The following is a 57,671-nucleotide window of genomic DNA, read 5'->3' as shown; positions in this document are numbered from 1 at the left end:
TATGCTGACTCGCGAGTAACGCGACATCAGAAGAGTCGATGCCAAATTGGGTCAGAATATTACTGAGGGTGTCACCATCGGAGACAATATATTCATGCGGAGTTTGAGCCGTGACCTCTGAGCTCGTCTCTTCATCAGGAATACCTTCGTCCGGTAGCTGTTCACTGCTATCTGCAATAATCTCATCGCTATCTACAGAAGGATTAATGGCAATGCTGCCGACTGTTGTTTCTTCTTGTTCATGATGATAAGCAATAGGTTGCCACATAGTGACAACCAATGTTGCTACAGTCAGCGAACCCAACATAATTTTATGCGGTCGCGGTAACTCCTTATACACCAGAACGATAGTTTTAACTATCTGTTGCACTCATTGAGTTCCTTATTACTTTAATTCAGGCAACCCATGTACTGTTCCGACAACTGAGTTATAAATTTCATATAGCTGTCTTTATCCAATACGATGCGGCTTCCTAACGGGTCCAAGGTGCCCATACGCACTCCCGTATCCTTCGCCACAGCATTAATAACGGTCGGCCTGAATTGTGGCTCAGCAAAAATACAAATTGCTTTCTGCTCAACCAATTGTGTTCGTATATGATGTAGTTTTTGTGCGCCAGGTTGTATTTCAGGATTAATCGTAAAATGTCCTAATGGTGTCAGGCCATAATGCTGCTCGAAATAGCCATAAGCATCGTGAAAAACGAAATACCCCTTACCACGCACCAGCTTAAGAATATTAGCAATATTTTTGTCAGTTTGCGCAAGCTGAGCATTGAATTTACGTAGGTTTACGTCCAGCGCTGCTTTTTTCTGCGGAAAACGCATTTGTAATTGGTCATGAATCCCCTGTGCAACCTGTTTTGCTATTTCTGGCGATAACCAGATGTGCATATTATATTCACCATGAGAATGATGTTCATGACCTTCTTCATGTTTATGTTGATCTGGTTCATGTAAATCTTCATCATTCTTCAGCAATAATGGCTTAATCGTTGGCAATTGCGCTAAAGCTAGCTGTCTATTTTGTGGCACTTTGGCTAACGGTTTAGACAAAAAGATTTCCATCTCAGGTCCAACCCACACAACTAAATCTGCCTGGTTAATTCTCTTAAGATCAGACGGTTTCAATGCATAATCATGCGGTGATGCCCCATCAGGCAACAGTACCTGCGTATCAGTTACACCATCAGTTATTGCCGCAGCAATAAAACCTAACGGACGAATTGATGTCACAACATCAGCATTAGCCGATTGTATCGTCCCTGACATGAAAACAGCAGTAATCGCGGCCTTACAGAGAAACTTGTGCGCTAGTTTATATGATTTGTGTAACATAATGTAAATATCTCGTGGACAGAAACAAGAATTGTTATATTATAACATCTCAATGTTCACGCAAGATATATTTAGCATGTCAACACTCATCACTTTAAAAAATGTTGCTGTTACCTTCGACAATCGTCAGGTACTAAACAATATCTCTCTTAATTTACAACGAGGGAATATTCTGACTTTGCTAGGTCCCAATGGTGCCGGTAAATCAACTTTAGTTCGTGTTGTTTTGGGGCTTGTCGAACCATCATCCGGCACAATTGAACACACCGCCGGATTGAGAACCGGCTATGTTCCACAGAAGTTGAATCTTGATCCCACTCTGCCATTAACAGTCAAACGCTTTATGATGCTAAAACCCGGCGTAAAATCTGCCGATATATTGCCAGCACTAGAGCGAGTGAACGCTGCTCATCTATTGCAGCAACCCATGCAAAAATTATCCGGCGGGGAAAACCAACGGGTTTTATTAGCCAGAGCGCTATTAAATCATCCGCAATTATTAGTCCTTGATGAACCAACACAAGGGGTCGATGTTAATGGTCAGTTGGCACTTTATGATCTAATCAATCAAATTAGAACCGAATTGCATTGTGCTGTATTGATGGTATCCCATGATTTACATCTGGTTATGGCGAAAACAGACGAAGTTTTATGCCTTAATCAACATATTTGCTGTTCCGGCACACCTGAAGTTGTTTCAACTCATCCTGAATTTATCGCTATGTTTGGTCATCATGGCGCTGAACAATTGGCAGTATATCGCCACCAACATAATCACCACCATGATTTGAAAGGGAAAATTATCTTGGAAAATAACAGGGAATGCCACTCATGATTGAATTACTATTCCCCGGTTGGTTGGCCGGCGTATTATTGTCTATTGCTGCCGGACCATTAGGTTCATTTGTTGTCTGGCGCAGAATGTCCTATTTTGGCGATACTCTGGCTCATGCTTCATTACTGGGCGTTGCCTTCGGATTATTGCTAAATATTAGCCCTTTTTACGCGATTATCGCTGTCACTTTGATACTGGCAATAATGCTGGTTTGGTTGGAGAAACGCCCTCAACTGGCAATCGATACTTTGTTGGGGATTATGGCTCACAGCGCACTATCATTAGGGCTGGTCGTTGTCAGTTTGATGTCTAATGTGCGAGTTGATTTGATGGCTTATCTGTTTGGTGATTTGTTGTCAGTCACCTATGAAGACATTTGGTTGATTGCCATCGGCGTCACCCTTGTCGCCACACTTCTGTTCTGGCAATGGAACGCTCTGCTCTCTGTCACCGTCAGTCAGGAAATGGCTTTTGTGGATGGTATTAAAATACAGCGGTTAAGAGTACTGTTAATGCTGGTAACAGCGTTGACAATCGGCCTGGCAATGAAATTTGTCGGTGCGCTGATTATCACCTCCCTGCTCATTATCCCGGCAGCCACTGCTCGCCGTTTTGCCCGTACACCGGAGCAAATGGCCGGTATTGCCATTGCGGTTGGTATGCTTGCTGTCACCGGCGGATTAGCGTTCTCCGCCGTTTACGACACACCAGCAGGGCCATCTGTCGTGCTATGCGCTGCGGTGATGTTTATTATCAGTCTGATCAGTAAAGCAAAAAATTGATCCACTGAGTGGGTATAACCCAGTCATGGAGAGCGGGATAGGTTTCCCTTGCAGGAGTACCCATCCCGATTTTTCAGGCAATTAAACAGCTCATTCCTGATCTCTGACCACACCAAAATGGCGATAAGCATGTTCGGTGGCAATTCGTCCACGGGAAGTACGTTGAATAAAACCCTGTTGGATCAGAAAGGGTTCCAACACATCCTCAATCGTTTCCCGCTCTTCACCAATGGCAGCGGCAAGGTTATCTACCCCTACCGGCCCGCCCATAAATTTATCAATGATGGCAACCAGTAACTTACGATCCAGATAATCAAAACCGGCAGCATCTACACTCAACATATCCAGCGCTCTGGCGGCAATATCGCCATCAATCGCACCATTCCCTTTCACTTGAGCAAAATCACGCACCCGGCGCAGTAAACGGTTTGTAATCCGCGGCGTCCCACGAGAACGCATGGCAATCTGCCGGGCGCCATCGTCAGTGATCTCGACCCCCATAAAACGAGCACTGCGAGAAACGATACTTTGCAAATCGTCCACATTATAGAATTCAAGGCGCTGCACGATACCGAACCGATCACGCAGTGGCGAAGTCAAAGAACCTGCGCGAGTGGTAGCCCCAATCAGGGTAAAAGGAGGCAAATCAATTTTGATCGAACGGGCTGCCGGTCCCTCGCCAATCATAATATCCAGTTGATAATCTTCCATTGCCGGATAGAGAATTTCTTCCACCACCGGCGACAAACGGTGAATTTCATCGATAAACAACACATCATGCGGTTCAAGATTGGTCAACATTGCCGCCAGATCGCCCGCCTTTTCTAAAACTGGGCCAGAAGTTGTACGGAGATTAACCCCCATCTCATTGGCAACAATATTCGCCAGCGTTGTTTTCCCCAACCCCGGCGGACCAAAAATCAGCAGGTGGTCAAGGGCATCACCACGCAACCTGGCAGCCTGAATAAAAATCTCCATCTGCTCACAGACTTGCGGCTGCCCAACATATTCAGACAACAATTTAGGTCTGATTGCGCGATCAATGGCTTCATCGTCTTGTAAAACTTCCGCGGAAACCAGACGGTCAGCTTCAATCATGGCTTACTCCTGCAACTTAAAGAGCGGCGCGAAGTGCTTCGCGGATAAGTGTTTCACAATCAGCGCCCGATTTAGCGACTTTACTTATCATGCGGCTGGCCTCTTGTGGCTTGTAACCCAGAGAGACTAATGCCGCCGCGGCTTCTGCTTCGCTATCCGCATCAGAATTTGTCTGTTCGGCCGTTGCCGGCAAATTAATATCACTGCTCTGATTGAAGAGATCGCCATTAAGCCCTTTAAAGCGATCTTTCATTTCAACCACCAGCCGTTCAGCAGTTTTCTTGCCCACACCCGGCAGTTTAACCAAAGAAGCAATCGCCTCTTGTTCAATGGCAGAAACAAATTGCTGCGCAGACATGCCCGAAAGAATAGCCAACGCCAATTTAGGCCCTACGCCATTCACTTTAATTAATTCACGGAATAGCGCCCGCTCCTGCTTATCATTAAAACCATAAAGTAATTGCGCATCTTCACGCACAACAAAGTGAGTAAACAGGACAGCTTCCTGCCCGGCATCAGGCAATTCATAAAAACAGGTCATTGGCATATGGACTTCATAACCAACGCCATTCGTTTCCAGTAAAACCAAGGGTGGTTGTTTTTCCAGCACAATTCCTCTGAGACGCCCTATCACTCGTTTACCCCCTAAAAAAATAAAACTGATTGTTCTACTTATGGTTATAACATAAAAAAAGCTGGATGCATATCCAGCCGTTATCTTAAACGTCCACGAGCCAAGATTAATCTGGGATCGCCAACCCGCAAAAGATTCTGATTAAAGTGACAATGGGTTATCGCAATGGCCAATGCATCTGCCGCATCGGATTGCGGGTTAGCAGATAATTTCAGCACAGAACGTACCATGTGCTGAACCTGACTTTTTTCAGCCGCCCCAGTTCCGACAACCGTTTGTTTCACCTGTCGAGCCGCATATTCAAAAACCGGTACAGATTGATTAACGGCGGCAAGAATCGCAACGCCCCGCGCTTGTCCTAATTTCAGCGCTGAATCGGCGTTTTTTGCCATAAAAACCTGCTCGATGGCAAAAGCATCCGGTTGAAATTGCGTAATAATTTCAAGGATACCCGCATAAATACGCTGTAACCGGCTAGGCAGATCATCAACTTTTATTCGGATACAACCACTGCCAAGGTAGCTCAAATGACGCCCCTGCTGACGGATCACGCCATAGCCAGTGACGCGGGAACCTGGGTCGATACCTAAGATAATCGCCATATTCTGTTTATTCGCCTTTGATTATCACCTTTAATAAAGGAGATAAAACGTTAGAGAAAGTGTCCTGTACCACAGCACACTTTCTCTACGCTATACAACCCAATCGAAATTACAGCAAAGCAGCAACTTCATCAGAGATTTCACCGTTATGGTAAACCTCTTGTACGTCGTCTGAATCTTCCAACATATCAATCAAGCGCAATAACTTAGGTGCGGTTTCCGCATCCAATTCCGCTTTAGTGGAAGGGATCATCGAAACTTCTGCTGATTCAGCCACAAAACCCGCTGCATCCAACGCATCTTTCACGTCACCAAACGTTTCTGGCGTAGTGTAAACATCAATCGCGCCATCATCATAGGTTTCTACATCATCAGCGCCGGCTTCCAACGCCGCTTCCATCACCGCATCTTCATCCAGTCCCGGCGCGTAAGAAATCACCCCTTTCTTGGTGAACAAATAAGCAACCGAGCCATCAGTGCCCAGATTACCACCAGTTTTAGTGAAAGCATGACGAACGTCAGAAACGGTACGGTTGCGGTTATCACTCAAGCACTCAACCATCACCGCTGTTCCCCCCGGGCCATAACCTTCATAAATGATGGTTTCCATGTTATCCGCGTCATCGTTGCCAACACCACGGGCGATAGCACGGTTCAAAGTATCGCGGGTCATATTGTTGGACAGTGCTTTATCAATCGCGGCACGCAGACGTGGGTTAGATGCCGGATCTCCACCACCCAGACGGGCTGCCGTTACCAACTCCCGGATAATTTTGGTGAAAATCTTACCGCGTTTCGCATCCTGCGCAGCTTTGCGGTGCTTGGTGTTGGCCCATTTACTATGACCTGCCATAAGGTTCTCCGATAAAACGTCTAATAAACTTATTCAATCACAAACTCTTCAATCGCCTGTCGATTGCTCCACGACTTAGTGAGCTTTACTGCTTTATCCGCATCCAGCCACTGGTAAGCCTGATGTTCAGTCAACAAGCATTCTCGCTCTTCCGGCAATGCCAGACAGAACCAGTACTCTTTATTACGGGTGACTCCTGGAGCATAGCGATGGCGTAAGTGGGTAAAAATCTCAAAATAGAGAGAACGTCGGCAATCTATCAATTCAAGATTTTCACCTATGATATCAATACCGATTTCTTCTCGCACTTCGCGCAACGCTGTCTCCCACGGCGTTTCGTCTCCATCAAGGCTGCCAGTCACAGACTGCCAAAAGCCAGGATCGTCCCGCCGCTGTAACATCAGCACCCGTCGGCTGGAAAAAGAATAAATAACCACCAGCACAGACTCAGGGCGCTTATAAACCATTACTCACTCTCTTTTCTGGCAACAACAGAGATTGATAACTCTTCGAGTGCCGCCGAATTAGCATAACTTGGCGCTTCCGTCATTAAACAAGCAGCGGCGGTGGTTTTAGGGAATGCGATAACATCACGAATATTATCCGTTCCTGTCAGCAACATCACCAAACGGTCAAGACCAAATGCCAAACCTGCATGGGGAGGCGTACCAAATTTCAACGCATCCAGCAAGAAGCCAAACTTCTCCTGCTGTTCCTGCTCATTAATACCCAGAATACGGAACACCGCCTGTTGCATTTCATTACGGTGAATACGCACCGAGCCGCCACCGACTTCGTAGCCGTTAATCACCATATCGTAAGCATTGGCAATGGCCGAAACCGGATCTCGCTCTAACTCCTCCGCTGACATATTACACGGTGAAGTAAACGGATGATGCATAGCGGTCAGACCACCCTCCCCATCATCTTCGAACATTGGGAAGTCGATAACCCACAATGGCCGCCAGCTATCCAATTTTGTCAGGTTCAGATCGCGCCCTAATTTCAGACGCAACGCTCCCAAGGCATCAGTGACCACTTTCACACTACCGGCGCCGAAGAACAAAATATCGCCATCTTGTGCATCAGTACGAGAAAGCAAGCCTTCAACCACCTCTGCATTCAGGAATTTGGCTATCGGACTTTGAACCCCTTCCAGACCGGCGGCACGTGCATTGACTTTTATCCACGCCAGCCCTTTTGCGCCATAAATCCCAACGAATTTGCCATATTCATCAATCTGCTTACGGCTCAGTTCAGCACCACCTGGTACCCGAATCACAGCTACGCGGCCTTTACTGTCATTCGCCGGTTCAGCAAAAACACTGAATTCTACCTCTTTAACCAGATCAGCAACATCAACCAACTCTAATGGGTTACGCAGATCAGGTTTATCAGAACCGAAACGACGCATCACTTCCGCAAACGTCATCACCGGGAAATGCCCCAAATCAGCACCTTCAATCTCAAGCCACAATTCGCGGATCATCATTTCCATCATTTCCCTTACCTGCTCAGCAGTCATAAAGGAAGTTTCCACGTCGATCTGGGTGAATTCTGGCTGGCGATCCGCACGCAAATCTTCATCACGGAAGCATTTAACAATTTGATAATAACGGTCAAAACCGGACATCATCAGCAATTGTTTAAACAACTGCGGGGATTGAGGCAAGGCATAAAATTTGCCTTTATGAACACGACTTGGCACCAAATAATCACGGGCGCCTTCGGGTGTTGCTTTAGTCAACATTGGCGTTTCAATATCCAGGAAACCCTGATTATCCATGAAACGACGAACAAAACTGGTAATTTTAGCGCGTGTTTTCAGGCGATTTGCCATTTCAGGCCGACGCAGATCAATATAGCGATATTTCAGACGTTGCTCTTCGCTGTTCGTCTGATTGCTATCCAAAGGCAGAGGTTCGGAACGGTTGATGATATTTAAACTTTCCGCAAAAACCTCTATTTCACCGGTAGCCATATCTTTGTTGATTTGACTGTCAGGACGAGCGCGTACAGTACCGGTGATTTGAATGCAGAATTCATTACGCAGTTCAGCAGCCTGAGAAAATGCGGCTTGCTGATCCGGGTCAAAAAATACCTGAACGATCCCTTCACGATCACGCATATCAATAAAAATCAAGCCGCCCAGATCACGGCGGCGGTTTACCCAACCACAAAGAGTCACCTTCTGGCCTTCATGGGTCAGATTCAACTGCCCACAATAATCAGTACGCATACAATATCCTTTTACTCGGCTGTTGTGCTGTTGCTGCGGAAAAAAGGCCGCCATTATAATAGAAATTCTACTCAGAGATAAGGGCAGGCAATATCCCGATGCAATACCATTGCTTGATGTCTGATAATCAGGCAATTTATTTTCAATTCCCATCTATTTATAGCGACAGTTTTATTTTTGGGGTTTATCATAACTTAATTGGCCAATTTCGGTTAGGCAATGGAGTTAAAAATGGTTAGCTCGCTTTATGTTGTGTTGGGCGCACTATTATTGATTAAGCTGTCTTTTGATGTGGTTAAGTTAAGAACACAATATCGTGTCTCATATGGAGATGGTGGTTTTTACGAACTACAAACAGCGATCCGCATCCACGGTAATGCTGTGGAATATATCCCCATCTCTATGTTATTGCTGGTCATGATGGAGATGAACGGCTCAAATGTCTGGATGATACATGTCTGTGGTTTGATTCTGCTCACCGGCAGAGTCTTGCATTATTATGGCCTGCACCACCGTGAATTCTATTGGCGGCGTTCAGGCATGGTAGCAACTTATCTTTCCATCGTATTAATGGTGATGACGAATATTTACTACTTGCCTTGGGAACAAATATTTTCTCTCTACTAACGAAACGAATAGTACTGGCACTAAAATAACAGGCAGCAAACTCGGCTGCCTGTTATTCTAACCATAGTGGTTCCCTATGAAGGAAGACTTTCCGACGTTGACATGCAACGCGAGCAAGTGTTGGTTTTTTTACCTCTCATTGGCGAGGGTATAAACCGCATCTGCGGCCCGTTTACCAATAGCAATTACCAGCAAGATAATCTTATTGTCATTCACTTCATAAACTAAGCAGTAGCCAGAAGAGCGCAATTTAATTTTGTATCGGTTCGCTCGCCCTCTTAATCTTGCTGACGGTACATGAGGGTTTTCTAAGCGTTCAGCCAATTTTTTCTTTAGCTGCTCCTTAATTGGATGACGTGACTTCTTCCACTCTTTTAAGGCCCGTTTTTCAAATTCCAGGCTATAGATCATCTAGGTTCACACTAACAAATTCAGCATTTTCTAAACGTTCATCTGCAATTTTGTTCAGTGCGGCATCCTCTGCTAGCTCCTGATAGTAGGCGAATAATTCGGGAGGCACACAATAAAACGCAGGTTCATTCCGATTCAGGATTGCGACCGCTTCACCTTCCCCCTGCAAATATGTCCCCATTGGGTCACGTTTCAAATCGGTAATACTTGCCGCTAAGTTTGTTAAGATTTGATATGCCATACACCACCTCACTCTTTTACGTAAACAAGCAATAGGTCATTTAAAGGTGCTTTTCAATGCATCTTTACTTTTTTATATAAAACCCAAAGCTCCCCTAATGCTGACTGACTCATGAAATCAAGGATTGATCGCGCCATAATATGATTTTTATACCACACTTAAATTCCTCAAATATTTCCATTATTCACTACTTTTAAGCACAGAGAAAATTGGTTCAAGGTCAAGCTGTACATCTGTTAGAATGCCACCCTCTATTTTTTCTGATAATTAATGCTGTTATGTCAAATCAAGATCCTTACCATCAAAGGGATAGCCTGTTTGCCGCTCCCATCGCCAATCTGGGAGACTGGAGTTTCGATGAACGGGTAGCTGAAGTTTTCCCTGATATGATCCAACGCTCCGTGCCAGGTTATTCAAATATTGTTTCCATGATTGGTATGCTGGCCGGTCGTTTTGTGACATCAAACAGTCAAATTTACGACCTGGGTTGTTCCCTAGGCGCATCAACCCTGGCAATGCGCCGCAATATTGCCGCTGAAAACTGCAAAATTATCGCCGTTGATAATTCCCCGGCAATGGTGAAACGCTGTCGTCGCCATATCGACGCTTTCCGAGCACAAACACCGGTTGAAGTCATTGAAGCCGATATTCTTGATATTGATATTCAAAATGCTTCGATGGTCGTGTTGAATTTCACTTTACAATTCCTCAACCCGCAAGATCGACAAGGTTTACTTAACCGGATTTATCAGGGATTACGTCCCGGTGGTGTTTTAGTTTTATCAGAGAAATTCAGCCTTGAAGATCAACAAATCGGTGAGTTGCTGTTTGATATGCACCACGATTTCAAGCGTGCTAACGGATATAGCGAGCTGGAAATCAGCCAGAAACGCAGCATGCTTGAAAATGTAATGCTGACCGACTCTGTAGAAACCCACAAATCCCGTCTCCATCAATCCGGTTTTAACCATGTTGAAGTCTGGTTTCAGTGTTTCAACTTTGGATCACTGCTGGCGATAAAAGGGGCCGATAAATGATCGATTTCGGTAATTTTTATCAAATTATTGCCAAGAATAACCTCCAGCATTGGCTTAATTGCCTTCCTGCTCAACTGCAAGAATGGCAAAAAGCGGCCCTGCACGGCAGTTTTAAATCATGGGTAAAAACCCTGGAAAACCTACCCGCAATTTCACCGACCCAATTAGATTTGAAAAATGGCGTAATCGCAGAACGTGATCCTCCCCTATCCGAAGGTGAAGAAATTTGCCTCACCAATATATTGCGAGTACTCATGCCGTGGCGCAAAGGTCCATTCTCTCTTTACGGTGTAAATATCGACACTGAATGGCGTTCAGATTGGAAATGGGATCGGGTACTGCCTCATATTTCCCCACTAGCTGGCAGGACAATTCTTGATGTTGGTTGCGGCAGCGGCTATCACCTATGGCGGATGGTGGGTGAAGGGGCTGAACTTGCCGTTGGTATCGATCCAACTCAGCTCTTCCTCTGCCAGTTTGAAGCTGTCAGAAAATTACTTGGCAATGATCAACGCGCCCATCTCTTACCTCTGGGCATTGAACAATTACCGGCACTAGCTGCTTTCGATACCGTCTTTTCAATGGGCGTTCTCTATCACCGCCGCTCTCCTCTTGACCATCTCTGGCAATTGAAAAACCAATTGGTGGCCGATGGTGAACTGGTATTAGAAAGCCTGGTTGTTGAAGGAGATGAACATACCTGTTTAATCCCTGGTGAACGTTATGCTCAAATGCGCAACGTCTATTTCATTCCTTCGGCAAAAATGTTGAAAATCTGGTTGGAGAAGTGCGGTTTTGTCGATGTGAAAATTGCCGATCAAGCGGTAACAACCACAGAAGAGCAACGTCGTACAGCCTGGATGAGAACTGAATCGTTATCTGATTTTCTTGATCCTACTGATAGCAGTAAAACCATTGAGGGTTATCCCGCCCCTCTGCGGGCGATACTGATCGCCCGTAAGCCCTGATTTTGCGAACTGGCCCAAAATTGGGCCAGTTCATAATAGGCTATTCAAATAAAGTCAAACTCAGCATCCCTTTCATCACCTCCACCACACCACCATCAACACAATAATGTGAAAACTCATCCACCTCATTGTCGGCGCTCATCGTCACCCCCGCTTTGCGGTAAGTCATGGTAGAAGGCATAATCCGGCTTGCCGAACTGTGAACTTCCGTTAACCCGATATCAATAAATTTATGAATATTACTCATACGAACACCCGCACCTGCCATAATAATTGGCCCCCGACTGGCTTGATGCAGTTCTTTCAACAAAGGTAATCCCAATTCGGCATTCTGTTGCTGACCGGAAGTCAATATTCGCTTAACACCAAGCTGAGTGAGTTGATCCAGTGCCACATAAGGATTAAAACACATATCAAATGCACGGTGAAAAGTGACGGCCATATCGCCAGACAGCGCCATCAATTGTTGCATGCGGGGCAAATCGATATGCCCTTCTTCATCTAACACACCAAAAACGACGCCCATAAATCCCATATCACGGATCTGAGCAACATCATTTTTCATCACCTCAAAATCTGAGTGACTGTAGCAAAAATCACCACCTCTTGGACGTACAATGGGATGTACAGGGATAGTTAATTGCTCAATAGCCTGCTTCAACGTACCAAGACTCGGTGTTAATCCCCCTTCCGCCGGACTGGCGCATAACTCTATCCGGTCAGCACCAGCCTGTTGTGCGATTAATGCGCAACCTACGCTAAAACAACAAATTTCTAACTTTGTCATCAGAAGTTCCTTGGACACCTAGTCATTAACGAGCAATCAATGAATCTAAGCGATTCAGTAATTCAATTCACTAACTATGACATCTAATTATTGCCGATGATTTGTAGGAAATCACAAGGTCAGAACTTTTATCTGGATCACAAGGATGAAAAAGTTAATTTTGCCGACTAGTGCTCATTTTTAACAATTTCACGCAATGTAAATGGGTGAAACTTGACGGTGATCTCACCATCAATGATAGCCAAGGTCGGGTTAAACAACCGCTTTTTTTCCCTTCGGGTTAACTCTGTTTAACTATCCCCAACTTGGGTGTATATTATACTCAAGTTGGGGACAGATGGATAAGTGATGGAAGCTGTTTTTATTGAACTACCACCTTTTGAACGCTACCGCCATAACTACCTGAGTGATGAGGAGTTTCGATCCTTCCAAAATATACTGCTGAAAAATCCAACAGCAGGGGACGTCATCCAACATACCGGCGGATTACGTAAAGTGCGTTTTACAGATTCCCGAAGAAAAAAGGGAAAACGGAGCGGTATTCGGGTGATTTACTATTGGTGGACATCTAAATCGCAATTCATGCTTTTCACTATCTACGATAAAGATGAGATGTCAGACTTAACTAAAGAACAATGCGAATCCTTGCGTAAGATGTTAGAAATGAGAAAAAAAGGAGCATAAATGAACCGTGATCTATTTGCAGAACTCAATGAAGGAATGAAAGCTTGGGAAGAGGCTAATGAAAGCAAACTCACATTGAAAACGCATAAGAGGAGGTTAAAAAACGATATCTCCATCAATCCAGATGAGTTGAAATCCATACGGAGTAAACTGAATATTTCTCAAGCTGTTTTTGCCCAGTACCTGCACACCGGTGAAACGACATACCAGAACTGGGAACAAGGGCGGGCTAAACCGAATAAACAAGCTGTATTACTGATTAAAATGGTGGCACGCCACCCGCAGGCACTAGAGTTTCTTGCCGGCCTCACATAGCGATATCACTTTAACTTATGTAGCCAGGCATTCACTTTTAACAACTTCACGCAATGTAAATGGGTGAAATTTGACGGTGATCTCACCATCAGTGACAGCTAAAGTAGGATTAGGCAACCGCTCTTGTTCCCCTTTGGGTTGACTCTGTTTGACAGAAAAACCTGTCGGCAAAGGTTGCGGTAATAATGCTTTCGCTGCTGTTGATAAAATCTCAGGCGCCACCGGCAGCACCAGCTCCACATGTTCCCATCCCTGATGCAAGTAAGTTTTCTTACCAGGATAAGGCAGCTCAACACAATCGATTTGCCAATTAAGCATCGTGATGGGGTGTTCTAAATCAAACAAGCAGATTGGCCGTCCATTAATGATACTTTCTGACATCAAACTACCACATTGCAAAAAACCTTTACGCCAACGCTCGGCTACAGAGATATCGTGGCAACGTAAGGAGATATGATCTGCTTGATATTGCTCAACATTCAAATTAAGCCGCTGTTTGAACTGTGCCAATTTTTGCTCAAATATTGCCAGATCAGCCACTAAATCCTGTAATGCAACAATAGAAGAAAAATGTGTCATATTATCCCAGTTAAGATGCTATAAATTGGCGCCAAACAGCCCAAGAGTTTTAAAGGCTTGCCGCCGTTTCAAGCCTCAAATAATACCCTCGATTTGTAACAAAATGAAATTTGATGGCGCCGACACAACCACTCTTTCAATAATCTCTATAAATTCGCAAGATGTTATTATCCATCATACACTATCCAGCGGTCGTATATTGTTCATCGAGCGTCTGTAAATAATCTGCACTGGTCAGGTGACTAATATCATCTCCACTTTCTAAACGCGATTTCAGCCAATCAATAATCCGTTCCTGTAATTTCCCTTCTGGCTCATTTAGTTTTTCAGCTAATTCACCGTGGTTTTCCCACATATTACTACTGATCACAAATGCTTTCCCTTTCAAGGCGTAGTCGGAATGATGCCAGGCATGCGATAAATGATCGCCCAGAATAAAGGGCGATTCACTGCCGCCTTGACCACAATTTTCAGGCCGATAATAAATCTGTGGTTCGGGTATATCGATCATCAATTCACTCACCGGTGTCAAAAATGCCGACCAATCGCTGACGATCATTGCGGGTAATAACTGACCGAGGATACGCGGGTCCATACTGCGCAAAATCACTTGCCTCTCCCGTAATATCACCTGCTGGCGTGAACGCCAATGATTAAGCTGTTGCGTCCATAAATCCTCACTGCGATAAGCCCATCCCCAACTGTTATCGCTCAGAGTTTGGCTATCAAGCAGATGACCGATTACTGACAGGCAACCTGACTTGGGCTGAACCAACCAGGGACCTTGCGCCAATATGTGGTCCATCGGTGTACCGCTATACAAAGGAAAAGCCTGCTCTACCCAGTCGTTGCGATAAAAGAGCGCCACCGGGTTAGGTTCCGCCAGTGAATTCAGCATAAAGAAAACAGGCGGCTTATTAGGCGTAGTCAGCCATTGTTGCCAGTTTATGGAAATGTTCATTCATCCTCCTGGTTATTAATAGTTAGATTAACTTCTCTCTGAGCTTGCAAAGCACAAATCCGTTTAACTGGAGATTTCACATCAGGCAGAGGTTCTACACTCTCTGGCAGTTGTAAAGATAAACCACGCCCGGTACCGGCTGAACCTTGCCCGACCAGCAAATTGGGGGAAGTCAGAATACCGCCGGGAGTTAACCGGATAAAATGGCCGCCGACTTTTAAGGTAATCTCCGACGCCGCTTCCAACACCATCTTACCGCCGCTTTTCAGGTGCGTTTCCTGACCGCTTTCCGCCACCAACGCCTCCCCGGTCTGTAAATGCTGACTGCCTGAGATACGGTGTGAAACATCGCCATCGGTGCTGTACTTCCCCGAGCCTTTGACATGCTGATGATCATCCACTGAAATTTCGCTATAGCGGTTATTATCGACGCGCTGTTTATGGTCATGTTTAATATGCCAGTAAGCGTCGTGCTGAATATGGGCGGTCAGATCTTTCTGCCCGCGCAGGTAAATCTCCTCCCGGTCTTTCTCATCTTCAAAGCGCAGTTCATTAAAACCTTCCCCTTTGTGGGTTTGGGTTTTAAATGTCGTGCGGGTCTTTTCCGCAGGTAAATTTAACGGCGGCCGGTTTGAACCGTTGTAGGTGCAACCGGTGACAATCGGGCGATCAATATCGCCGTTCAGATAAGAAACAATCACCTCCTGACCGATACGGGGAACCGCCATAAAACCGTAACCGCTGCCATTCCAGCCTTGCGCGAATCGTACCCAACAGGTGGCGTTTTCATCGGCTTTATCATAACGATCCCAGTGAAAATGGATGCGGATACACCCCTCTTCATTGACATAAATCTCTTCGCCTTCCGGGCCGACCACGGTGGCCACTTCATCACCGTCCGCCAGCGGTTTGTAACGGTATAGCGCTCGCCAGTCTCTATAACCGGAAATAAAACTGAATTCGTTGTGCAGATAACTGCCTGATTCGCCGCTCTCTTCTTGCAGTGCCTGCGGACACTTGCCGTGATGATGGATAGTGACGATTTGCCAGCGGGTGTTCATGGCGTCAACCGGGTGTTCGTTAAGCTCAAAGATTTTACCCGGCATCAGTTTAAAACAGTTGCTTTGCCCGCTACCGGCCTGACGTTGATTCTCGACGGCCTGATGACGACGCTGGACAAACGGTTTCGCCTCTGCGTCTTTCTGAAAACGGCCGTAGCTTTCAAAAAGTTCAAACAGGGTTTTCTGCCCCTCGACACGGGGATCGATATTGGCCCGGTGTGTCAGACGGTAAGCGGGATTCTGGGGATTGTAGTCCTTATAAATGACCCGATTCGGGGTCATGGAGACCCCCAGACGCACCTGATTAACCACATTCATTTCTGTGGCCGTCTGTATCTGCGGGTTGTAGACCAGCGGTAAATTGGCCGTCATCCCTAAATGGCTGTCGCTGAAAAACAGCTTGTCGTCTTCAAACCAGAAATTCAGCCCTTCTTCGGCAACCAACCGGGCAAAGAAGGCATAATCGGACTCCCGTTTTTGCGTCACATACTCCCGTGTGTAATGAAACTCATCCAGTTGGCAATCGAACAGGATGCAATGTTTTTTCAGTAAACTCTTGAGGATCTCCGGCACGCTTTGCCGATGATAAATCCGGCTGTCCTGATTCAAATTCATCCGCCAGAGCGCGGGCTGGACGGTGAGGGAATAAATAGTGCGATGAGCATGCGTATCCCCCCGAATAGCCTGTGTGACGATGCCGCTAACCTGACGTTGCTCAACGTCGTTGAAAACCACCCGAAATTTCACAGATTGTAATAGCAGTGATTCCAGATCAATATCGGCTCGTTTACTGACCAGCGTTAAGGATAGGGTAAATAATTCGGATAACTCCTCCTGTAAAGAAAATTCAGCTACCGCAAAAGTTTTCTCCGGCAAATCGGTAATATGACAAAGAAAGTGTAATCCATCGTTCATATGGACTCCTTATTTCTGATGTTGATGTTTATGAAATTAGTGACATAACCTTGTTAATCTGATTAGAAATAAATAAGCTACTCTGATAGCGTTACCTCATATTCATGTACATGAACCGAAAATCGACTAATTGAGTACCCTTATCAATCTTGCCGCCCGGATATTCAACCCATTCACCTTTCCCGTCAGTCACTGTAACCTTCGCCATTTTTGTTTCATCCAGTTTAGGCTTAAAGATAATTTTCCATTTAGCTCCTGGAGTTAATTTCAGTCGAAAGGAGCGCATTTTTAATACTTCACCTTGTAAGGATACGGTTTTTGGAAATCCTTCAACTACTTCTAAAACAGGGTAAATAACCGGGTTAAAATCAATCGTATTCGATGCGGGGATTTCGCTAATATTCGTCTGGGAAGCATCATTGATAAATGCGATTAAACCGGTTGCCGAATACGGAATAGCATCTCTCACCAGATGATGGACATCGGTATAACTGACCGACACAAAGGCTCGATCAATCTTCCATTTACATCGTCCTCCACCATTAAAAGGTAATTTCGCCTGAAAGTAACCAGTTTGCGGATCAGCCTTTATATCCTCCAAACGTAATCCGTTATAAGTCGGTACTTTAAAAGGCGACATATTGGAATCCAGACGATATTTAAGGCAATCTTTTGAGATATACACAGCGGATACATGCGGTTCGGTATATTTTGGCGCTACCCCTTCTACGGTGATCCACTGATTCTCTTTAGGAGGAGAAAGCGGCTCATTAGGGTCAGCACAGCCTGATATTAAAATCACTGATAAGATCGATAAGTATTGTTTAATATTTATCATGGTAAGTTTTCCTCAATTCCTACAGCGTTACTTCATGTTCATGTACATGAACCGAAAATCCACTAATTGAGTACCCTTATCAATCTTGCCGCCCGGATATTCAACCCATTCACCTTTCCCGTCAGTCACTGTAACCTTCGCCATTTTGGTTTCATCCAATTTAGGTTTAAAGATAATTTTCCATTTAGCTCCTAGAGTTAACATAAGTCGAAAAGGGCGCATTTTTGATACTTCGCCTTGTAAGAATACCCGGTTTGGTCGACCTTCAACTACTTTCAAAACAGGGTAAATAATCGGGCTAAAATCAATCGTATTCGATGCGGGCATTTCGCTAATGTTTGTCTGGACAGCATCATTGATAAATGCGATTAAACCGGTTGCCGAATACGGAATAGCATCTTTCACCAGATGGCGGACATCGGTATAACTCACCGACACAAAAGCCCGATTAATTTTCCATTTGCACCGGCCACCGCCATTAAACGGTAATTTCGCCTGAAAGTAACCGGTTTTAGGATCAGCCTTTACATCCTTTAAACGTAATCCGTTATAAGTTGGTACCTTAAAAGGCGACATATTGGAATCCAGACGATACTCAAGGCAATCTTTTGAGATATACTCTGCGGACACATGTGGTTCGGTATATTTCGGTGCTACCCCTTCTACGGTGATCCACTGATTCTCTTTAGGAGGAGAAAGCGGTTCGTTAGGGTCAGCACAGCCTGATATTAATGTGATCAACAAAACTAATAAGTATTGCTTGATATTTGTCATAGTAAATCTTCCTCAATCTCTACGGTATTATCCGTATAGCGTGTTAAGGCCAATAGTCCATGTTTATCTTGTTGAGTGTAAATCAGAGTTTGCTTTAATTGATGGTCCATCTGTAAAAATAGTGCATCGCGTTGCCGAATATCTGCGACAATATCGGTCCTCTCATTCAGAGTCTTTTCAAATAGCTGTTCTTGATCTCGGAAAAAATGGTATTTACCCGGTGCAATCAGTTCTGCCAGTCGTGCACCAATGTAGCAGGCATATTTCCTTGAACGGTGAGCTGGGAAATCTAAGGCATCTTTTTCGGTCGGATTCTCATTCAACGGAAACCATTTAGCTTTATCCGCATCACTTATTTGCTTAAAAAATCCTTTCTGAATCTCACCCGCATTCTTTAGATGATGTTCCGTTTCAAGGTTTAGCGACGGAATTAAATACAGTTTTGTTTTAGTGGGTAAGGTGGTTCTGAGCCGTATATGGTTGCTTGGGTTACGTTCTTCCTGCCATTCAATAACCAGGTTGATTTTACAAAAGTGCACTATTTTTCCGTGATGCAGGAAAATTTCACCACTTTTAGTAAAATCCAGTAACTCAATAGGGCTGAATAGATAACCGAGTGGTCCCCAACAATTATATAGCCAGTTATCCAGATTTTTTTCCGGTGGTAAGGACGGGATCGGGTCATCTTCATTCACATGGCGGTAATGGGTGATATCCGCTAGTTCCCGGATCGCACTGACAGTTAACACCCGAGGCATTCCATAGCTGTAAAAACACGGATTATGTGCTTTTAGTTGCGCACAGTGTAGTAATGCCAGCGCTCCTCCTAAGCTATGGCCGCAAATAAATAACCTTCTGCTTTTAGCCAAGTCATTTATATCGCTAAAGACTTCTTGAGTTGTATCACTGGGAACTCTTAGCTTTGCAACAAGGCTAAATGCTTCCCAAAAACCTTTATGTACTTTGCCACTGTGAATAAACCCGTTGCATAGTGCTTTTTCATCGCAACCTAACCCCAGAGGTTGGTATGTGGCATCTGTCAGGATATCATCCTTGCTGGCTGTACCCCGCCAACTGACAATCACATCATTTTTACTAGCTGCATAAAACAACTGAGTATCACCCTGTTTATTATCTCCTGCTTTTGAATCAATAAATTCCACCTGAATGTAACGTTCACTAAACGGCACATCGTAAACGACAGGCGTTGCTGACAATGTTTCCACTTTATAGGGCAATTTTGAAACATCCACCATTTGCCGGTTAAAAAAGTGTTTAACGGAGCCTGCTACATTGACATCCCCATCGGCATAGGCCAGCACGCTCATCAAACACTGGTTATAAGCATTCACAATGGAATACTCCTTCTGATGATGTAGCAGCAGAACCCAAGCCCGGAATGGACATACCTCCAGCACATGCCGACAGTTGAGCGGACGGGAATAAAGCCCTTTGGGTTCCGGATCTGGGAAATGATAGGGCGGTGGGATGTCTTTGGGGTCCCACCCTTGAATCACTGGCAACCCATCACTGATCTGCCCGATAGTCACATAGCGATATTGATGGCCTTCAGCTTCCGCTTTTGGCTTCACCACCGAAGCCTCTTCTCCCCGTTTTTCCCGCAACGGACGCTGTTCCATCTCATCGGCCAACGATTGGGCGTGGATATACAATGTCACGGGATGAGCTGACAGGTCTTCTTCCCTGAGCACCCCGAAACCATCCGTCTTCCCTTTGCGCACATAATTCGGTAGCCCCTTGCTTATCAGGCTATAAGGCATATTAACCAGCGGCTTCCCCTGTTCATCCACCAACTGAAATTCCACCCAGTGTTTCAACAACCTACAATCGAAGCATTCTCGCGGATCTAATGTACTCATCAGTGTTGTTTCCTTTGTTTACTATTACAGATAGGCACGCAGCCCGAACATCATGTGGTGAAAATCCCACAGGATTTCTCCCGTCTGACCGTCAATAACCTTCATCATCACAAAAGCTCTCATGCTGATGAAAAGCGTCATCAGGCGTGACACCACCAGACTGAACTGATGCATTTCCCCCTGATTGGCGTAACAATCCGGGTTCAATGTCAGGACGAGTTGATGGCCCCGCACTGGAATCCCTTTATCCAGACGATCTATTGGGATGTTATCCAGTCGAACGATACCGTCGATATGTTCCTGGATACGTTTGCTTAATGACTGGTCGTAGGAGAAATCGAACATATTAATAAGATTTTTTAATGAGTCGGTGTGAAACGCCATCCAGGGGGACATGGAAAGGAAAGAGATGATTGTCCAGTTCGATCTATCTTCCTTATCCTCCGTTATTGGTGGGTGGCAGGTAGAAACCGGGGTGATATTGCTGACTTTCAGCCCCGAGGCATTTTCTCCCAGTTGATTGATAGCACCGATACCTAGGTTAGCGGCCTGTGTCCGATAACCGGTAAATTGACAAAGAATGGAGTGTGGCGGCAGGTTCTCCGCTGGTTTGCCATTGCAATCAAAGAAGTGAAGATGTTGCAGGGTTCGCTGCAAAATATCGCATTCCGTCCTAAGCTGATAATAGTAAAGAAACTCGGCGTCCGGCAGAAAATGAGCGGTTGGAATAAACTTTTCGATAGGCAGATAGCGGTAGGGTTGCCCGCGCTCCTGCTCCGGCTCAGTTGATGTGTAAACGTGGTTCAGCTTGAACAGTTGCTTAGTCGAATCCAATGGGATTTGATAATGGTTGGCTTCACTGTTTACCGAGATCTTCGCATTCATCGGCTCCAGATGTCTTACCGGCACACAGTCCAACAGAAAGGTTTGGGAAATATCGTTTAACATCAGATGACCATCAAACCGAAAAATCAGCTCGAATGTCCGGTCTGCGTTCAACTCCACCAATCGACGACCTTTCTTGATATCAATCGTCACAAAATCATGCACATGGGGCAGATAATAGTACTCTGTCATCAGTTGCAATATAGAGTATGGCGTGGTTTTCTGCGCGGGAAGGATAGCGACTTGCCGCGCGGTTCCCCACAATGCCGGCACAGGGTAACTGCTATCAAGCCTGATGGTTTCGTCCTGTGTTCGCAAAAAGACATCACACAGATGAAAGTCAAGCCATAAGGCTAATTCAGCGGCTTGCAGACGATCGCTGCCCAGAAAGAAATGCAGCGGTTGGCTGAGCCACTCTGAGGTATTCTCCGAACATTGCAGTGTTAGCGTTATTTCACTGTACTCTGGGGTTGCGTTCAGTTGCCGGTCAATCACCGTCAGTGGTTCGATATGCAGAGGGCAGCAGGTTTCAAAACGGATTTCCTCTTCGCCTTCCCCGGCAGAAACCAACGTCCCTTCGGGTAGCGTCAGCGCGGCCAGGTGATGTTTCCCAGCGGGTGAAAATTGAACGATGCTGGTGGGCAGGACCGGGCACATGGCATATGGCCAAATATGTGCCATCATCCCTAATGTGAGTTCGGGAAATTCATCCTCAATCTTTTCGCGAATACGGGCGGTTGACAGCGCAAAGCCCTGCATCACTCGCTCAATATCCGGATCACCGGCGCCCTCGGATAAAAAATCTGCCAGATGCGGATTTTCTTTTGCGACTTCCTGCGCCAATTGCCGTATATATTGCAATTCTTGTAGGAATAGAGACTGTTTTTTATTCATAACACATTGTCCTATAAGGTTTTTATCTGGGAAAATGTTTGCGAAGCGATCAAGACAGCTCCACAAGAGGTTTTCATGCCTTCCAGTGCAAGCCCTTGTTGATTAGTCCCGACTACAGACGAAGTTCCTTCCGCAATGGATTGATGCCCGCCACACATTGGACAGGACACCGGATCATTAATCCGCGCTACCCCTTTGCCCAAAACCTGAAAACGCTCATCACCGGCTAACACCGAACCACCATGAGAGGTTTTGTCACCTTGTCGTATGATATTTTTCAACATAAATCTCCTGCCAGAAAATGGAACTGATTGATCTCTTTACCCAAGAATTAAGGCAATAAAAAATCCTATTACCATCGACAAAAAGCACCGCTTATGCCGTGGGTAATAGCGAGTTGAATGACAGGAAGACAGATAATGTATTCCTATCAATTAATCCCTTGAATAAGGGAACAGGAGTCAAAATTTCCTTCATGTTACTTAGATAAAGGAAATTCGGTCATAATTATGAAATTATCATCAAATAGCAAGAAATAATTTCCATTTTTTTCATTTACAAAAAGTAGAAATTTGTAACACTTTGTTACAAATTCAATAAAAGATTAAGTTATTGTAAATATAATGGATGATTTAATTGCCGGATATATTGACCATCTTACCCAACTTATTTTATCCCAATGTTAACCGATTTCCTATTAAGAATAGAAATGTCTTAATAATTCAATAGCCATGAAAGTCATCCTATCGATTAATAGCTATCTTCTCTGATTCACTCAGATCATCCTGTATACCTTTTTTATAAATCAACAGCCATCTGATGTGTGAAACATCCACTTTGTAGTAATAAATAACTGCTCCATACAAGAAACACTATCTATCAATAATTTACTGTAACCATTTTACACAATTTCCGCACGGAATGAAAATTAAGGGCAATTCTGTTTTTCTGACATAATTAAATCAAGAAATTAAAAATGGAATCATTCTCTTTTATTCTAATGATTCGTTATAATCATTTAAAATCAAAAATAACCATAAATTTATTATTCCAACATAAAATTAATATTCTATAAAAAACGTAGAAAAAAATTACAATATTAAAATTAACCATCGATATAAAGATTATTGTAATTGATACAGATCACAAACTCTAATTTTCCCATTGAAACCCTGTCATAAAGAAAATAAATTATATTTTAGTCAAATATGTAAGCATCTTTGGCAAAATTTATTTCCATAAAACATAATTTCAGAGGTAATACTATGTCTAATTGGTCTGGAAGTGTTCCAGCTAACGCTGAAAACGGTAAATCCACAGGACTTATTCTCAAACAAGGAGACATCATATCTATTGTCGCTAACGGATGGGTGAGATACGGCAAAGAAAGTAATATGATATCCGCACCTCAAGGTAGCATCACGCTCTCTACAAATCCAGAATACAATCTCGTTGCAAAAATTGGTGGCAAAACCTATAGGATTGGTAATGGCGTGCTCCATAAAACGGTTCCCGTAGATGGTGAATTGGTACTTCTGTTCTCTGATACACCCGGTGTATATTACGATAACTCTGGAGAGTTTCGTGTCGATGTTATAATAGAGTCTCGGCATTCTCCTCTGGAGGAAAAAAAATAAAAACCATATAAATACGTATTGCCAATATAATAAACAGTCCCATTGATATCATGCCAAGTGAAAAATCACATCATTTCACTTGGCAGATAAGAAAAAGGCCGCATTAAACAGCAGCCTCATCATTATTATTACTGTTTTCCACAAATGGATGCTTACTATGCTTTTCTTCAAACGATATATAAGTATCTACATCAAATAAAGAAAAAGATTCTATTTGGTCTATCGGTAATATATGTCGGAATTGATATACTGATAATGGTTCAGAGTTTAATGTTATATCTTTTCCACTATAAATATCCGTATAATTATGCTCGACCGTAAAAGATAAGCTGTCTTTATCACGGTATCCACTTATAAATGGTATAATTGATACCATTGCATCTGAATGGGTATGGAAATTGTAAAACTTCGCTTCATCAACCATTCCAACATACACCTTTCGAGATTTGAGAGTAACCATAACAAGAAGACCGCACTCCAAGGATTTTAGTAATAATTCATTTACAGAATCTTTTTTAGCATTATTCCTAATGGCTTTAATCCGGTATGCATAGTTTTCTGATCTATTTTTAGCGATTGAAGCTTGGCTTATACTCATAAGAACCGTAGATATAACTACAATCCATGAAAAAAAGCTTGCAGTGGCGTATCTGAGTCCATTCAAGTCTGTAGCAAATGTAAACTAGTGTATTTTGCGCCCAAATATGCAGGTACATTCATAATATACATTGCTAAATACAATAGAACATTAATAAATACAGCCATGACAAAGCCAGCGATTAAAAACTCACCGCCTTTTAAAGCTACTTGAAAGTAAGCATTCCACCCTTACGCTTTTTATAACTCAATTTTTGATGGTATGTCGCTATCAATATATTTATAGCCACAGATCAAAACAAAGGTAATAAAAACAGGCCACATAATAGTTATTTTCTCTTTGATAACGCTTTTATATTATGTTCAAAAGCCGCTATCACATCACTATTCTTTCTGTTAATCATGACAGTGCCGTCATTTCTAATCAGCAACCTCTGAGAGCTGTCTTCAGTGGCGGCGCTTTCAGGTTTTATCAGTTTGGCAGTTCCTCTAATAATTTTATCAGGAGAAACATATGCCTTATCTATCAGTTTTGTAAATGATGACATAACCCCCTCCCCTTACCCTCTGTATTATTAAGACATAATTTAACCATAACGACTAATAAACACTCAGCCGCTATACTAAGTTTACTTGCAAGTGATACTTGTATCAATCTGATAACACTATGTATGCACCAAACAAAACACAATATTGATATTTTATTCGGTTAATGTAGCTGCAATAAGATCTTATCTACTCAAAACCACATACAATCAATCGCATTAAAACTGTATATAACAACAGTATCATCTATGAGATCAACTGGAAAGAAGGTTTTGCCTATCAATAAAACAGGCTACGCAATGCGCAGCCGTTAATAAATTACACTACTAAGTTAAGTAATCAGCGTATTACTTTTCTCGGATGCCTTCGATAGAGATCAGCAATTCCGCTTCCTGTGATTTAGGCCCCAAATCTTTTTGGAAATTAAAGTCTTTCAGTTTGATTTTACCGTAAGCGTCAAAACCTGCGCGGTAACCACCCCACGGATCTTTACCTTCACCCAGTAGTTCTGCATTCAGTACCACGGGCTTTGTCACACCGTTTAAAGTCAGATCACCTGTGACAATATATTTATTCCCCTCTTTTTTCACTGCGGTTGAGGTGAATTTTGCTTCAGGATATTTATCCGTATTAAAGAAGTCTTTACCACGCAGGTGTTTATCACGTTCAGCGTGGTTAGTGTCCAAGCTGGCTATTTTGATCGTCACATCAACTTTATCCGCAGCCGGGTTTTTCTCATCAAATGTGAAAGAACCATTAAAATCTTTAAATGTTCCATATAGCCAGCTATATCCCAAATGCTGAATACGGAATTGAATAAAGGCGTGCTGGCCTGGTATATCAATTTTATAATCGGCAGCTAATGCCGAACCTGCATTTAGTAACAATGCACCCGCAGTCAGACCAAGTAATGTCTTCTTCAACATATTCTTCTCCATAATCGTCTTTTGTATTATTCAGGACGGAAACCTAGCATCCGCTTTAAGGTTGCATCACGATCAATAAAATGGTGTTTTAATGCCGCAACAGCATGTAATAGCGATAAAATTACCACCGCCCAAGCAAGGTAAAGATGAATCATTCCGGCAGTATCTGCCTGTTCGCCCTGACCCGTTAATGTGGCTGGCACAGTAAACCAGTCAAAGACAGCTATTGACTGTCCATCAGCAGTCGAAATTAAATAACCACTAATCAAAATGCTAAACAGCAAGATATACAACAAAATATGCATTAAAACAGCACTGACTCTGATTAAGCGGCTATAACTGGCTAATGGTTTTGGTGGTGGAGAAACAAAACGCCAGATAACACGTACAACCATTACTATCAGCAGCACTATTCCGATGCTTTTATGAATTTCAGGCGCTTTGTGATACCACGTATCGTAATACCCCAATGTCACCATCCACAGCCCTAACGCAAACATGCCGTACACGACCAAGGCAACCAGCCAGTGTAGCAGGACAGATAAATGACCAAATTGGTTAGAAGTATTCTTCCAAAGCATAGTCGTTCCTTTTTAGATCAATGCTGATGAGCTTTTCGGGATTCATTAAATCATAAACGATATTAATTTCTTTTTTATTAAAAATTTCAACAAATAATTTGCAAAAGATTTTCAATTTTAATCAATGAAATTTACTTAAAATAAAAAACATTAAATAACAATAAGATAGAAATAAATCACATTAAGAACAATGCCCCAAAAACATATAATATATATTTTTTTATTATATTTGATTTTGAATTTTAACTAATGTAAAAATCAAATATATTATTTCTTGTTATTTCTTTATAATTCTGCGTTTATAAGAAACATAACCTGATGTGCTCGTACCTGACAAATCTAACACAAACCTCGGTAGTCAGAAACGCCGAGTCCTGCCGCCTTTAAATCTATTATGCTTTTACGTCGTATGTTCATTACTGGAACAATAAAAGTGAATAAAATATGAGGAACATCACTATTTACGGCAACAAATCTTACAGCATTAATCATGTAATAGTGGTAAAAATAACATCAATAAATTATCAAAAATGAGGTTTTTTATGTCAAATAGCATTTTACAAGCGCTCACTTTATTGAAGTCAAAAAAATGGGTCGACTTGACGCATAGCTTCGATAAAGATTCTCCACATTTTTTTATGCTTGACTCCGCAGAATTTAAAACACTTTTTGATTACAAAGATGGCTTTTTTGTTCAGAAATTTTCTTTTCCCGGCCAATATGGGACTCACATTGATGCTCCCTGCCACTTTGTTCCTAATACCCGTTATGTTGATGAACTGGAATTAAAAGAATTGGTTTTACCTCTAATCGTGCTTGATCAATCAGAAAGAGCAAAACAGGACCCTAACTTTTCACTTTCCAAAGAAGATATTCTTAAATTTGAAGAAGAATATGGCGTTATTGAGGCAGGTACTTTCGTTGCGCTCAGAACGGATTGGAGTAAACGCTGGCCATCCCAGGAAAAAATGGACAATAAAGATGATTCGGGCAATAACCAAATACCTGGGTGGGGAGTAGATGCCCTTAAATTTTTATTTGAGGAGCGTCATGTTAAAGCCATTGGACATGAAACATTTGATACCGACGCAGCTAAAGACTTTAGAAAGAATAATGCCTTGTTGGGCGAAGATTATGTCTTAAAGCAAGATACTTATCAGATAGAACTGTTGGCTAACTTAGACCAAGTACCTGTACGTGGCGCAGTCATTTTTAATATCGTAGCCAAACCTAAAAAAGCCTCTGGTTTTCCTGTTCGTTCGTTTGCCATACTTCCATGACCGTTCCTTCTCTTATGCCGTATATTTATTACGGCATTATAGTCACGATCATAATTTTTCGAGGAAACGCGTTTTTTCTCTTCGCAACTTGGCACAAAGCAACAGTAAAGTGGTATGTCATGTGTTGAATATGGTATAAAACCCGCCGTTTTTTCTTATGAACCATTTTGCAAAGGATATTGTTTGCTACAATATACCTATTTCTTGTTCGTCATTTAAGGTAACCAGGTGAATATTCAGGCGATTCTTTCAGAAAAAGTCAGCCAGGCGCTGATTGCAGCAGGTGCTCCAGCCGACAGCGAAGCTCACATCCGCCAATCCGCGAAAGCGCAGTTTGGCGATTATCAGGCCAATGGAGTGATGGCCGCCGCGAAAAAAGTGGGTATGCCCCCCCGACAACTGGCAGAAAAAGTTGTTAGCCTGCTAGATCTGCAAGGTATAGCCAGTAAAGTTGAAATCGCCGGCCCCGGCTTTATCAATATCTTCCTTGATCAAGCGTGGATTGCAGCGAATATCGAAACTGCCCTGAAAGATGAGAAACTGGGCGTTACTCCAGCCGAATCACAAACTATTGTTGTCGATTATTCCGCCCCCAATGTAGCGAAACAGATGCACGTTGGTCATCTACGCTCCACTATTATTGGTGATGCTGCCGTCCGTACACTTGAATTCCTCGGTCATAAGGTTATCCGCGCCAACCATGTGGGTGACTGGGGAACCCAGTTTGGTATGCTGATTGCCTATCTGGAAAAAGTGCAAAATGAAAATGCCAGCGATATGGCATTATCCGATCTGGAAGCTTTCTATCGCGAAGCGAAAAAGAATTACGATGAAGACGAAGAGTTTGCCATCCGCGCCCGTGGCTATGTGGTGAAACTGCAAGGCGGTGATGAATATTGCCGTACCATGTGGCGCAAGCTAGTGGATATCACGATGGCCCAAAATCAACAAACCTATGATCGTCTGAATGTCACGCTGACTAAAGATTCTGTCATGGGTGAAAGTCTGTACAACGATCTACTGCCCGGTATTGTCGCTGATCTGAAACAGCAAGGGCTGGCAGTGGAAAGCGATGGCGCAACCGTGGTTTACCTTGATGAGTATAAAAACAAAGAAGGTGAACCGATGGGCGTTATTATCCAAAAGAAAGATGGGGGTTATCTTTACACCACAACAGATATCGCCTGCGCGAAATACCGTCATGAAACCTTGCACGCTGACCGTGTGCTTTATTACATCGATTCCCGTCAACATCAACATTTGACGCAAGCCTGGACCATCGTTCGTAAAGCTGGTTATGTGCCAGAATCCGTGTCGCTGGAACACCATATGTTCGGCATGATGTTAGGTAAAGATGGCAAGCCATTTAAAACTCGCGCCGGCGGCACGGTCAGATTGACCGATCTATTGGACGAAGCCATTGAACGCGCCAATACCCTGATCCGTGAAAAGAACCCGGATATGCCAGAAGATGAACTGAAAAAAGTGGTCGAAGCTGTAGGTATCGGCGCCGTGAAATATGCCGATCTCTCCAAGAGCCGAACCACAGATTACATCTTCGATTGGGATAATATGCTCGCTTTTGAAGGCAATACCGCACCTTATATGCAATATGCTTACACCCGTGTTGCCTCCATCTTCAAGCGCGCCGAAATTGATGAAAGCAGTCTGACATTACCCGTCATCCTAAATGAAGAGCGTGAACAAGCATTAGCCACCCGTTTGTTACAATTTGAAGAAACCATCACCACCGTTGCCCGTGAAGGTACGCCACATGTTATGTGTGCTTACCTGTACGATCTGGCCGGTCTGTTCTCTAGCTTCTATGAACACTGCCAGATCCTCAATGCTGAAAGTGAAGAGTTGCGTCAAAGCCGCCTGAAACTGGCGCTCCTGACCGCGAAAACATTGAAACAAGGTCTGAATACTTTGGGCATTGAGACGGTAGAACGGATGTAACCGGATAATCGCTGTTTTCTGAAAATTGGCGTGATCGGGCATATATATTTTGCCTTATCACGCCGGTTAGGCTTTGACCTATAACACAGCAGTACGTTCCCGCTTGGTGCTCAACTCAATTCTTGCATGGATGATATCTGCAACCACTTTTGGGATATGCTGGATAAAGAAATGATCAGAATCCACAAGGTGAATATCAATCCCGCCACAAGTATAATTTTCCCACGCCAATATATCCTCTTTTGACATCGTTTTATCCTGTAGCCCATAAATCAAAATGAGTTCTGATACACTTTGCTTTGACAGCAAGTAACGTTTCATATGGTAATTGAGCGAGAAATCATTACGAATAACAGGAAAGAACACCGCCTTAAAATCTTCATCATTGATGATCTCATCATGTGTTCCACCGTATTTTACCAATAGCTCACTCAATTGAGTATCGGATAAATTAAACGGATCTTCTTTAAAACTGGTAATATGTGGCGCCGCTTCCGCAGAAATAAATACGTTTGCCGGAAACTGATTCTCATTATTTAATCGGTTAGCTAATTCATAAGCAAACAAGCCGCCGTTGCTGTGCCCAAATAAAGAGAATTGCTTACCATTAATCAGACGCTTCATTTCTTCATGTACTGCTTGCAAAATATTTTCCACATCTCGACTTAATGCTTCATCAAAACGGCTGCCGCTACCCGGTAATTGCAATGCATATACTACGATATTTTTTGCTAAACAGTTACTCAGGCTACGAAGAACTTCTGCTGAACCACCCGCATAAGGAAAACAAAATAAGATATGTTCCGTTTTATCTGATTGAATATGACTTAATTTTTCAAACCACATAAATTATTCCCTCCCAATTAAATCTGTCGAAGTTAGCCGATTAATCTATACCCGTTATCTTTCAAGTTGCCTCTTTGTTGGCTGCACTCACCCCGGTAATATAGTTCTCTATGCTCCCAGGGATTCACTCCTTGCCGTCGCGATTCATCTTGAAATCCATAAGGCATATAACTCATGAATGACCGGCTGAACACTGAACAATGCTAATTATTTACTTTTAAGATAATTCAATGCTCACTTCCGCATTATCTACCTGCTTAATTGAATCTAACCAATCCGTCAATTTTTCTGACATAAATACAGCTCCTTCTCCCCTATTCATCGTCAAATAATAACGCCTGTTTATTAATATTCATCTGCACCAGATCATGTTTTGCCAGATAATCAATAACTTCTCCATCAGACATAGTAGCCAGCAAACTGCTTAGTCCCAACATTTTTTATATTATTTGTAAAAAAATACGATCTAACACACATAATTAATTTTTCATTCATAAAGCGGATGCAAACAAAATTAAATTGTAAATTTTAGCATATTGATAATTTCAAACCGAAGAAATATAAATATTATAAAATAACTTAGCTAACAGATATAAATAATGAATAAATATAGCGATAAATTTTAGAGAAAAATTAAATCATTCACTATGATAATCATAAAAAATCAAATAATAAACCAATATATTATTGACGAAAAAAACAATCTCTATCTGGCATTTAATGCTCTTTCTTAAAATAGGAATATATTATTTTGCCGATATAACATTTTATTCCTCCATAATATTTCATAATGTCATACAGAATTATTCAATTATGATGCAGATAAAAAAACGATTAAACTTCAATTAGCATCATTTAAACTTAATTCCTAGCCGGACTGGAAATTTAATATATTTATTAGCGGATATCCCAGTAATTTCAGAAAACTCAAGCACAGCTTGATTTCATAATAATTACCGGGATATCTCAATTTATTGAAAGCCGCGGTGAGAAAAATCTTTCAGCCGAAAACCCATCGATATCAGCGCGGCAAAATAGCTGCCTGCCCCGGCGATAACCACCACCATTAATCGCAACAGGCGCATAGCCATATTTCCCTGCTCCCATGCTGGCATCAGCCACAAAGTAACCGCCAATACAGCAATCATCACTGCAATTGCTACTACAAGTTTAAATAAGAATACACCCCAACCCGCTAACGGCTTAAAAATATTTTTCTTACGTAATTGCCAGTAAAGCAGACTGGCATTGAAACAAGATGCCAAACCGATAGACAGAGCCAGCCCTGCATGTTTTAGTGGACCAACAAAGGCAAGATTCATTAGCTGAGTCAGAACCAAAGTAGCAATCGCAATTTTCACCGGGGTTTTAATATCTTGACGAGAATAAAAACCCGGCGCCAGCACCTTAACAATAATTAGCCCCATCAGTCCAAAGCAGTAAGCAATTAACGCTTTTTGGGTCATTGCAGAATCAAATGCGGTAAAATTACCGTATTGAAACAGAGAAACGATTAAAGGTTCTGCCAACATACCTAAAGCAACAGCACAAGGCAGTGCTAACAAAAAACAGAGCCTCAGCCCCCAATCCATTAATTTGGTGTACTCCTCATGATTTCCGCTGGAAAAACTTTTCGCCAGTGAAGGTAAAAGAATTGTCCCAAGCGCAACACCCAATACACCTGAAGGTAATTCCATTAAACGGTCAGCGTAATACATCCAGGAGACAGAACCGGACACCAGAAATGAGGCGAAAATCGTATTAATAATTAACGAAATCTGGCCGACTGAAACCCCAAGAATTGCGGGTCCCATCTGCCGCATAACCCGCCATACGCCGCTGTCACGGAAAGAAATACGCGGTAATACCAGCATACCAATCTTTTTTAAATGAGGAAGCTGATATAAGAGCTGCAAAATTCCTCCCACAATCACCGCCCAACCCAATGCCATCACCGGCGGATTACAATAAGGGGCAACAAATAACGCAAACACAATCATGCTGATATTAAGTAACGTCGGAGCGAAGGCAGGAACAGAAAATCGATTCCAGGTATTTAATATCGCACCTGCCAATGAGGCCAGTGATATCAGAAAAATATAAGGGAAGGTAATTCTTAACAGATTTGTTGTCAGCGTAAATTTATCGGCGGTATCGGTAAAACCGGGCGCAGTAACATAAATCACCCAAGGCGCGCTTAAAATCCCCAACACAGTAACAATGGCCAGAATTAACGTCAACATACCGGAAACATAAGCAATAAACGTCCGGGTCGCTTCATCACCTTGTTGGTTCTTATACTCTGCCAAAATAGGCACAAATGCCTGAGAAAAGGCGCCTTCGGCAAAAATACGACGCAGTAAATTAGGCAGTTTAAATGCGACAAAAAAAGCGTCCGCTGCAACACCTGCCCCAAATATGCGGGCAATAATGGCATCTCGGATAAAGCCCAAAACCCGAGAGAACATGGTCATAGAGCTAACCGCAGCCAGTGATTTCAATAAATTCATCGTATTTATCTCAAAATCATGTTAGTTGATTTCTGAACTGTCTGTATGACAGTGCAAAAATGGAAAATGGATTATACACGACTGAGATACTTGTAAACTGCCGGTACTTTTTAAGTTGCCTGTATTAGTGCAAAAAACCACCAATCCACACTATCTTAATCCAGCTTGCTAAGCTACCTATCCAACAGTGGAAGATTAGATATTAACTTTAACCTACTGACGGTTAAAACATATCGATAAAACAATAAAAAAACCTGTTTTAAGAGAAATAATATTCCTTTAAAATCAATAAATTATTATTTAACATAAAATTATGTACGGACTCAAGTTATATGAATATTTATTTTCACTCACTCTTTTTTATCTATTTTTTTCAATTAGATTGTTATTCTTATTAAATAGGCCAATTAGGATAATACCTATTTTTATGGATTAAAAAAACATTCAAATTATTTCCATAACAATTAGCCAATAATAAAATATCCAATGAATTATTTAAAGGAATAAGAATATATTTACTTCCAAAGTAACGATATTGCATTTATTACGTGAATCTACCAAGGTTAATCATTCACTTTGCTAACAAAAGCGGCGAGTATACATAAATCCACGCTTATGCACTAGAACTCATTAACTTTTATAAGCTGCCAATGTAACATCGTATTCGGCCTAGATGATGGCGACTTGCAACTAGCCTTACTACAGAAAGCTCAAATAGCCACTTCAAAAAACGCACCAACCGAAGTCAGTGCGTCAAATAAATCAACTCATTGAAGTTTAATCAGGATAGAACTCCTGGGAAAAGATCTGATTTATATTCCAGATACATTCATCCGGGAACATATCCAGTCCGGTTTCATCGACAGCGGAAGAAACAGCATCAGACCAAACTTTAGCAAACCAGTTTTCATCAGCAATTGTGCTTTTCAAGCTGGGTGTCTCTTTTATATGCAATGCCAGTGCCTTTCGCTGTTCCTTGATAATTCGTTGCCAACTTGAACCACGGTGCTCAAGCTGGAATTGCCACATCAAAAGATGGGACAACAAAACTGCCATACGACTTGCTAGTTCACGTTTTTCACTCTTACCCACATCCTCAATTTCCTCGACAATATTAACTATATCGATCTCAGAGAATTTACCTGCACGCAATAATGCTGCTTGCTCATTCGCCCAAACGACCACATCAGTTTCGTAACGGGTATAACTCATAGTTGCCTCCGTTAATATAAAGCTGCCTGTACGGCAGTGAACTATGGCAGTTTTGTTGTCCCACCTTTTAAAATTTTCTAAGCTGCCTGTACGGCAGTGAACGAAATCAGTCAGCGACAGCGGTGAGTTCGAGGTTTCTAAGCTGCCTGTACGGCAGTGAACACTGTTACATATTAACTTCAACCTACTGACGATTAAAGCATATTTTAATAAAACAACGAAAAAACCCTTTTTTACAAGAGAAACAATATTCCATTAAAAATCAATAAATTAAAATCAGCCCTTAAAAAAGGGTCAAAAATAAGGTACGGGGAAGGCTAACTTTCAACGATGGTTTAATTCATCATTACTAATTTAATTTACTTTATTTGGTGACAGTACAGCTTAATAATCAACTTTTTCCACTCCATTTGTCATCTGTCAATGCGGTTAATACGTGATCTTGCCAAACTCCATTAATCATCAGGTATTTCTTGGCATAACCTTCACGTTCAAAACCCAATCGTTCCAACAATTTCCCACTACGATGATTATCCGGCATATAATTAGCCATAATCCGATGCATCCCTTGTTGACGTTGCATATAACGGATAGCTGGTTGTAAAGCTTCGTACATCATCCCTTTTCCCTGCCACTTTTCACCAAGCGAATATCCCAAATAACAGGCATGAAAAGCCCCACGCAGAATATTACTGAAATTGGCAACACCAATAACTTCATTTTCATTTGGATCAAGTAGCAGAAAATGAAAAGCCGCACTCTGTCTTTGCATTTCTATGATTAAATTCAATCGGTTTATCCAGCCAGAAGGCTGGCAATGGCTTCTATCTCTGGTCGGCTCCCAAGGTTTAAGAAATTCGTGATTTTCTGAATAGTACTCAGCCAAACGATAAGCATCCCGCTCGTACACCAAACGCACCACCATTCGTTCCGTGATCAGACGAACTTTCGGTAAAGTGGAACTATAACCAAACATTATTTCTCCCTAACTATACCCGTCATCTTTCAAGTTGCCTCTTTGTTGGCTGCACTCACTCACCCCGGTCACATAGTTTCCTATGCTCCCAGGGATTCGTTCCCTTGCCGTCGCGAAGCATCTTGAAATCCATAGGGTATATATTAATTTATCCGTTAAAAATTTAAGCTATTTATCTGTAAAAAACAGCTTCCAACCATTACTTTACGATAAAAAAATATTATCCATAACTCACTATCCTAATGATCGAATTAAGTACAAAATATAAAGCAACTATATGGTCCTCCCTATTTTACTACTCCAATGGTGAGCAATGTCACTGGTTTCACAAGCACGTAGCCTGGGTAAGTACTTCCTGTTATTCGATAACTTGCTGGTCGTTCTGGGTTTCTTCGTCGTATTTCCTTTAATATCAATACATTTTGTTGAGCAACTGGGCTGGGCCGCGCTAGTCGTCGGTTTTGCGCTTGGTTTACGCCAGTTTGTACAACAAGGTTTAGGCATTTTCGGCGGCGCAATTGCAGACCGTTTCGGCGCGAAGCCGATGATCGTTACCGGCATGCTATTACGCGCTCTTGGTTTTGCTTTAATCGCCTTAGCCACCGAACCGTGGATACTGTGGCTTGCCTGCATATTATCCGCACTGGGGGGGACCTTATTTGATCCTCCCCGGACCGCGCTGGTCATCAAACTGACTCGACCGCACGAGCGTGGCCGTTTCTTCTCGCTGCTGTTGATGCAGGACAGCGCTGGCGCGGTTATCGGCGCACTGATTGGTAGCTGGCTGTTGCAATACGATTTCCAACTTGTCTGTTGGACAGGTGCCGGTGTTTTCGTTCTGGCAGCCATCTGGAATGCATTATTCCTCCCTGCCTATCGAATTTCGACTACCCGCACGCCCATCTGGGAAGGGATGCAGCGCGTTATTAAAGATCGCCGCTTCTTCACTTATGTCTTAACGTTGACCGGCTACTTTATGCTGTCTGTCCAAGTAATGCTGATGCTTCCGATTATTGTCAATGAAATCGCCGGAACACCTGCTGCGGTAAAATGGATGTACGCGATTGAAGCAACCCTATCGCTCACTTTACTGTATCCGCTCGCCCGCTGGAGTGAAAAACGATTCCGGCTAGAACAGCGTCTAATGGCAGGGCTTTTCCTGATGAGCCTGAGTATGTTTCCAGTCGGTTTGATTGGTGAAATAAATACCTTGTTTGGCCTTATTTGCCTGTTCTATCTCGGTACCGTCACCGCCGAACCTGCCCGTGAAACATTAAGTGCGTCACTGGCTGATCCGCGCGCGCGTGGCAGTTATATGGGATTTAGCCGTCTTGGATTGGCTCTGGGCGGCGCTTTGGGTTATACCGGCGGTGGTTGGTTATATGATACCGGTCATGCTCTGCATATGCCGCAATTGCCCTGGTTCCTGCTTGGGATTATTGGCTTGATAACGCTGTATGCCCTGCATCGTCAATTCAACCAACGTAAAATTGAATCTGCCATGCTGAGTGGCAATTAATGAGGTAAAATCTGCCCTCCAAAATAAAGGAGTCGATATGAGAAAATTTTTCTTGGGGGCAGTATTGCTGCTAGCGGGGCTAATCAGTGGTTGCGATCAGTTTAAAAGTGTCAGCATCAGCGAAGAGCTAATTAATGGTTATCTGGCAAAACATGTCCATTACCAGAAACAGATTGAATTACACGGTATTGCTAACGCAGATATTGAATTAACAGAACTATCCAGCCAAATTGGCCGGACAGAACCTGACAAAATAGCGTTAACCGGCCGCGCAAACGTAAATATTACCTCCCTGCTTGGCCTGGCAAAAGCCGATATGAAACTCACCCTGAAAGCACAACCTGTTTTCGAACAGGAAAAAGGAGCTATTTTTCTGAAAGCATTAGAAATCGTTGATTACCAAATCACACCGGAAAAAATGGAAAAACCGATTGACGCATTAGTTCCTTACCTGAATAAATCACTCAGCGCTTTCTTTGATACTCACCCGGTTTATGTATTAAAACCGGATCACAGCAAAGCTGAATCCGCCGCTAAAACATTAGCAGAAAGGTTAGAAATAAAACCCGGCAAATTAGTTATTACGCTGACCGATAAATAACTTTCATCGAGATATAGCAAAAAGGCAAATAATTCGAAATTATTTGCCTTTTTATCATTTTAAAATTAAGAATCCAGCTCTTCTCTCAACGCCTGTAACGCTTCACGAGTAATCATTGCTAATGTCCGGTAGAAACCGGTTGTGGCATGGGCCTCCACTTTCCCCAGAAATTGCCCACACCACGGCAGAAGATACTCATCAAACAGCTCAATCTGCCCCTGAACCTCATCTTCTGCTGCCTGATCCTCCAACCATGAAGCACTTAATAGCAGAGAACCAAACTGATCGACTGGCCCATCTGACAACGGCATTCCTCGTTCAATCAGAAACTGACGAATATCGTTTTCACTCTCTCCGGTATAGTCAGAACGGCGACTTGGCACACTAGCATCATCTCCATAAAACAGTGCCATATAATCAGCTTGCATTGCTGACAGATCACAATTTTGTTGCAAACGATCCAACAACGCATCTTGCTCCAATGGCCATGATTGCTTCAATTTACCTTCGACAACCATCGTCAGAAGTGGTTTCAGAACCGGGTCTTGCGGTTGACGATTAAATAAAGTCCCTAAAATACGGCAGACTATTGAAAATTCATTCATCTCAGTTTCCAAATAAATAGCAATTTTGCCATTATTGTCTCTAATAGACGCCCCTACTGTAAAGAGACGTTATTAATATCCTAGTTCTATGTCCACAACACCGGTTGGTAATTCTCCCTTTTCAATTCGCCGAATATTTTCACTAATCGTATCCATAGCAATATTGGGAATAGTGATAGCCGAAATATGTGGCGTTACCGTTATACGAGGATGAGTCCAGAACGGGTGCATCTCTGGTAGTGGTTCCTCAACAAACACATCCAATGCAGCCCCGGCGATATAACCTTTATCAATCGCCACCAACAGATCATGTTCTACTAAATGGGCGCCTCGTGCGATATTAATCAGATATGACTTTGGTTTTAGTTGGCTAAACAGCGATAAATTCAGAATACCACGGGTTTTTGGTGTATCGGGCAGCAAATTGATAAGCGCCTTACTCCCGGAAAGAAAATCGCCTAATTGATCCTCACCGTGAAAACTAACTATATTATTAACCTGTTTTGGAGTACGGCTCCAGCAACGTACAGTAAAGCCAAGCTCAACTAACGTCTCCGCAACAGTGCGTCCCAGAACACCGGCGCCCAACACGCCCACGACAAAATCCTTGCGATCATGGGGTACGAGTTGTTTCCACATCCTCTGCCCTTGTTGCAACTTATACTCATCCATGCGCCGCAAATAATGTAAAACCATTGCTACCGCATACTCCTGCATTTGCCGCCCCATCCCCGCATCTTCAAGCCGCATCAGTGGCACGCCGGCGGGCAACATCCCTGGTCTTTGTTGCTCCTGTTTCAAAATGGCCTCGACTCCTGCACCTAAAGTAAAAATCCCCTTCAATTCGGAGCGATTAGCCAACATCTCATAGGGAGGCGCCCAAACCATTGCATAATCTGCATGCTTATTATCGCCGCGTTTCCATTGACGGACATTGATATTGGGCAGTCGTTGCTGCATACCTTGAATCCACTGAGCAGCATCAAAAAAGGGGTGGTAAAAGATAATATCCACGATTATTTATCCTCATCTTACATTTTCATACAGGTTATCTGATGATTGGGTGTAGGTTGCAAGCCCCTTTGTTAATCATCATTACGAAAATTTTGAGAATGTTAAGTAGTTAACGAATTCATTTTTTTCTTATTGAGGAACTTGTACTTGTCTATTTTAGTGGTGTTAGTGGGTGTGAATTCATCGAATTGATTCTTATTTAGCTAACCAATCAAAAAACCAAAGAAAAGTATCAGAAGAGTGTTGACGCTTGTAACGGTTTTCCCTATAGTAGCGCCCCGTTGCAGCGACGATGTTAAACAAAGTTGCTGGGATGAAAAAAAGATGGTGAGGTGTCCGAGAGGCTTAAGGAGCACGCCTGGAAAGTGTGTATACGTGAAAACGTATCGAGGGTTCGAATCCCTCCCTCACCGCCAGAATTGAAGAGAAGCTCAGGTTAAATACCTGGGCTTTTTTACTTGCATATGCCCCCGACGCAGGGAGGGTCGAGAACCCTCGACTAGGGTTCGACAAAACGGCTTGCCGTTTTGGACCGCCAACGGCGGCCCGCAGGGTGAGCGCAGCGAATCCATCCCTCCCTCACCGCCAGAATTGAAGAGAAGCTCAGGTTAAATACCTGGGCTTTTTTACTTGCATATGCCCCCGACGCAGGGAGGGTCGAGAACCCTCGAACAGGGTTCGACAAAACGGCTTGCCGTTTTGGACCGCCAACGGCGGCCCGCAGGGTGAGCGCAGCGAATCCATCCCTCCCTCACCGCCAGAATTGAAGAGAAGCTCAGGTTAAATACCTGGGCTTTTTTACTTGCATATGCCCCCGACGCAGGGAGGGTCGAGAACCCTCGAACAAGGTTCGACAAAACGGCTTGCCGTTTTGGACCGCCAACGGCGGCCCGCAGGGTGAGCGCAGCGAATCCATCCCTCACCGCCAGAATTGAAGAGAAGCTCAGGTTAAATACTTGGGCTTTTTTAATTGCATATACCTCCTATGCAGGGAGGGTCGAGAACCCTCGAACAGGGTTCGACAAAACGGCTTGCCGTTTTGGACCGCTAACGGCGGCCCGCAGGGTGAGCGCAGCGAATCCATCCCTCCCTCACCGCCAGAATTGAAGAGAAGCTCAGGTTAAATACTTGGGCTTTTTTGCTTGTATATACCCCCGACGCAGGGAGGGTCGAGAACCCTCGAACAGGGTTCGACAAAACGGCTTGCCGTTTGGACCGCCAACGGCGGCCCGCAGGGTGAGCGCAGCGAATCCATTCCTCTCCTCCAAATTTAAAAAGAGGCTCAGGTTTTTTACTTATATGGACATTACTATTACCATTTCAGGAAATTGGCATGTGACATTCGAATTTATCGATGGTGACGCGTACATCGTTAACTATGAGGATTATCATTAATGAAAATGTTTAACCCACCTCACCCAGGCGAAATTATTGCTGACTCTTTGGAAGAACTAGGTTTAGGAATTCGTGATCTAGCGCGAGCATTGAATGTTGCTCCGTCTACGGCTCAACGTCTAGTATCGTGCAAAGCAGCAGTCACGCCAGAGATGGCAATAAAACTGTCTAAAGTACTTGGTAGCTCTCCACGATTGTGGCTAAAACTGCAAGAAACCTATAGCCTTGATAAAGCAGAAAAGACTGTTGATATCTCCAAACTGACACCGTTATTTAAACCTATCCATTTATCTCATACCTAAAAGTCAACAACCTGAGCTCAGGTTTACCACCTGGGCTTTTTTACTTGCATATACCCCCGATGCAGGAAAGGCCGAAAATTCTTAATTTTTCTCAACTAAAAACAAAACGGTCTGCTTCGTATCATTTTGTTTTATATTTATGAGTACATTATCTTTACGCCAATATTCATCACGCCAGTATTCGTCAAAATATTTTTCAAAACCCATACTTTCAACATATTTTATCAACTCTGATTTACTATTCAAATTCACATTTGAAAAAACAATTTTATTAATCGTTGTTGACGTTCCATCAGGTGAATCATAGTATATGACATAATCATTTGAAATTAAGGGAATACTCTTAATTTCATCAAATGTAAACATATTATAATAAATAAAATTTTCTTTCGTATATGACAAGTTAACATTTGCAAGCGACATAATGAAAACCAAAGCACATCCAATGAGGACGGATATAACAACAATCATACGGATAAAACTACTCAATCGAAATCCCAGCATATTCCACACCTAAATTAACCCCGGTCTTTTCGCTAATATGTATGATATCATGACCTGTTTTTATATCACTGATGGGTGATATAGTATTTAAAAAACCAGGTAGAGACGTATAATAAGGTCTTGCATTATTTGGATATTTTTCAGGATTAGGAAACAATAATGGCTTAAAAATTTTATTTTTATATTTACCTATCGGTCCATAGTAATCCCATCGCTTAAATGCTTCCTCTTTACTTACTACGCCTAACTGAGATAAATAATCAATGCCATTTACAGCCCGATAAAAACCAAGTAAATTAGAGATTAAATCTTCACCACTATAACCACTATCCGTAACCCAATTAAAAGGAAAAGAGTCTTGGTAGGATTCAAATAAATGAGTTGTATACATCATAATAGTAAGAGCAGCTCTCTTCTTACCATGTAAAGACAAACCCCTCCTGACTTTCCATCTTGTTATTTTAGATGTCCCATATTTACGCCCCTTCCCCATATATTGGACATATCTAATAGTAAAATATGACTCTTTAGTATCATCACCTGCATTTATAGCAGCCATTAATTTTCTTGCGTCATCACCTTTAGCATGTCCCAAATCGACCCATCCCAATTTCTCTGTGTAAACCAGTCTTCCGTGTTCTATATCAAACCTTGTGGTCATTATAACTCCCGTAATTTATTAGTGAGCTGTATAGAAACTTCGGTTCACGTACGGTTTCGTTCCACCTGTTAAACTATCACTTTCTGTAGAATATGATTATCCACTGTACCTGTAAAGTTTATCCATTTAGAACTGGGTGATAAGACGCTGTTTTCTACCTATCATACTTTATTTCTAAATCAGCTATTTTTTCTTCTGAATTATTGGGAACCTGATCAAGTTTCCCTGCCGGAGAATTAATCTGCTTTTTGATAATTGGTGGCCACCGTGTTGTCATTTCTATCCAGTGTTTGGGGTTAGTTCATAAATATCCGTGCTTTTTGCTTATATAAAAAACCACCCGAAGGTGGCTATTGTCGTCTCAAACATCTTCATCCAGTTTTTCACGATCTAATTCCAGTAATTCTTGGAACTCCTTTAATCCCCTTAATTCCTGGATTTTATTCTCGAAATCTGGGATCGTATGAACATCTGGACTCGTATAAATCAGTCGACTGGTTTCTATGCCTTCTTTGCTACACATTATATGTATATCAACTAATACCGTATTATTATCATAACCTACAGACATAGTTCCATTGTATTTGAGCGCATTTTCAAACTCTTCTTTTGATGGATACGATGATTCATTTCCATACTTTTTCTCTAACGATTTGCTTACTGGCTTCACGAGGCGGCCAATATCAATCTCTAATCTTTTAAATTTTCCATTTAAAAAAAATGCCATTGCTTCCTGCTTTCTGTTAGCAAACGAAAAGTCAGAACATGAATAAAGTGATACTTCTTCTATTTGAGGGCTTCCCTCAAATTTTTCAAAATCACATAACCTCTTCGAAAGAAATTCTTCTTCTGTCATGCCAAACTTTGCATCTTTATACCCATCAACTGCCATTGCACCAAAGCTCATCATTCCCAATGCAAGCATAACTGCCAATTTTTTCATATTATCTCCTTTTGCTTAACGCAATGATAACAATGAGAACAGTGTTAAGCCAACCCCACAAACCTCTATCAAGTCTCCAAATGTGGATGTTTTGGAGAATTTTTTCGCTATGCTCCCGGGGATTCGCTACCTTGCCATCGCAATGCATCTTGAAATCCATAGGGTATATCAACTATCAAATGCTTCGGTTAAGCTTAAAGCACACCCCTTTTGCGTCCTCGTATTAACACGACGTAAAATTTCAACGAGTACGCCGGGATAGTCACCATATTCTCTGCTAATTATTCCAACATCATCGGTGACAATAAATGCAGGATAACTCGTTGATGACGCATCCATATAACTCATCAGACCCGGCGTTCCATCAGGTACAGGTTTCAACGTTTCAGGATCAAGCGCTCGCGCATATACCCACGGCGGAACATGTTTACGTTGCATCTCATCTTCAAAGAAACAAGTGTTGAGTTCAACTTGATTAAATATATCGCGGATCTGACTAATATCACTGAGGCTGAAAGTATCGAATAAAAGATGATTAAAGTCATCGCGTTTCAGGGATTCTTTTTCGTAACTTTTCCAGCCGCCCCCCGTTATGATATAAAGGTTTTTATCTCCAGAAAATGAGATATTTTTATCTTTCATATAATGGCAGAGCAAATAAATAAAATATGGCGAACCGATAAGACAAATATCTTTCCCTTGATCTTTTATTCGCTTAAGACTATTCAGTGTTTTAACAAAATCTATTCGCTCTTCTGTTACGGTGAATGTCGTAGGATATAACAATTCCACCAAGCTCATAACATATTTAAACCAAATGTTATGAGCATTAAATCTATCTGGCCCCAAGTTGACCAACTCCATTTGATGATCAAACCAACTACCAACATATTTCATGCCATAACTCACAGAGCCTAAAAGTCTCTCAATACTTAATCTGTCACGTGCTACCTGACTTTTTAAACCATTCGTGCCGCTACTGGTAAACCAACTTTCGATCTCGTTTTCCTGAGACGTTAATAAACGAGTAAACTTAAAAACTGACGTTGGGAATACAGGTATGTCATCAATTTCCGTAATATTGTCATCGACTTTGTGTGCCTGACAGTAGTGACGATATTCTCGACAATGTTTGTAGTGATGACGAAACGCATCAAGCACAAGTTTGTTTCTGATTTCTTCTTGTTCATCATAAGACCAAGCCAATGGATCGCTCGAAAAAATCAAATCATCAATTTCTGAGCTTGCTGTAATTTCTTGTTTATCAACATATGAAGTCATACCTGTTTCACCTCTCCAGATAATATTAGAAAGTATGGCAGCACTGCTGTCATACTCTTTATTCCATGTGGCACTTCTTATTCCATATAGTACTTATTATTCCATGTGATACTTCTTAATATTATCATCTACAATATCGATTACCTCTTTTTGGCGCATCAAGTCACTGATTGGTTCAAAGGATAGCAATACATCTTTTGCTCCGCACTTTTCAATTGCCAACTTAGCCGCAGTTATACATTCCGTATAATCTCCGACAGCGTTTTCTGTAATTATTTCTTCAAGTTTCTTTTCCAAATTTTCATTCGGATGCATTTCAAGAACATAATCACGGATAAATGCACGTGTCTCCTCTTTGGCTTTCTTACTATCTTCGTTATAGTTAACCAAGATCATTAACTGATGGTCTATCTCTGATAAGTCAACACCATGTTTATCAGCAATGGCTTTATACCTCTCAGCATATTCATGTCTAATATCATTAGAATCATCCCACTTAAAGATGAGGGGAATGCCTTTTTTGGCCGCCCATTCAACAACATGATGACTCGTTGCTGTTACATATTGCTTAGGCCCGCCGGGCGTATAAGCATGGGGGTTGACTGATATTTTAGGGAAACTATAAAAGTCGTTATCTGGATTACAATAACCCGTTGTTAAAGCATCGTTAATAATTTCATAACACTCTTCAAATAATTGCTGTTGATATTTATCTGGGCGATTAAAAAAATGCATTTCATCTTTCTTTTCGCAATCACTAAATCCTAAAACAAATCTCCCTTCACTCAACTGATCTAATAAGCCAGCTTCCTCCGCTATTCGGACAGGGTGATGAGTTGTAATGATATGATTCAATGAACCAATTTTAATTTTTTCTGTTAGACCGAGCAAAAAACCAGAAACAGTTAAAGGAGCACCGACAATACCATTAGCTGAAAAATGATTTTCATATACCAAAATCTGTTTAAAATTCAACTTATCAACATATTCGGTTATTTCCTGCATGCGAGCTAAACTTTGCTCTTGAACAGTTGTTGAATTGATGAAGTTAAGGAAGAACAATCCAAATTTCATTTTATTTTCCTTAGCTAATTATAATAGCGAACGTTGTTTTTCTTTAAGAAACGGCATGACATCAGACTGGAAAAGCTTCATGGAAGCAATAATTTCGCCTACTGTTCCATTAGCTTCAAACCCACAACAAATATTTGATATTCCCGTGGCGTCAATGTCTGTTTGGATGATGTCAATGCACTCCTTCGGGGTTCCTACAGGATTAATTTCATAACTGTAATCAATGCGGCGGTTAGTATCTTTATGTCCTTTTAATACAAAGTCACGCCACTGCCCCTTATTGAAATCATAACCTTTTGTTTTATCTGAATCGTCAAAAATGGTCGTGGCATTCACATAGGAATCATACCAATGCCCCAGGAAATTCCGGCAAATTTCTTTCGCCTTAATTGAGTCATGATCTACAGATGTTATATATGATAAACAATGGTCGATATTATGAATATCGTGCCCATGTTCTTGAGCCACCTCATTATAAAGCTCCATTTGAGCTATCTTTTCGTTAGTATTTATGATCCAACTTAAGATCATCGGCAAACCGTGTTGAGCGGCCCATTCAGTGGTCGAGGCTGATTCAGCCACCACATAAACAGGCGTTCCACTTTTACTATATGCGGTCGGGTTTACTTTTACCTTATGGAACTTGATATGTTCATTGTCAGCTTCTACATATCCTTCCGTCATTCCGTTCTTTATCAACCCATACCAGCACTCCGTTAAGGCGCGAGTGTTATCCATATCTACGCCAAATACACGAAAGTCTTTGTTGTAAAGCCCCCGACAAATACCAAACCTGAATCGCCCTTTTGACATTTGATCCAATAAATTCACATCTTCAAGTTGACGTACTGGATGGGCTGTAGGAAGAACAATAGCCGCAGTCCCTACATTCAATTTTTTGGTCGCGCCCAGTAAATGCGCAGCAGCGACATAAGGGTTACCAAGCAAACCAAACTCCGTGAAATGATGCTCAAGTAACCATACAGTATCAAAACCGCACTCCTCAGAGACGCGGCCTAATTTAACCAAACGCTGCATTACCTCTGTTTGAGAAAATTGGGGCGGTTGGTAGGTAAGTAAAAAATTGCCAAATTTCATAGGGAATCCTTATATTTCTATCCGAGCGATAGCGTTAAGATAGCGAAATCGTTTGATTCTCAATCTCAATTTTCATTCGGCGTTCATTGACTGTCGCAATAGTTAAATGTTCAAATGATGGTTCAGTGATATTAATATCAATATCCAAACTACCCTTATCCATCGCGATAGCGGCTTTCGTAACCGATTGATAAAAATTACGCAAGACTACTAAGTTCTCACCCAAATCATGTGAGCTTCCTAGCAGAGAATATATCTTGCATCGATTATTACGAATATTTGATAACAATGTGATGACTTCATCTTGCTTTACCCAATTGTCATTATTTGCAGTAAAAGCAATAAACGGTATATCCAGAGACCTCATGCTATTGATTGTAGAAGTTAAATCCTCCCAACCAAAATCAAGGCAATCTCTCGCAAAGACTTCAGCACCCAATTTATGGCCTTCAAAATCCAGATTATTCGGCAATTCATCAATAGGTAAACTGAGATAATCAAACCCTAACGCTCTTTCGAGAGTATATCGTAAGTTAACAACTCCAACCGCAGTAATTAAAAACGAAACATTGATTTCAGATAGGCTTGCGTAAACTATCCTTGCGGATAAGCTGGAAGCCAAAATACCACGGTGAGTTATTTTTCGTGCATTTAACCAATCAACCACGGCTAACAGGCTCTGTTTTCCTATAGACATGGTAAATTCATCTATTGTCCCTGAACTCAATCCAACATGGTGAAGTGAATCATAGCGGATTACATGAAACCCATTCCGCGATAAATATTCCGCCAGACCAGCAAAATGATCCATCCTTCGGGCAAAGCCAGACGCAATAATAATGGTATTCTTTCTCTTTGGGCTATTTTCTTCTGGCAGCGTTTCCCAGACATGAATTTTTTTATTTCCTTCAACGCAAATCACATGGTCGATGGTTTTATATCTGGCTTCATTTTCCATATTTTTTTACCTATTAAGGGACAAATACAAGGAACTTATCTTCTTCCAGGAATCGAGTCTGTTCTATTTCAACCGCAACATCCTTAGCCGTATAGTTAGCAGGTCTTTCATGAGAAATATATGTCACTAATCGTTGTAATGGCCTCATTCCGTCATGAGAACCACCAACTCGAAATATGTTACTCATTCCTGCTTCTACAATTCTTTCCGCACCTTTTAATGCTAATGCATCCCGATATTTAAATGATGACTCCCAGGGAAAAATAGAGACGGTTTGCGTCTTATTTTTTTGAACATAAGGTAATATTTGCTCAATATTATCGACATGATGAAGATACACACATCTGCCAAGTGGTTGATTAAGTTCCACCCCCGCATTCGATTCAATAATCATCCAGCGCTGATGAGCACCAGCCTCTACTTTTAATCCAGCAAACAAGCTTTCTTTTTGAACTAAGGAATAGGCCGCCTTTTCATCAAAATCTTTTTTGGCGTTTGGTAATATACGCGCATATAGATTAAGTTTTTCTATCAACGCTAGCTTAAATTCCTCATAATGATTTCCCATGTAATATATGTTTTGGGCAGAAAAACAAGCTTGTTGATCGTAAAAACAGACATCATGAGCCGCACCTGTCGCGGCAGACGTTAAATCATCAGGATTATCAATAATGCAAAAACTCTTTTTATGACCAAATTTAATCACATCAATATAGGGTGGCGCATGCTCTACAGCCCAATTAATTGCTTCTTCCCCTCCCCAAGCAACAATAACGTCCGCATGTTGCATAATTTCTTTCGCGAGTGATGTATCACCTTGATGTTGCCAATATACAACAGACAAAGAGCGCGTTATTGGATGATTAGGGTCCACATCGATAAAACTCAACGCTAATGCACTGGCTGTAAAAGGATCGGCTGACGAGGTTTTTATAATGCATTGATTCTTGGTTAAAATGGCACGCAATATAGACATAATCCCAGATAATGGGACATTACCTGCTAGTAAATGTACAGACTTACCTTTCGGAAAAGCCTTAATATAACTTTCATCCTGAGGTAGCCATTCATCCATAATATGACGAGAACCAAGTTCATTGTTTACAACATCATAAAGACCGCCTTTAGAGCACAAGATCATAGCTATCCAGTTAGCCTCTAACTTAGCCATTGCTTCTGAATATCCCATATATTTTTTTAGGTCACGAATGTATGTCCTGCGTCTTGCATATTCTTCATTTTTCCATCTTTGTCCTACCGTATAGAGAAAAGTGATAATGTTATGCAACCGTAATTCATTATTTTCATTATAATCAATAATGTTTTTTACTTGAGAATTATTCAATATTGGCAGGTAAACACTATTATCACCAAAATTAATGGATTGCACTGAATCATCACTTTCGGGAAAGATTTCGACTTGGCCGTTAATAATGAATGAAATTTTTTTACTCATATTTGCCATCCATTTAATGGGGTTATTTCAACTTAAGTTGTTGTTTAATCATCTTGCAAACTGGTCGTACCAATACTTGTTTTTTATATTTTTATGTTACGACGATGTAAGTAATAAAATATACAGAAAATCAGATTCTGATTACGGGACACCTGACCTGTAACTTTCGTCAGAATATGATAATACTCTGAATTTTCTACTCAAATCTGTTAATGTGACTGAACGGATCGTCAATATAATATCTACCTTAGCTTTAATACTTGTTAAAATAGCAAAGGAAAATTTTCATATCAACAAGATTTGTTAATGAAAAATTTAAATTAAAAGAGTCACTATTATTTTATGCGTGATAATACTCATGCAAATTATTAGCCTGATTATGCTCTCAAAATGTTTTATGCTATTTTTCAAATACCAACAGAATACATTGAATGGCAATGCCACTCTTCACCACCAGATTTCTAGAAGAAGAGCTCAAGTTTAAAATACCTGAGCTTTTTATTTGTATACACCTACGATGGAGGGTCTATGCCCCTTCAATTAAAGCCGTTGCCTCTCGATCAGAACAAGGCGTTGAGTAAAATTATCATCTGCGATGTCGCTAGCTGCGCTCGCCTCACGGATGGTACAGATTTGCCCATCGCTCAATAGTCCGTCATCTTTCTCATAGTGCGATAGGTACCGGTCTGCAAAGTTGCGCAAAGCAAGGTGTGCGATCTCAGTTTTACTCATACCAGTGACTTTAACCAGTTCATCGAGCGTTCCGGCGCTGATCTCAGTGGGCGTATCCTTATTACGTAAACGGATCAGGAAACTGGCTGGGGTTTTTCCTTGGGTATTTTGGGTATTGTGCATCGTGTGTTCTCCGAACCATGTCAAAGTAATGTATATCAATTCCATATCATGATAGTACGTTGATATATCGTTACCAAATCCCCATCACTTATTCAACGTAATTATTAATTAACAGTATCCCCTAACACTGATATAAGAGATTCAAACTTAACCTTTATACCGATATAACTCTTCCCACATCATGTTAGTTATTTGCTCAATATGATCAAAACGCCCTGCTATTTTTTCCAATACTTGCGGTGATAATGTGGCTTCAAACTTCAACGCTAAAATAGATAAAGCTTTCCAGTGATCAATCAATTCCGTGCACTGTTCAATCAGAGAAGGCGCAATATCAGCTCTGATTAAAGAGTGTTTTAACAGGTTCAAATTAGGAATCACATACAATACGCTAATATGATCAAACAATCTTTTAGCCGCCCGACAAGCTTCCTCCTCTGACTGCTGAAATGCATTCAGACATAATTTGCCATAATTTTTCAATGCGTCATAATATTCAGGCAAGGTATTAAATAATTCGGCCTGACGCGTCAGTAATTCCCTTACCGGCATAGACTCCTGATCTTTCAGTGAATCAATAATATAAAAATTACCCATATGATCATAAGTTTCATTGGGCACTTTATCAGAAAGCGCTAAATAAAATTGCTCAGATGACATCCATGCCTCACAAGCATAGGATTCCCGATCAACTACTAAAGAATCGAAGATACGCACTTGTGAATAATCATCTGCAATAGCGCTGATCAGCACGGCATGGAGATATTCTGGTTTATTGGCGTAAGCCTCAGAATAAGATAAATGCGCCGAATTAACCCAAGCAACGACGCCTTTCCTATGACGTAATAATTCATATAATTGACGACGCCAATGGGCGTAATCTATCGGTAGTAAAACTATATCTGCGCCCAAATTCGCTGTGCCAGTTAGCCCAACAGTTTCAATCGAACAAGTATATTCAGGCATATTCAGTGCATCATAACCACTACGAAATAGATAACCATTGCCAGCTTCAAAGATCTCTGCCTCAAAAATCTCTTTACCCTGTAAATTAAGTAATCTTGTCAAGCTACCGGTAAAACAATTTATCGCGACATTTGCGCATGATTTATCCATCACATTTTCCATGAGCATTTTATCACCTCGATACAATGGATTAATTTATGAATAGCGGACCAAATATATTACGCCCTGTAATCACTATTATTTTTCCTCCAATATTATTGCGGCTGCTTGTGCTATATTTTCGACGAGTAAGTCAGGTTCATAATTCAAAGTATGTGCTAACAGCGCCAAAAGTAATCTCTCCATCCCAAACGCAATACAAGCGGAATGCATAGAACTATCACTGATACGACTGACAATATTGAAGTTGGTGGTAAATAAATCTCGGTGTAAATTTCGTGAACCAACGCTAACATTATATTTATCAAACCAAGGAATAAGTATTTCACACTTGACGCCCATTGATAATTGTACTTTACGAGTAACTTTAGAATGTTCTCCATAAAATACATCACTGGCTTTTTCTACCGAAAGAGAAGGAAACAGTAAGCGTAAGAATTTAACAGCTTGCCCAAATATCATTTCACAATGTGTTTCTACTTTTTCCTGTAGCCCCACCAATATTAATTCACGCATGGTAAAATTCCCCATACGGGTCGGCTCATCTTTAGCCGGTTCATATCGATGACATTGCCCTTTAGCCGTAAAATATTTCAGTTCCCAATCATGGGTACTCTCTGCTAAATGAGCAAAGGTATGATAGCAAGTCGATGGACTCAATACCCATGCATCCCCGCTATTTTCACTCATGGCATCGTGAGTTAAATGGGGATAAACATGCAATGGATTGCTAGGCAATTTATCAAAGAAACTGATACGCTCTAACGTGGATCGAGGTAACAATGTGGTGCATGTGTGTGAGGTAACAGATATTCCCTTACTTAAAACTTGTAAAAGTGCCTTATCAAGGAGTTCAGCAGCAGCATATAAACTGTCAGAAAACCGGTACCCGATAAGGCCATTCTGCGATTGCACAATTGATAGCAGCTTACGCTGTTGAAGTTCTTTTATCATATTTTTATATTACCTTTGCTGATCGATAGTTACGTTATGCTGCCCAGCAGACAATCTCTATTTTGCAAAAGGATGTGTTTCTATATCATCAAATATCATCTCCAGACATTTTTCTAAGATGATAAAGAAACACATTTGATGCCAAAATCAGTTAACTGACATCTCAATCAGGACGCCATCAAGGTTATTCTTTCCATACGACAAACCCCTCAATATAAAGCTTATCCAGTGAGGTTTTCAAAAATGTCTCTACTGCAATCTCCGGTGACATAATAAGCGGCTGCCCCCTAACGTTAAATGAAGTATTCACCAAACAGCCATAACCCGTTATTTTTTGCACCTCTTTCAATAATCGCCAAAAAGTTATGTTAATAGTACGTTCAACAAGCTGAATACGCGCCGTTCCATCAGCATGGACAATACCTGACACCGGCTTCATCATTTCTGGTTTTACTTTAGCGGTGCAAAGCATATATCGAGTTGGCGTTAAATTGCGTGTCTCAAAAATAGTGTCGCAATCCTCATCCAAAATTGCCGGGGCAAATGGACGGAAAGCCTCACGGAATTTCACGGTGCTATTAATTCTATCCTTTATTTTTTCACCTGCCGGCAGAGCTAAAATTGAACGGTTGCCAAGCGCCCTTGGGCCAAATTCCATTCGATCATGGAACCAGGCAATGATTTTATCTTCTGCGATATCTTGAGCCGCAGAAGCAAAATAATCATCATTCAGCCCCAAATAACGCCATTTCATGCCCGCATTGCCGCCATGCCGGAATAATACATTACGGACTTCATCGGTGGAGAAACGAGGACCAAGATAAGGATTAAAGTAAGGATCTGCGCCATTGTGGTATCCACCAGCCACAAAAAGCGCAGCGCCTAAAGCCGAACCATCATCACCCGATGCCGGTTGAACAAAGACGTTTTCTACACCATCAAGCTGACAAAGAGCTTGGTTTGCTTTGCAGTTTAAGAACGATCCCCCGGCAAGGCAGAGTGATGTTTCACCGGTTTTTCGCAGCCAATAGGTCACTAACTGTTTCAACAACAGTGTAAATTTCTCCTGTAATCCGGCAGCAAAATCCTGATGAACATCCAGCAGAGGGTCATCTTCATTTCTCGTCGTCAAACCAAACATATCGCTCAGTTGTGCGATTGCACCGGGAAAACCATATTCCGAATTGTCAAATGCTTGCGGTAACCAGTTTATCTGTATCGTTCCACTCTCTGCATCGAATTGAGCCAATTTATTGAAGATATCGCGGTATCGCTCAGGATTACCATACGCAGCAAGTCCCATGACTTTATATTCATCACTATTAAATACAAAACCAAGGAACCGAGTACAGATAGAATAAAATATTCCTAATGAAGAGCTAATTGGCTGACTGTACAATTTCTGGAATTGCTGGTCTTTAGCAAGATAAACACTTAGGGATTCTATTTCGCCCATACCGTCTGAAATGACGCATAGTGCAGACGGGAAGCCGCTGGGATAAAAGGCTGACGCCGCATGAGCCAGATGGTGATCTACCCCCTGAAAACGTGATTCAATATTCTGCCACCCCTCTGAGGCCAGTGCATTAATCACAGTTTTTCCACTAAAAACCTCTTCAAACATTTTCTGATTCGACATGAAAAAACGGCGATACTTATCATAATTAAAACCGTGGGCAATAACCTGTATATCATCTTGCGTAAGACCCGCTTCCGCTAAACAGTAATTAATGGCATTAGCAGGAAATCGGCCTGTTCCTTTTTCTCCGGTAAATCGCTCTTCCGCAGCCGCGGCAACAATCTTTCCATTAACCATCACACAGGCCGCACTATCGACTCCCTGGCAAATACGCTCGTCTAATTTACCTACGCCTGGGTAATTTTCTCGCATAAAATGTTGAGAATTGGGAAGGCCGCTGATACCTAATATAATCATTTTCTTCACCTCCAAATTATTATACCCGTCATCTTTCAAGTTGCCTCTTTGTTGGCTGCACTCACTCACCCCGGTCACATAGTTATCTATGCTCCCGGGGATTCGCTCCCTTGCCGTCGCGATGCACCTTGAAATCCATAGGGTATGTTTTTCTTTCATAAAAATTAAACTATGCGCTGCTTTATACTAATAGCCCATTTTGCATTACGAAGAATCAAGTCACCTTGCCAAATAGAGTAATGGCATTATTACCACCAAAACCAAACGCATTATTTTGTATATATTTTAAATTATTCTTCATTTCCATTTGACGAGTGATTAAATTAAATTGATATTCAAAATCCTCCGGTAAGATATTTGTCGGCGGCATAATTTGGTCCCTCAACGATAAGCAAGCACTAACTGCGCCAATTGCTCCCGCTGTCGCCATCATATGTCCGATAGTGCCTTTAATTGCTGAAACCACCGAATTCGGAAAATATTCAGAGAATATCGATGCTTCTACAGCGTCATTAGCCTTAGTCCCTGTACCGTGTGCATATATGCCGCCTATATCTTTGGCTTCCACGCCTGCCGAATTTAATAGTTTTTTATGGCATTGAGTGACACTGTTAATATCAGGATTGGTCGGATGTAATGCGTCATTATTGCTGGCAGTAGCAATCAATTCAGCATAAGGCGATTGATATTCACCAACGTGTTTTCTATTCTGCAACACCAAAAAAGCGGCGCCCTCAGATATCGTAATAAAGCGCCTTAATTTCGAAAATGGACGGCACTGTTCCGCACCTAATGCATTAAGCATGTAAAAACCTGACCACACCTTTTTTGAAAAAGCGTCTCCGCCTCCAATGACGGATGTTGAGACAATGCCGGCATTCATCATGCGTAGTGCTGTTTCAAGCGCAATATTTGCTGACGCACAAGTATTATGTATCGTCATGGAAGGCCCGAATGAACCAATTGCACGAGCAACATTATCGGAAACGGCGTGACTCGAATAGATATTCGAACGCCAATTTACCGGCACACCTTCAACTAATTGATCAAGAATATCCGCCTCAGCCTCATTATTACCCACACACACCAAGGCATTGCGCAATTCAGCACACCCTGGCTGCAATCCTGCGTCCGCTATCGCTTGAAGTGCGGCATCGACAGCATATAGAGAAGAATCAGGGACCTGTGGGCCGGTACATTTCGGCGCCCTGGCTTTTATATCCAGACGCCGCTCAGCCGAAATTCTTCCAGCAATAAAATTTGGCTTCAAAGAAGGATAAATCGGTTCCAGTCGAGTAAAATTTGACTCGCCGGCACATAAATTTTTCCAATAACTTTCGACGTCTATACCAATTGGAGTAACGACGCCAAGACCTGTAACATATATTTTATCCAACATCGTTCTCCTTCTTCTTAATTGATACTGCGTCAGTTATCCAAAGTAATTTTTCCCCTTCACGATATGCCCTGGCATCCCAACACATTATTGAGCCAAATCGGGTTACTTTAGTCTCAATAAACACAGGAGAGTTAATATGTTCGATATCAGGATCGAAGGCCAACTCACCAAATTTGGCAAAAACATAATCGCCTGCTGTTGAAATACTCTGTTGCTGACGCTGCAAAATTAATGCTAAATTCCCCATTGCCTCGACCAGAATAATCAAAGGGAAATAATGATATTTTTGCAAATAAGCCGCTTCACCGCGCAATGATTTCATATCCAGGCTGCAATTCGCTCTGTTTAATCCATCATTAACATAGACTATTTTCGGCAAAAACCAAAATTCGGGTTCACGCAATGAGGGTGATAATAGAGAAGATGCGTAAAAAATTTTTTTACTTTCACCTTTTGCATCTTTGCCAGAATAATTCAGGAGAAAAGAAAAACAGCGTTGTTCCGATACCATTGCAGAAATTTTATTTTCCTCTTGGCGATATTGGATATTTTCATCAGGACGTATAAATTGATGAAAAAATAGATTTCTTAAACTGATAAAATCGGCAGATGCATCAGCCATCTCTTTACAAAAAGCGGCGACGGGCAAGATCCCTGGAACAACAGGATTACCGGGAAAATGATATTTGAATATTTCATCTTGAGGTGAAAAGACATGGTTAATACGATTAATCATCATTGTGTATAACCCTTACGCCTGAAACATTCATGTTATCGATTACAATAAATACAGCCGCATCTCCTTTTTGACTGAGCTTAATCGCCCCCATAAACTCATGAAACAGAAAAGCGCTGTTATATTCTTGATATTCAATTGCATTATTATCTTCAACAACATGAATTAATGCGTCATTCTGATCCAACGTATTGTATATAAATATCTTGGTATCCGGTGATAAAGCATCACACCGTTTTTTTATCTCTCCCACTGTTAACCCGAAGAAAAAATCTGCCGCAAATTGTTTTCCACTCAATAGCGTTGCACACATCACACCAGAAGATATTGACTTCTGATTGCTGATTTTCTTTCGTATATCATCAAGTGCTTCTGTGCAATAAACATCACCGCAAAAGAGGTAGCTGGCGCCTGCTGATCTATTATGCAAATTAAGCAATGCCTGCATGAATACCATTACCGGGTTTTTACTGCCTGCATTTAATGTACAGTTTCCTCCCGTCACTTTCTTGTCAATGTTAATAAAGGTTGAAGCTGAACTGGTGGTGGCATAAGGGAATTGTTGAGCCGATACCGTTTTATCATTGTTCATGACCTGCCGCTGAAAACGAAGCATCGCTTCAAGGTTGCCGTATTCTGTCCCCACTATCACCGATTCATTTTCTGCATGTCTATCTTCTGCAATAAACTGATTCGCCAAGTAGGTACAAACGCGGCTAAAGTCGTCACGAAAACGATCACCTTTATTGCTTACAAATTCAGAAATATCAGCGGGAAGAGAAAATTCCCCCTTTCTCTCACTCCGAAATATCTTCGGATAAATAGCTAAATTTTCCACGTTAAAAGTCAACATTTTCCCTCAACTTATTATTTGAAAAATAGAGAGTTTTTGATTATTGGTTAAGTCAACCCGATCATTGCAGGTTATTTTTTATTTCCTCCCATAACTCACCTACAGTTTGAATACGGGCAAGCGCATCTTCCGAAATCTCTTTGCCAAAGGTTCGCTCAACTGACAAAATGACATCAATTAACTTTAATGAGTCAATGCCGAGATCACTTTTCAACACTTTATTCGATGTTATTTTAAAATCGGAGTCTAACTCAGCAACATTCACCAAAATACTCGCTAATTCTTCATTAACCATGTCAATATTATCCATATCACATCCCCAATGATGTTTATTCAAATCTAATGGTTTAAAGATCTATTTATATCAAGTATATAAATTTCTCCTGAATCTCTTTCCCCATACATACATCAAAAGACGCACTCCAACTAACGGCCTGCAACAATTATGCCTGCTGGGGTAGGTTCTCATTTACCCAGGAAAATAATTCATAAACGATATAAAAACAGAGATATCTGATAATTCAGTTTCGGCTCCTATTCCAAATAGCGTAACCAAAATTGGAATAATAACCAATAACCTTTTCTCATTAAAGCGATTGGCAACATTGGGCTAGGTGAAGAAATACATTTATCATAAATCCAGCCCGATATTCTAGCTAATTGATGAAAACATGATTGTAGATCACGATTTATGATATTGTTATTAACCACTTAATCCCCCATCAATGCAAAGAGATGTTCCTGTGATATAGGTTGATGTACTCAATGTCCCCACACAAAAACTGGCAATTTCATCAACATCTGCCATTCGTTTTAATGCGGTGCTTCTGGCGAATTCCATTTTCTTTTCTGGAGAAATATGCCGCAACATACCACCATCAACATATCCCGGCATTACAGTGTAAGCCCTAACATTAAAACGGCCGTAGTCATTAGAGATGTTTTTTACCAATGCATTCATGGCTGCTTTCGAACAAGAATAAGCGGTGGCGCCTGTCTCTCCACGTAAACTCGCTGTAGAAGAAATAAATTGCATCACGCCATTACGATTCTTCATAAAATGGGGCAGCAAATATTTTGCTACTCTTGCTGCG

The 57,671-nt window shown here is 41.8% G+C and carries 59 protein-coding genes, 1 tRNA gene, 3 other RNA genes and 1 pseudogene (2 of these 64 cut by a window edge); 17 read left to right on the top strand and 47 right to left on the bottom strand.

What is annotated here, in order from left to right:
- Together mepM and znuA are read right to left on the bottom strand one after the other, a co-directional pair.
- Positions 1-370 carry the start of a murein DD-endopeptidase MepM gene (mepM, locus tag B0X70_RS10880; RefSeq protein ID WP_040150506.1) on the bottom strand. It extends 938 nt beyond the left edge of the window, so the window shows 370 of its 1,308 coding nt (coding positions 1-370); its start codon is at positions 368-370; its stop codon lies beyond the left edge, outside the window.
- Positions 371-390: 20 nt separating this feature from the next.
- Positions 391-1,338, bottom strand: a complete 948-nt coding sequence (znuA, locus tag B0X70_RS10875) for a zinc ABC transporter substrate-binding protein ZnuA (protein ID WP_036775550.1) — start codon at positions 1,336-1,338, stop codon at positions 391-393.
- A 76-nt stretch (positions 1,339-1,414) separates the two neighbouring features.
- Between znuA and znuC the strand changes: the two genes are divergently transcribed.
- Both znuC and znuB read left to right on the top strand, forming a co-directional pair.
- The gene (gene znuC / locus B0X70_RS10870) at positions 1,415-2,173 is read left to right on the top strand and encodes a zinc ABC transporter ATP-binding protein ZnuC (protein WP_217471494.1); all 759 of its coding nucleotides are present in this window, start codon (positions 1,415-1,417) and stop codon (positions 2,171-2,173) included.
- A complete protein-coding gene (gene znuB, locus B0X70_RS10865; RefSeq protein WP_217471493.1) occupies positions 2,170-2,955 on the top strand; it encodes a zinc ABC transporter permease subunit ZnuB in 786 nt (261 codons plus the stop codon). The genes znuC and znuB overlap by 4 nt, the downstream gene beginning before the upstream one ends.
- 90 nt (positions 2,956-3,045) lie before the next feature.
- Here the strand turns inward: znuB and ruvB are convergent, their stop codons facing one another.
- The 6 genes from ruvB to aspS all read right to left on the bottom strand — a co-directional run bounded on the left by ruvB (position 3,046) and on the right by aspS (position 8,381).
- The gene (ruvB, locus tag B0X70_RS10860) at positions 3,046-4,053 is read right to left on the bottom strand and encodes a Holliday junction branch migration DNA helicase RuvB (RefSeq protein WP_040150502.1); all 1,008 of its coding nucleotides are present in this window, start codon (positions 4,051-4,053) and stop codon (positions 3,046-3,048) included.
- A gap of 16 nt (positions 4,054-4,069) precedes the next feature.
- Positions 4,070-4,687, bottom strand: a complete 618-nt coding sequence (gene ruvA / locus B0X70_RS10855; RefSeq protein WP_036806420.1) for a Holliday junction branch migration protein RuvA — start codon at positions 4,685-4,687, stop codon at positions 4,070-4,072.
- 80 nt (positions 4,688-4,767) lie between these two features.
- Positions 4,768-5,289, bottom strand: coding sequence for a crossover junction endodeoxyribonuclease RuvC (gene ruvC, locus B0X70_RS10850; protein WP_217471492.1), 522 nt, complete (start codon positions 5,287-5,289; stop codon positions 4,768-4,770).
- Between the two features lie 109 nt (positions 5,290-5,398).
- Positions 5,399-6,142: a YebC/PmpR family DNA-binding transcriptional regulator gene (locus B0X70_RS10845; protein WP_036806426.1), complete on the bottom strand. Its 744-nt coding sequence runs from the start codon at positions 6,140-6,142 to the stop codon at positions 5,399-5,401.
- A gap of 29 nt (positions 6,143-6,171) precedes the next feature.
- Positions 6,172-6,609 carry a dihydroneopterin triphosphate diphosphatase gene (gene nudB / locus B0X70_RS10840; protein WP_036806429.1) on the bottom strand — a complete coding sequence of 146 codons (438 nt, stop codon included), beginning with the start codon at positions 6,607-6,609 and terminating at the stop codon, positions 6,172-6,174.
- Positions 6,609-8,381: an aspartate--tRNA ligase gene (aspS, locus tag B0X70_RS10835; protein WP_217471716.1), complete on the bottom strand. Its 1,773-nt coding sequence runs from the start codon at positions 8,379-8,381 to the stop codon at positions 6,609-6,611. Before aspS ends, nudB begins: the two co-directional genes overlap by 1 nt.
- A 231-nt stretch (positions 8,382-8,612) precedes the next feature.
- On the opposite strand from aspS, the gene B0X70_RS10830 reads away from it, so the two are divergent.
- Entirely contained in the window at positions 8,613-9,008 is a 396-nt protein-coding gene (locus B0X70_RS10830; protein ID WP_036775538.1) for an MAPEG family protein, read from the top strand.
- Positions 9,009-9,137: 129 nt separating this feature from the next.
- Here the strand turns inward: B0X70_RS10830 and B0X70_RS10825 are convergent, their stop codons facing one another.
- Together B0X70_RS10825 and B0X70_RS10820 are read right to left on the bottom strand one after the other, a co-directional pair.
- Positions 9,138-9,419, bottom strand: a complete 282-nt coding sequence (locus B0X70_RS10825; RefSeq protein WP_217471491.1) for a type II toxin-antitoxin system RelE family toxin — start codon at positions 9,417-9,419, stop codon at positions 9,138-9,140.
- On the bottom strand, positions 9,409-9,660 hold the full coding sequence (locus B0X70_RS10820) for a type II toxin-antitoxin system Phd/YefM family antitoxin (protein WP_036806437.1): 252 nt from the start codon (positions 9,658-9,660) through the stop codon (positions 9,409-9,411). Before B0X70_RS10820 ends, B0X70_RS10825 begins: the two co-directional genes overlap by 11 nt.
- A 278-nt stretch (positions 9,661-9,938) precedes the next feature.
- Here B0X70_RS10820 and cmoA point away from each other — a divergent pair, with 278 nt between their 5' ends.
- Together cmoA and cmoB are read left to right on the top strand one after the other, a co-directional pair.
- Positions 9,939-10,697: a carboxy-S-adenosyl-L-methionine synthase CmoA gene (cmoA, locus tag B0X70_RS10815; RefSeq protein ID WP_046395065.1), complete on the top strand. Its 759-nt coding sequence runs from the start codon at positions 9,939-9,941 to the stop codon at positions 10,695-10,697.
- Complete coding sequence (cmoB, locus tag B0X70_RS10810; protein ID WP_217471490.1) at positions 10,694-11,665, top strand: tRNA 5-methoxyuridine(34)/uridine 5-oxyacetic acid(34) synthase CmoB; 972 nt, start codon at positions 10,694-10,696, stop codon at positions 11,663-11,665. The genes cmoA and cmoB overlap by 4 nt, the downstream gene beginning before the upstream one ends.
- 40 nt (positions 11,666-11,705) lie before the next feature.
- Here cmoB and cutC read toward each other — a convergent pair whose 3' ends face one another.
- The gene (gene cutC, locus B0X70_RS10805) at positions 11,706-12,452 is read right to left on the bottom strand and encodes a copper homeostasis protein CutC (protein WP_046395062.1); all 747 of its coding nucleotides are present in this window, start codon (positions 12,450-12,452) and stop codon (positions 11,706-11,708) included.
- Between the two features lie 167 nt (positions 12,453-12,619).
- Positions 12,620-12,724 (bottom strand): annotated as a pseudogene (locus B0X70_RS10800) (VOC family protein); the annotation flags it as partial.
- Between the two features lie 76 nt (positions 12,725-12,800).
- Here B0X70_RS10800 and B0X70_RS10795 point away from each other — a divergent pair.
- Together B0X70_RS10795 and B0X70_RS10790 are read left to right on the top strand one after the other, a co-directional pair.
- Positions 12,801-13,136 (top strand): toxin, encoded by a 336-nt coding sequence (locus B0X70_RS10795; protein WP_105395394.1) that lies wholly within the window; start codon positions 12,801-12,803, stop codon positions 13,134-13,136.
- Positions 13,137-13,451 carry a type II toxin-antitoxin system RelB family anti-toxin transcriptional regulator gene (locus B0X70_RS10790; protein ID WP_105395393.1) on the top strand — a complete coding sequence of 105 codons (315 nt, stop codon included), beginning with the start codon at positions 13,137-13,139 and terminating at the stop codon, positions 13,449-13,451. It begins immediately after the preceding gene.
- 15 nt (positions 13,452-13,466) lie between these two features.
- On the opposite strand, the gene B0X70_RS10785 is transcribed toward B0X70_RS10790, so the two are convergent.
- From B0X70_RS10785 to B0X70_RS10750, 8 genes are all read right to left on the bottom strand, one after another.
- Positions 13,467-14,030, bottom strand: coding sequence for a VOC family protein (locus B0X70_RS10785; protein ID WP_217471489.1), 564 nt, complete (start codon positions 14,028-14,030; stop codon positions 13,467-13,469).
- 181 nt (positions 14,031-14,211) lie between these two features.
- Positions 14,212-14,991, bottom strand: a complete 780-nt coding sequence (locus tag B0X70_RS10780; RefSeq protein WP_217471488.1) for a DUF4123 domain-containing protein — start codon at positions 14,989-14,991, stop codon at positions 14,212-14,214.
- A complete protein-coding gene (locus B0X70_RS10775) occupies positions 14,988-16,967 on the bottom strand; it encodes a type VI secretion system Vgr family protein (protein ID WP_217471487.1) in 1,980 nt (659 codons plus the stop codon). Before B0X70_RS10775 ends, B0X70_RS10780 begins: the two co-directional genes overlap by 4 nt.
- A 91-nt stretch (positions 16,968-17,058) precedes the next feature.
- Complete coding sequence (locus B0X70_RS10770) at positions 17,059-17,805, bottom strand: hypothetical protein (RefSeq protein ID WP_217471486.1); 747 nt, start codon at positions 17,803-17,805, stop codon at positions 17,059-17,061.
- Positions 17,806-17,832: 27 nt separating this feature from the next.
- Positions 17,833-18,579 (bottom strand): hypothetical protein, encoded by a 747-nt coding sequence (locus B0X70_RS10765; protein WP_217471485.1) that lies wholly within the window; start codon positions 18,577-18,579, stop codon positions 17,833-17,835.
- Positions 18,576-20,459: a Tle2 family T6SS lipase effector gene (locus B0X70_RS10760; RefSeq protein WP_217471484.1), complete on the bottom strand. Its 1,884-nt coding sequence runs from the start codon at positions 20,457-20,459 to the stop codon at positions 18,576-18,578. The genes B0X70_RS10765 and B0X70_RS10760 overlap by 4 nt, the downstream gene beginning before the upstream one ends.
- Positions 20,460-20,483: 24 nt before the next feature.
- Positions 20,484-22,238: a type VI secretion system baseplate subunit TssF gene (locus B0X70_RS10755; protein WP_217471483.1), complete on the bottom strand. Its 1,755-nt coding sequence runs from the start codon at positions 22,236-22,238 to the stop codon at positions 20,484-20,486.
- 11 nt (positions 22,239-22,249) lie between these two features.
- Positions 22,250-22,522, bottom strand: coding sequence for a PAAR domain-containing protein (locus tag B0X70_RS10750; protein WP_046397698.1), 273 nt, complete (start codon positions 22,520-22,522; stop codon positions 22,250-22,252).
- 981 nt (positions 22,523-23,503) lie between these two features.
- Between B0X70_RS10750 and B0X70_RS10745 the strand changes: the two genes are divergently transcribed.
- A complete protein-coding gene (locus tag B0X70_RS10745) occupies positions 23,504-23,875 on the top strand; it encodes a LecA/PA-IL family lectin (RefSeq protein ID WP_046397697.1) in 372 nt (123 codons plus the stop codon).
- A 103-nt stretch (positions 23,876-23,978) separates the two neighbouring features.
- Here the strand turns inward: B0X70_RS10745 and B0X70_RS25140 are convergent, their stop codons facing one another.
- From B0X70_RS25140 to B0X70_RS10725, 4 genes are all read right to left on the bottom strand, one after another.
- Entirely contained in the window at positions 23,979-24,473 is a 495-nt protein-coding gene (locus B0X70_RS25140) for a hypothetical protein (protein WP_246593490.1), read from the bottom strand.
- Positions 24,474-24,801: 328 nt separating this feature from the next.
- The gene (locus B0X70_RS10735; protein ID WP_036814267.1) at positions 24,802-25,020 is read right to left on the bottom strand and encodes a hypothetical protein; all 219 of its coding nucleotides are present in this window, start codon (positions 25,018-25,020) and stop codon (positions 24,802-24,804) included.
- 345 nt (positions 25,021-25,365) lie between these two features.
- The gene (locus B0X70_RS10730) at positions 25,366-25,944 is read right to left on the bottom strand and encodes a YceI family protein (RefSeq protein ID WP_046397694.1); all 579 of its coding nucleotides are present in this window, start codon (positions 25,942-25,944) and stop codon (positions 25,366-25,368) included.
- 26 nt (positions 25,945-25,970) lie between these two features.
- Complete coding sequence (locus B0X70_RS10725) at positions 25,971-26,525, bottom strand: cytochrome b (RefSeq protein WP_036778604.1); 555 nt, start codon at positions 26,523-26,525, stop codon at positions 25,971-25,973.
- A 542-nt stretch (positions 26,526-27,067) separates the two neighbouring features.
- Between B0X70_RS10725 and B0X70_RS10720 the strand changes: the two genes are divergently transcribed.
- Both B0X70_RS10720 and argS read left to right on the top strand, forming a co-directional pair.
- The gene (locus tag B0X70_RS10720; RefSeq protein ID WP_036778606.1) at positions 27,068-27,805 is read left to right on the top strand and encodes a cyclase family protein; all 738 of its coding nucleotides are present in this window, start codon (positions 27,068-27,070) and stop codon (positions 27,803-27,805) included.
- Positions 27,806-28,033: 228 nt separating this feature from the next.
- A complete protein-coding gene (gene argS, locus B0X70_RS10715) occupies positions 28,034-29,764 on the top strand; it encodes an arginine--tRNA ligase (RefSeq protein WP_217471482.1) in 1,731 nt (576 codons plus the stop codon).
- A 78-nt stretch (positions 29,765-29,842) separates the two neighbouring features.
- On the opposite strand, the gene B0X70_RS10710 is transcribed toward argS, so the two are convergent.
- The 4 genes from B0X70_RS10710 to rimJ form a co-directional block, all read right to left on the bottom strand.
- Positions 29,843-30,610: a thioesterase II family protein gene (locus B0X70_RS10710; protein WP_105398795.1), complete on the bottom strand. Its 768-nt coding sequence runs from the start codon at positions 30,608-30,610 to the stop codon at positions 29,843-29,845.
- 971 nt (positions 30,611-31,581) lie between these two features.
- Positions 31,582-33,120, bottom strand: a complete 1,539-nt coding sequence (gene murJ, locus B0X70_RS10705; RefSeq protein ID WP_217471481.1) for a murein biosynthesis integral membrane protein MurJ — start codon at positions 33,118-33,120, stop codon at positions 31,582-31,584.
- Between the two features lie 777 nt (positions 33,121-33,897).
- Entirely contained in the window at positions 33,898-34,332 is a 435-nt protein-coding gene (locus B0X70_RS10700) for a DUF29 domain-containing protein (protein ID WP_217471480.1), read from the bottom strand.
- A 391-nt stretch (positions 34,333-34,723) separates the two neighbouring features.
- Complete coding sequence (rimJ, locus tag B0X70_RS10695; RefSeq protein WP_036778615.1) at positions 34,724-35,308, bottom strand: ribosomal protein S5-alanine N-acetyltransferase; 585 nt, start codon at positions 35,306-35,308, stop codon at positions 34,724-34,726.
- A 313-nt stretch (positions 35,309-35,621) separates the two neighbouring features.
- Between rimJ and mdtH the strand changes: the two genes are divergently transcribed.
- Together mdtH and B0X70_RS10685 are read left to right on the top strand one after the other, a co-directional pair.
- Positions 35,622-36,827 (top strand): multidrug efflux MFS transporter MdtH, encoded by a 1,206-nt coding sequence (gene mdtH / locus B0X70_RS10690; RefSeq protein ID WP_217471479.1) that lies wholly within the window; start codon positions 35,622-35,624, stop codon positions 36,825-36,827.
- Positions 36,828-36,864: 37 nt separating this feature from the next.
- Entirely contained in the window at positions 36,865-37,428 is a 564-nt protein-coding gene (locus B0X70_RS10685) for a lipoprotein (protein WP_217471478.1), read from the top strand.
- Positions 37,429-37,493: 65 nt separating this feature from the next.
- Here the strand turns inward: B0X70_RS10685 and B0X70_RS10680 are convergent, their stop codons facing one another.
- A complete protein-coding gene (locus B0X70_RS10680; protein WP_036814250.1) occupies positions 37,494-38,033 on the bottom strand; it encodes a TorD/DmsD family molecular chaperone in 540 nt (179 codons plus the stop codon).
- 72 nt (positions 38,034-38,105) lie between these two features.
- Positions 38,106-39,047, bottom strand: a complete 942-nt coding sequence (ghrA, locus tag B0X70_RS10675) for a glyoxylate/hydroxypyruvate reductase GhrA (protein ID WP_036814249.1) — start codon at positions 39,045-39,047, stop codon at positions 38,106-38,108.
- Positions 39,048-39,373: 326 nt separating this feature from the next.
- On the opposite strand from ghrA, the gene B0X70_RS10670 reads away from it, so the two are divergent.
- The 5 genes from B0X70_RS10670 to B0X70_RS10650 all read left to right on the top strand — a co-directional run bounded on the left by B0X70_RS10670 (position 39,374) and on the right by B0X70_RS10650 (position 40,744).
- Positions 39,374-39,463 (top strand) — tRNA-Ser (locus B0X70_RS10670).
- A gap of 48 nt (positions 39,464-39,511) precedes the next feature.
- A non-coding RNA gene (locus B0X70_RS10665) (RtT sRNA) lies at positions 39,512-39,635 on the top strand.
- 48 nt (positions 39,636-39,683) lie between these two features.
- Positions 39,684-39,807: non-coding RNA, RtT sRNA (locus B0X70_RS10660), on the top strand.
- A 216-nt stretch (positions 39,808-40,023) separates the two neighbouring features.
- A non-coding RNA gene (locus tag B0X70_RS10655) (RtT sRNA) lies at positions 40,024-40,147 on the top strand.
- Between the two features lie 294 nt (positions 40,148-40,441).
- The gene (locus tag B0X70_RS10650; RefSeq protein WP_036814247.1) at positions 40,442-40,744 is read left to right on the top strand and encodes a HigA family addiction module antitoxin; all 303 of its coding nucleotides are present in this window, start codon (positions 40,442-40,444) and stop codon (positions 40,742-40,744) included.
- An 81-nt stretch (positions 40,745-40,825) separates the two neighbouring features.
- Here the strand turns inward: B0X70_RS10650 and B0X70_RS10645 are convergent, their stop codons facing one another.
- The 17 genes from B0X70_RS10645 to B0X70_RS10565 form a co-directional block, all read right to left on the bottom strand.
- On the bottom strand, positions 40,826-41,248 hold the full coding sequence (locus tag B0X70_RS10645) for a hypothetical protein (RefSeq protein WP_217471477.1): 423 nt from the start codon (positions 41,246-41,248) through the stop codon (positions 40,826-40,828).
- On the bottom strand, positions 41,226-41,909 hold the full coding sequence (locus B0X70_RS10640; RefSeq protein ID WP_036814245.1) for a hypothetical protein: 684 nt from the start codon (positions 41,907-41,909) through the stop codon (positions 41,226-41,228). Before B0X70_RS10640 ends, B0X70_RS10645 begins: the two co-directional genes overlap by 23 nt.
- A 361-nt stretch (positions 41,910-42,270) precedes the next feature.
- Positions 42,271-42,852 carry an HI_1492 family protein gene (locus tag B0X70_RS10635; RefSeq protein ID WP_036814244.1) on the bottom strand — a complete coding sequence of 194 codons (582 nt, stop codon included), beginning with the start codon at positions 42,850-42,852 and terminating at the stop codon, positions 42,271-42,273.
- A gap of 168 nt (positions 42,853-43,020) precedes the next feature.
- Positions 43,021-44,133: a long-chain-fatty-acid--protein ligase LuxE gene (luxE, locus tag B0X70_RS10630; protein WP_217471476.1), complete on the bottom strand. Its 1,113-nt coding sequence runs from the start codon at positions 44,131-44,133 to the stop codon at positions 43,021-43,023.
- Positions 44,134-44,229: 96 nt separating this feature from the next.
- Positions 44,230-45,207: a luciferase subunit beta gene (gene luxB, locus B0X70_RS10625; RefSeq protein WP_105398804.1), complete on the bottom strand. Its 978-nt coding sequence runs from the start codon at positions 45,205-45,207 to the stop codon at positions 44,230-44,232.
- A gap of 18 nt (positions 45,208-45,225) precedes the next feature.
- Positions 45,226-46,305, bottom strand: a complete 1,080-nt coding sequence (gene luxA / locus B0X70_RS10620; RefSeq protein WP_217471475.1) for a luciferase subunit alpha — start codon at positions 46,303-46,305, stop codon at positions 45,226-45,228.
- 34 nt (positions 46,306-46,339) lie between these two features.
- Positions 46,340-47,263 carry an acyl transferase gene (locus tag B0X70_RS10615; RefSeq protein WP_105396704.1) on the bottom strand — a complete coding sequence of 308 codons (924 nt, stop codon included), beginning with the start codon at positions 47,261-47,263 and terminating at the stop codon, positions 46,340-46,342.
- 13 nt (positions 47,264-47,276) lie between these two features.
- Positions 47,277-48,719: a long-chain-fatty-acyl-CoA reductase LuxC gene (luxC, locus tag B0X70_RS10610; RefSeq protein ID WP_217471474.1), complete on the bottom strand. Its 1,443-nt coding sequence runs from the start codon at positions 48,717-48,719 to the stop codon at positions 47,277-47,279.
- Positions 48,720-49,259: 540 nt separating this feature from the next.
- Positions 49,260-49,574: a hypothetical protein gene (locus B0X70_RS10605; RefSeq protein WP_217471473.1), complete on the bottom strand. Its 315-nt coding sequence runs from the start codon at positions 49,572-49,574 to the stop codon at positions 49,260-49,262.
- A gap of 147 nt (positions 49,575-49,721) precedes the next feature.
- Positions 49,722-50,708 (bottom strand): hypothetical protein, encoded by a 987-nt coding sequence (locus B0X70_RS10600; RefSeq protein WP_217471472.1) that lies wholly within the window; start codon positions 50,706-50,708, stop codon positions 49,722-49,724.
- A 69-nt stretch (positions 50,709-50,777) separates the two neighbouring features.
- Positions 50,778-51,653, bottom strand: coding sequence for a class-II aminoacyl-tRNA synthetase family protein (locus B0X70_RS10595; RefSeq protein ID WP_217471471.1), 876 nt, complete (start codon positions 51,651-51,653; stop codon positions 50,778-50,780).
- A gap of 184 nt (positions 51,654-51,837) precedes the next feature.
- The gene (locus tag B0X70_RS10590) at positions 51,838-53,589 is read right to left on the bottom strand and encodes a carbamoyltransferase family protein (protein WP_217471470.1); all 1,752 of its coding nucleotides are present in this window, start codon (positions 53,587-53,589) and stop codon (positions 51,838-51,840) included.
- Positions 53,590-53,803: 214 nt separating this feature from the next.
- The gene (locus B0X70_RS10585; protein ID WP_217471469.1) at positions 53,804-54,988 is read right to left on the bottom strand and encodes a beta-ketoacyl synthase N-terminal-like domain-containing protein; all 1,185 of its coding nucleotides are present in this window, start codon (positions 54,986-54,988) and stop codon (positions 53,804-53,806) included.
- Positions 54,978-55,727 (bottom strand): ApeI family dehydratase, encoded by a 750-nt coding sequence (locus B0X70_RS10580; RefSeq protein WP_040148960.1) that lies wholly within the window; start codon positions 55,725-55,727, stop codon positions 54,978-54,980. The genes B0X70_RS10585 and B0X70_RS10580 overlap by 11 nt, the downstream gene beginning before the upstream one ends.
- Positions 55,717-56,577: a hypothetical protein gene (locus B0X70_RS10575; protein WP_046397595.1), complete on the bottom strand. Its 861-nt coding sequence runs from the start codon at positions 56,575-56,577 to the stop codon at positions 55,717-55,719. Before B0X70_RS10575 ends, B0X70_RS10580 begins: the two co-directional genes overlap by 11 nt.
- Before the next feature lie 61 nt (positions 56,578-56,638).
- Positions 56,639-56,887 carry an acyl carrier protein gene (locus tag B0X70_RS10570; RefSeq protein WP_046397594.1) on the bottom strand — a complete coding sequence of 83 codons (249 nt, stop codon included), beginning with the start codon at positions 56,885-56,887 and terminating at the stop codon, positions 56,639-56,641.
- 393 nt (positions 56,888-57,280) lie between these two features.
- Positions 57,281-57,671, bottom strand: partial view of an SDR family NAD(P)-dependent oxidoreductase gene (locus B0X70_RS10565; protein ID WP_036814231.1) — the 3' portion only. Its footprint extends 302 nt past the window's final position; 391 of the gene's 693 nt are visible here — the last part of the coding sequence; its start codon lies beyond the right edge, outside the window — the gene reads right to left on this strand; its stop codon occupies positions 57,281-57,283.

Origin of the sequence: Photorhabdus akhurstii (genome assembly GCF_019090985.1) — a bacterium.
Lineage (GTDB): Bacteria > Pseudomonadota > Gammaproteobacteria > Enterobacterales > Enterobacteriaceae > Photorhabdus > Photorhabdus akhurstii.
The sequence above is the reverse complement of the archived record's forward strand: the minus strand, read 5'-3'. Positions and strand labels throughout refer to the sequence as shown.

Bases quoted from the DNA above. Each gene is read 5' to 3' on its own strand.
- B0X70_RS10820 (WP_036806437.1), bottom strand. From the start codon at position 9,660: ATGGCATATCAAATCTTAACAAACTTAGCGGCAAGTATTACCGATTTG.
- B0X70_RS10615 (WP_105396704.1), bottom strand. From the start codon at position 47,263: ATGGAAAATGAAGCCAGATATAAAACCATCGACCATGTGATTTGCGTT.
- luxE (WP_217471476.1), bottom strand. From the start codon at position 44,133: ATGACTTCATATGTTGATAAACAAGAAATTACAGCAAGCTCAGAAATT.
- B0X70_RS25140 (WP_246593490.1), bottom strand. From the start codon at position 24,473: ATGAGTATAAGCCAAGCTTCAATCGCTAAAAATAGATCAGAAAACTAT.
- B0X70_RS10830 (WP_036775538.1), top strand. From the start codon at position 8,613: ATGGTTAGCTCGCTTTATGTTGTGTTGGGCGCACTATTATTGATTAAG.
- znuC (WP_217471494.1), top strand. From the start codon at position 1,415: ATGTCAACACTCATCACTTTAAAAAATGTTGCTGTTACCTTCGACAAT.
- luxC (WP_217471474.1), bottom strand. From the start codon at position 48,719: ATGAGTAAAAAAATTTCATTCATTATTAACGGCCAAGTCGAAATCTTT.
- B0X70_RS10795 (WP_105395394.1), top strand. From the start codon at position 12,801: ATGGAAGCTGTTTTTATTGAACTACCACCTTTTGAACGCTACCGCCAT.
- B0X70_RS10590 (WP_217471470.1), bottom strand. From the start codon at position 53,589: ATGATTATATTAGGTATCAGCGGCCTTCCCAATTCTCAACATTTTATG.
- cmoB (WP_217471490.1), top strand. From the start codon at position 10,694: ATGATCGATTTCGGTAATTTTTATCAAATTATTGCCAAGAATAACCTC.
- B0X70_RS10780 (WP_217471488.1), bottom strand. From the start codon at position 14,991: ATGAACATTTCCATAAACTGGCAACAATGGCTGACTACGCCTAATAAG.
- ruvB (WP_040150502.1), bottom strand. From the start codon at position 4,053: ATGATTGAAGCTGACCGTCTGGTTTCCGCGGAAGTTTTACAAGACGAT.
- B0X70_RS10570 (WP_046397594.1), bottom strand. From the start codon at position 56,887: ATGGATAATATTGACATGGTTAATGAAGAATTAGCGAGTATTTTGGTG.
- B0X70_RS10825 (WP_217471491.1), bottom strand. From the start codon at position 9,419: ATGATCTATAGCCTGGAATTTGAAAAACGGGCCTTAAAAGAGTGGAAG.
- luxB (WP_105398804.1), bottom strand. From the start codon at position 45,207: ATGAAATTTGGATTGTTCTTCCTTAACTTCATCAATTCAACAACTGTT.
- B0X70_RS10605 (WP_217471473.1), bottom strand. From the start codon at position 49,574: ATGCACAATACCCAAAATACCCAAGGAAAAACCCCAGCCAGTTTCCTG.
- B0X70_RS10640 (WP_036814245.1), bottom strand. From the start codon at position 41,909: ATGACCACAAGGTTTGATATAGAACACGGAAGACTGGTTTACACAGAG.
- B0X70_RS10765 (WP_217471485.1), bottom strand. From the start codon at position 18,579: ATGACAAATATCAAGCAATACTTATTAGTTTTGTTGATCACATTAATA.
- cutC (WP_046395062.1), bottom strand. From the start codon at position 12,452: ATGACAAAGTTAGAAATTTGTTGTTTTAGCGTAGGTTGCGCATTAATC.
- B0X70_RS10645 (WP_217471477.1), bottom strand. From the start codon at position 41,248: ATGCTGGGATTTCGATTGAGTAGTTTTATCCGTATGATTGTTGTTATA.
- aspS (WP_217471716.1), bottom strand. From the start codon at position 8,381: ATGCGTACTGATTATTGTGGGCAGTTGAATCTGACCCATGAAGGCCAG.
- B0X70_RS10600 (WP_217471472.1), bottom strand. From the start codon at position 50,708: ATGCTCATGGAAAATGTGATGGATAAATCATGCGCAAATGTCGCGATA.
- B0X70_RS10755 (WP_217471483.1), bottom strand. From the start codon at position 22,238: ATGAATAAAAAACAGTCTCTATTCCTACAAGAATTGCAATATATACGG.
- B0X70_RS10595 (WP_217471471.1), bottom strand. From the start codon at position 51,653: ATGATAAAAGAACTTCAACAGCGTAAGCTGCTATCAATTGTGCAATCG.
- B0X70_RS10845 (WP_036806426.1), bottom strand. From the start codon at position 6,142: ATGGCAGGTCATAGTAAATGGGCCAACACCAAGCACCGCAAAGCTGCG.
- B0X70_RS10770 (WP_217471486.1), bottom strand. From the start codon at position 17,805: ATGATAAATATTAAACAATACTTATCGATCTTATCAGTGATTTTAATA.
- B0X70_RS10785 (WP_217471489.1), bottom strand. From the start codon at position 14,030: ATGACACATTTTTCTTCTATTGTTGCATTACAGGATTTAGTGGCTGAT.
- murJ (WP_217471481.1), bottom strand. From the start codon at position 33,120: ATGAATTTATTGAAATCACTGGCTGCGGTTAGCTCTATGACCATGTTC.
- B0X70_RS10575 (WP_046397595.1), bottom strand. From the start codon at position 56,577: ATGTTGACTTTTAACGTGGAAAATTTAGCTATTTATCCGAAGATATTT.
- B0X70_RS10585 (WP_217471469.1), bottom strand. From the start codon at position 54,988: ATGTTGGATAAAATATATGTTACAGGTCTTGGCGTCGTTACTCCAATT.
- B0X70_RS10760 (WP_217471484.1), bottom strand. From the start codon at position 20,459: ATGAGTACATTAGATCCGCGAGAATGCTTCGATTGTAGGTTGTTGAAA.
- znuA (WP_036775550.1), bottom strand. From the start codon at position 1,338: ATGTTACACAAATCATATAAACTAGCGCACAAGTTTCTCTGTAAGGCC.
- B0X70_RS10735 (WP_036814267.1), bottom strand. From the start codon at position 25,020: ATGTCATCATTTACAAAACTGATAGATAAGGCATATGTTTCTCCTGAT.
- B0X70_RS10750 (WP_046397698.1), bottom strand. From the start codon at position 22,522: ATGTTGAAAAATATCATACGACAAGGTGACAAAACCTCTCATGGTGGT.
- mdtH (WP_217471479.1), top strand. From the start codon at position 35,622: ATGTCACTGGTTTCACAAGCACGTAGCCTGGGTAAGTACTTCCTGTTA.
- B0X70_RS10730 (WP_046397694.1), bottom strand. From the start codon at position 25,944: ATGTTGAAGAAGACATTACTTGGTCTGACTGCGGGTGCATTGTTACTA.
- nudB (WP_036806429.1), bottom strand. From the start codon at position 6,609: ATGGTTTATAAGCGCCCTGAGTCTGTGCTGGTGGTTATTTATTCTTTT.
- B0X70_RS10580 (WP_040148960.1), bottom strand. From the start codon at position 55,727: ATGATGATTAATCGTATTAACCATGTCTTTTCACCTCAAGATGAAATA.
- luxA (WP_217471475.1), bottom strand. From the start codon at position 46,305: ATGAAATTTGGCAATTTTTTACTTACCTACCAACCGCCCCAATTTTCT.
- B0X70_RS10720 (WP_036778606.1), top strand. From the start codon at position 27,068: ATGTCAAATAGCATTTTACAAGCGCTCACTTTATTGAAGTCAAAAAAA.
- B0X70_RS10710 (WP_105398795.1), bottom strand. From the start codon at position 30,610: ATGTGGTTTGAAAAATTAAGTCATATTCAATCAGATAAAACGGAACAT.
- B0X70_RS10680 (WP_036814250.1), bottom strand. From the start codon at position 38,033: ATGAATGAATTTTCAATAGTCTGCCGTATTTTAGGGACTTTATTTAAT.
- B0X70_RS10650 (WP_036814247.1), top strand. From the start codon at position 40,442: ATGAAAATGTTTAACCCACCTCACCCAGGCGAAATTATTGCTGACTCT.
- B0X70_RS10745 (WP_046397697.1), top strand. From the start codon at position 23,504: ATGTCTAATTGGTCTGGAAGTGTTCCAGCTAACGCTGAAAACGGTAAA.
- cmoA (WP_046395065.1), top strand. From the start codon at position 9,939: ATGTCAAATCAAGATCCTTACCATCAAAGGGATAGCCTGTTTGCCGCT.
- B0X70_RS10700 (WP_217471480.1), bottom strand. From the start codon at position 34,332: ATGAGTTATACCCGTTACGAAACTGATGTGGTCGTTTGGGCGAATGAG.
- B0X70_RS10635 (WP_036814244.1), bottom strand. From the start codon at position 42,852: ATGAAAAAATTGGCAGTTATGCTTGCATTGGGAATGATGAGCTTTGGT.
- B0X70_RS10775 (WP_217471487.1), bottom strand. From the start codon at position 16,967: ATGAACGATGGATTACACTTTCTTTGTCATATTACCGATTTGCCGGAG.
- B0X70_RS10725 (WP_036778604.1), bottom strand. From the start codon at position 26,525: ATGCTTTGGAAGAATACTTCTAACCAATTTGGTCATTTATCTGTCCTG.
- ruvC (WP_217471492.1), bottom strand. From the start codon at position 5,289: ATGGCGATTATCTTAGGTATCGACCCAGGTTCCCGCGTCACTGGCTAT.
- rimJ (WP_036778615.1), bottom strand. From the start codon at position 35,308: ATGTTTGGTTATAGTTCCACTTTACCGAAAGTTCGTCTGATCACGGAA.
- znuB (WP_217471493.1), top strand. From the start codon at position 2,170: ATGATTGAATTACTATTCCCCGGTTGGTTGGCCGGCGTATTATTGTCT.
- B0X70_RS10790 (WP_105395393.1), top strand. From the start codon at position 13,137: ATGAACCGTGATCTATTTGCAGAACTCAATGAAGGAATGAAAGCTTGG.
- B0X70_RS10685 (WP_217471478.1), top strand. From the start codon at position 36,865: ATGAGAAAATTTTTCTTGGGGGCAGTATTGCTGCTAGCGGGGCTAATC.